Annotated in this window: 54 protein-coding genes and 3 pseudogenes (2 of these 57 only partly in view); 34 read left to right on the plus strand and 23 right to left on the minus strand. The window is 54.0% G+C overall.

All coding sequences use genetic code 11. The annotated features are described in order from the left end of the window. Both sodC and Q4606_RS13855 read left to right on the plus strand, forming a co-directional pair. Nucleotides 1–32, plus strand: partial view of a superoxide dismutase [Cu-Zn] SodC gene (gene sodC, locus Q4606_RS13850; RefSeq protein ID WP_303607929.1) — the 3' portion only. The gene continues 469 nt to the left of window position 1, outside the view; the window shows 32 of its 501 coding nt (coding positions 470–501); its start codon lies off the left edge, out of view; it ends in the stop codon at nucleotides 30–32. A gap of 24 nt (nucleotides 33–56) precedes the next feature. Further along, nucleotides 57–635, plus strand: a complete 579-nt coding sequence (locus Q4606_RS13855) for a superoxide dismutase family protein (protein ID WP_303595165.1) — start codon at nucleotides 57–59, stop codon at nucleotides 633–635. A gap of 13 nt (nucleotides 636–648) precedes the next feature. Here the strand turns inward: Q4606_RS13855 and Q4606_RS13860 are convergent. Together Q4606_RS13860 and Q4606_RS13865 are read right to left on the minus strand one after the other, a co-directional pair. Next, nucleotides 649–714 (minus strand): annotated as a pseudogene (locus tag Q4606_RS13860) (SEC-C metal-binding domain-containing protein); the annotation flags it as partial. A 33-nt stretch (nucleotides 715–747) separates the two neighbouring features. Then, nucleotides 748–1107, minus strand: a pseudogene (locus Q4606_RS13865) (YchJ family protein); the annotation flags it as partial. Between the two features lie 79 nt (nucleotides 1108–1186). Between Q4606_RS13865 and Q4606_RS13870 the strand changes: the two are divergent. The 5 genes from Q4606_RS13870 to Q4606_RS13890 all read left to right on the plus strand — a co-directional run bounded on the left by Q4606_RS13870 (nucleotide 1187) and on the right by Q4606_RS13890 (nucleotide 7282). Continuing rightward, the gene (locus tag Q4606_RS13870; protein WP_303607881.1) at nucleotides 1187–1864 is read left to right on the plus strand and encodes a DUF2959 domain-containing protein; all 678 of its coding nucleotides are present in this window, start codon (nucleotides 1187–1189) and stop codon (nucleotides 1862–1864) included. 141 nt (nucleotides 1865–2005) lie between these two features. After that, nucleotides 2006–4114, plus strand: a complete 2109-nt coding sequence (locus Q4606_RS13875; protein WP_303607882.1) for a TonB-dependent receptor — start codon at nucleotides 2006–2008, stop codon at nucleotides 4112–4114. 210 nt (nucleotides 4115–4324) lie between these two features. Continuing rightward, complete coding sequence (locus Q4606_RS13880; RefSeq protein WP_303595483.1) at nucleotides 4325–5317, plus strand: cytochrome-c peroxidase; 993 nt, start codon at nucleotides 4325–4327, stop codon at nucleotides 5315–5317. Between the two features lie 245 nt (nucleotides 5318–5562). Next, nucleotides 5563–6309 (plus strand): ABC transporter substrate-binding protein, encoded by a 747-nt coding sequence (locus tag Q4606_RS13885; RefSeq protein ID WP_303595161.1) that lies wholly within the window; start codon nucleotides 5563–5565, stop codon nucleotides 6307–6309. A gap of 220 nt (nucleotides 6310–6529) precedes the next feature. Beyond that, nucleotides 6530–7282, plus strand: a complete 753-nt coding sequence (locus Q4606_RS13890) for an ABC transporter substrate-binding protein (RefSeq protein WP_303607883.1) — start codon at nucleotides 6530–6532, stop codon at nucleotides 7280–7282. Nucleotides 7283–7335: 53 nt separating this feature from the next. Here the strand turns inward: Q4606_RS13890 and Q4606_RS13895 are convergent, their stop codons facing one another. Beyond that, on the minus strand, nucleotides 7336–9153 hold the full coding sequence (locus Q4606_RS13895) for an acyl-CoA dehydrogenase C-terminal domain-containing protein (RefSeq protein ID WP_303607884.1): 1818 nt from the start codon (nucleotides 9151–9153) through the stop codon (nucleotides 7336–7338). 289 nt (nucleotides 9154–9442) lie between these two features. Between Q4606_RS13895 and Q4606_RS13900 the strand changes: the two genes are divergently transcribed. From Q4606_RS13900 to Q4606_RS13910, 3 genes are read left to right on the plus strand one after another with little or no spacing between them, the layout of a single operon-like run. Further along, nucleotides 9443–9991, plus strand: coding sequence for a DUF3833 domain-containing protein (locus Q4606_RS13900; RefSeq protein WP_303607930.1), 549 nt, complete (start codon nucleotides 9443–9445; stop codon nucleotides 9989–9991). 36 nt (nucleotides 9992–10027) lie between these two features. Continuing rightward, entirely contained in the window at nucleotides 10028–11122 is a 1095-nt protein-coding gene (locus Q4606_RS13905) for an efflux RND transporter periplasmic adaptor subunit (protein ID WP_303607885.1), read from the plus strand. Nucleotides 11123–11124: 2 nt separating this feature from the next. Continuing rightward, nucleotides 11125–14271 (plus strand): efflux RND transporter permease subunit, encoded by a 3147-nt coding sequence (locus tag Q4606_RS13910; protein WP_303607886.1) that lies wholly within the window; start codon nucleotides 11125–11127, stop codon nucleotides 14269–14271. Between the two features lie 14 nt (nucleotides 14272–14285). Here Q4606_RS13910 and Q4606_RS13915 read toward each other — a convergent pair whose 3' ends face one another. Then, on the minus strand, nucleotides 14286–15560 hold the full coding sequence (locus tag Q4606_RS13915; protein WP_303607887.1) for an EAL domain-containing protein: 1275 nt from the start codon (nucleotides 15558–15560) through the stop codon (nucleotides 14286–14288). A gap of 213 nt (nucleotides 15561–15773) precedes the next feature. Here Q4606_RS13915 and Q4606_RS13920 point away from each other — a divergent pair, with 213 nt between their 5' ends. From Q4606_RS13920 to glmS, 16 genes are all read left to right on the plus strand, one after another. Then, complete coding sequence (locus tag Q4606_RS13920; RefSeq protein WP_303607888.1) at nucleotides 15774–17072, plus strand: MFS transporter; 1299 nt, start codon at nucleotides 15774–15776, stop codon at nucleotides 17070–17072. A 341-nt stretch (nucleotides 17073–17413) separates the two neighbouring features. Further along, entirely contained in the window at nucleotides 17414–19300 is a 1887-nt protein-coding gene (gene mnmG / locus Q4606_RS13925; RefSeq protein WP_303595151.1) for a tRNA uridine-5-carboxymethylaminomethyl(34) synthesis enzyme MnmG, read from the plus strand. A gap of 8 nt (nucleotides 19301–19308) precedes the next feature. Further along, nucleotides 19309–19947: a 16S rRNA (guanine(527)-N(7))-methyltransferase RsmG gene (gene rsmG, locus Q4606_RS13930; RefSeq protein WP_303607889.1), complete on the plus strand. Its 639-nt coding sequence runs from the start codon at nucleotides 19309–19311 to the stop codon at nucleotides 19945–19947. A 27-nt stretch (nucleotides 19948–19974) separates the two neighbouring features. Beyond that, nucleotides 19975–20769 (plus strand): ParA family protein, encoded by a 795-nt coding sequence (locus Q4606_RS13935; protein WP_303595147.1) that lies wholly within the window; start codon nucleotides 19975–19977, stop codon nucleotides 20767–20769. Nucleotides 20770–20832: 63 nt separating this feature from the next. Further along, complete coding sequence (locus Q4606_RS13940) at nucleotides 20833–21711, plus strand: ParB/RepB/Spo0J family partition protein (RefSeq protein ID WP_303595479.1); 879 nt, start codon at nucleotides 20833–20835, stop codon at nucleotides 21709–21711. Between the two features lie 206 nt (nucleotides 21712–21917). Beyond that, nucleotides 21918–22310, plus strand: coding sequence for an ATP synthase subunit I (locus Q4606_RS13945; protein WP_303607890.1), 393 nt, complete (start codon nucleotides 21918–21920; stop codon nucleotides 22308–22310). 15 nt (nucleotides 22311–22325) lie between these two features. After that, nucleotides 22326–23177 (plus strand): F0F1 ATP synthase subunit A, encoded by an 852-nt coding sequence (gene atpB, locus Q4606_RS13950; RefSeq protein WP_303595145.1) that lies wholly within the window; start codon nucleotides 22326–22328, stop codon nucleotides 23175–23177. A gap of 53 nt (nucleotides 23178–23230) precedes the next feature. Then, entirely contained in the window at nucleotides 23231–23458 is a 228-nt protein-coding gene (atpE, locus tag Q4606_RS13955) for a F0F1 ATP synthase subunit C (protein WP_014873137.1), read from the plus strand. 97 nt (nucleotides 23459–23555) lie between these two features. Next, nucleotides 23556–24026, plus strand: a complete 471-nt coding sequence (locus Q4606_RS13960; RefSeq protein WP_303595142.1) for a F0F1 ATP synthase subunit B — start codon at nucleotides 23556–23558, stop codon at nucleotides 24024–24026. A gap of 11 nt (nucleotides 24027–24037) precedes the next feature. Further along, nucleotides 24038–24574, plus strand: a complete 537-nt coding sequence (locus tag Q4606_RS13965; protein ID WP_303595140.1) for a F0F1 ATP synthase subunit delta — start codon at nucleotides 24038–24040, stop codon at nucleotides 24572–24574. Nucleotides 24575–24602: 28 nt separating this feature from the next. Beyond that, complete coding sequence (atpA, locus tag Q4606_RS13970; RefSeq protein WP_303595138.1) at nucleotides 24603–26147, plus strand: F0F1 ATP synthase subunit alpha; 1545 nt, start codon at nucleotides 24603–24605, stop codon at nucleotides 26145–26147. 67 nt (nucleotides 26148–26214) lie between these two features. Beyond that, nucleotides 26215–27075, plus strand: a complete 861-nt coding sequence (gene atpG, locus Q4606_RS13975) for a F0F1 ATP synthase subunit gamma (protein ID WP_303595136.1) — start codon at nucleotides 26215–26217, stop codon at nucleotides 27073–27075. Nucleotides 27076–27129: 54 nt separating this feature from the next. Continuing rightward, nucleotides 27130–28524 carry a F0F1 ATP synthase subunit beta gene (gene atpD / locus Q4606_RS13980; protein ID WP_303595134.1) on the plus strand — a complete coding sequence of 465 codons (1395 nt, stop codon included), beginning with the start codon at nucleotides 27130–27132 and terminating at the stop codon, nucleotides 28522–28524. Between the two features lie 36 nt (nucleotides 28525–28560). Next, nucleotides 28561–28983, plus strand: coding sequence for a F0F1 ATP synthase subunit epsilon (locus Q4606_RS13985; protein ID WP_303595132.1), 423 nt, complete (start codon nucleotides 28561–28563; stop codon nucleotides 28981–28983). A gap of 171 nt (nucleotides 28984–29154) precedes the next feature. After that, nucleotides 29155–30519, plus strand: coding sequence for a bifunctional UDP-N-acetylglucosamine diphosphorylase/glucosamine-1-phosphate N-acetyltransferase GlmU (glmU, locus tag Q4606_RS13990; protein ID WP_303607891.1), 1365 nt, complete (start codon nucleotides 29155–29157; stop codon nucleotides 30517–30519). Nucleotides 30520–30575: 56 nt separating this feature from the next. Further along, nucleotides 30576–32408: a glutamine--fructose-6-phosphate transaminase (isomerizing) gene (gene glmS / locus Q4606_RS13995; protein ID WP_303607892.1), complete on the plus strand. Its 1833-nt coding sequence runs from the start codon at nucleotides 30576–30578 to the stop codon at nucleotides 32406–32408. Here the strand turns inward: glmS and Q4606_RS14000 are convergent. After that, nucleotides 32409–32936: pseudogene (locus tag Q4606_RS14000) on the minus strand (DUF1826 domain-containing protein); the annotation flags it as partial. Nucleotides 32937–33050: 114 nt separating this feature from the next. Here Q4606_RS14000 and zigA (Q4606_RS14005) point away from each other — a divergent pair. Together zigA (Q4606_RS14005) and dksA are read left to right on the plus strand one after the other, a co-directional pair. After that, nucleotides 33051–34244 (plus strand): zinc metallochaperone GTPase ZigA, encoded by a 1194-nt coding sequence (gene zigA, locus Q4606_RS14005; RefSeq protein ID WP_303607931.1) that lies wholly within the window; start codon nucleotides 33051–33053, stop codon nucleotides 34242–34244. Nucleotides 34245–34256: 12 nt separating this feature from the next. Beyond that, nucleotides 34257–34658, plus strand: a complete 402-nt coding sequence (dksA, locus tag Q4606_RS14010; protein WP_303607932.1) for an RNA polymerase-binding protein DksA — start codon at nucleotides 34257–34259, stop codon at nucleotides 34656–34658. A gap of 12 nt (nucleotides 34659–34670) precedes the next feature. Here dksA and hisI read toward each other — a convergent pair whose 3' ends face one another. The 7 genes from hisI to Q4606_RS14045 are packed head-to-tail and all read right to left on the minus strand — an operon-like array spanning nucleotide 34671 to nucleotide 40976. Beyond that, nucleotides 34671–35213 (minus strand): phosphoribosyl-AMP cyclohydrolase, encoded by a 543-nt coding sequence (hisI, locus tag Q4606_RS14015; protein ID WP_303607893.1) that lies wholly within the window; start codon nucleotides 35211–35213, stop codon nucleotides 34671–34673. Nucleotides 35214–35215: 2 nt separating this feature from the next. After that, nucleotides 35216–36598: a dihydroorotase gene (locus tag Q4606_RS14020; RefSeq protein WP_303607894.1), complete on the minus strand. Its 1383-nt coding sequence runs from the start codon at nucleotides 36596–36598 to the stop codon at nucleotides 35216–35218. Between the two features lie 6 nt (nucleotides 36599–36604). After that, nucleotides 36605–37165, minus strand: a complete 561-nt coding sequence (locus Q4606_RS14025) for a carbonate dehydratase (RefSeq protein ID WP_303607895.1) — start codon at nucleotides 37163–37165, stop codon at nucleotides 36605–36607. A 22-nt stretch (nucleotides 37166–37187) separates the two neighbouring features. Beyond that, nucleotides 37188–38597, minus strand: a complete 1410-nt coding sequence (cysS, locus tag Q4606_RS14030; RefSeq protein ID WP_303607896.1) for a cysteine--tRNA ligase — start codon at nucleotides 38595–38597, stop codon at nucleotides 37188–37190. Continuing rightward, nucleotides 38597–39511 (minus strand): GTP cyclohydrolase FolE2, encoded by a 915-nt coding sequence (gene folE2 / locus Q4606_RS14035; protein WP_303607897.1) that lies wholly within the window; start codon nucleotides 39509–39511, stop codon nucleotides 38597–38599. Before folE2 ends, cysS begins: the two co-directional genes overlap by 1 nt. Before the next feature lies 1 nt (nucleotide 39512). Further along, nucleotides 39513–39968: a Fur family transcriptional regulator gene (locus Q4606_RS14040; protein WP_303607898.1), complete on the minus strand. Its 456-nt coding sequence runs from the start codon at nucleotides 39966–39968 to the stop codon at nucleotides 39513–39515. A gap of 18 nt (nucleotides 39969–39986) precedes the next feature. Then, the gene (locus Q4606_RS14045; protein ID WP_303607899.1) at nucleotides 39987–40976 is read right to left on the minus strand and encodes a zinc ABC transporter substrate-binding protein; all 990 of its coding nucleotides are present in this window, start codon (nucleotides 40974–40976) and stop codon (nucleotides 39987–39989) included. A 157-nt stretch (nucleotides 40977–41133) separates the two neighbouring features. Here Q4606_RS14045 and Q4606_RS14050 point away from each other — a divergent pair, with 157 nt between their 5' ends. Together Q4606_RS14050 and Q4606_RS14055 are read left to right on the plus strand one after the other, a co-directional pair. Beyond that, entirely contained in the window at nucleotides 41134–41865 is a 732-nt protein-coding gene (locus Q4606_RS14050) for a metal ABC transporter ATP-binding protein (RefSeq protein WP_303607900.1), read from the plus strand. Further along, a complete protein-coding gene (locus tag Q4606_RS14055; protein WP_303607901.1) occupies nucleotides 41865–42686 on the plus strand; it encodes an iron chelate uptake ABC transporter family permease subunit in 822 nt (273 codons plus the stop codon). The genes Q4606_RS14050 and Q4606_RS14055 overlap by 1 nt, the downstream gene beginning before the upstream one ends. 93 nt (nucleotides 42687–42779) lie before the next feature. On the opposite strand, the gene cynS is transcribed toward Q4606_RS14055, so the two are convergent. The 10 genes from cynS to Q4606_RS14105 all read right to left on the minus strand — a co-directional run bounded on the left by cynS (nucleotide 42780) and on the right by Q4606_RS14105 (nucleotide 53534). Continuing rightward, complete coding sequence (gene cynS / locus Q4606_RS14060) at nucleotides 42780–43229, minus strand: cyanase (RefSeq protein WP_303595127.1); 450 nt, start codon at nucleotides 43227–43229, stop codon at nucleotides 42780–42782. 61 nt (nucleotides 43230–43290) lie between these two features. After that, the gene (locus Q4606_RS14065; RefSeq protein ID WP_303607902.1) at nucleotides 43291–44646 is read right to left on the minus strand and encodes an FAD-dependent oxidoreductase; all 1356 of its coding nucleotides are present in this window, start codon (nucleotides 44644–44646) and stop codon (nucleotides 43291–43293) included. Next, the gene (locus Q4606_RS14070) at nucleotides 44643–45779 is read right to left on the minus strand and encodes an acyl-CoA dehydrogenase family protein (protein WP_303607903.1); all 1137 of its coding nucleotides are present in this window, start codon (nucleotides 45777–45779) and stop codon (nucleotides 44643–44645) included. Before Q4606_RS14070 ends, Q4606_RS14065 begins: the two co-directional genes overlap by 4 nt. 30 nt (nucleotides 45780–45809) lie before the next feature. Next, nucleotides 45810–46358: an OsmC family protein gene (locus Q4606_RS14075; protein ID WP_303607904.1), complete on the minus strand. Its 549-nt coding sequence runs from the start codon at nucleotides 46356–46358 to the stop codon at nucleotides 45810–45812. A 187-nt stretch (nucleotides 46359–46545) separates the two neighbouring features. Further along, nucleotides 46546–48219, minus strand: a complete 1674-nt coding sequence (locus Q4606_RS14080) for a sigma 54-interacting transcriptional regulator (RefSeq protein ID WP_303595122.1) — start codon at nucleotides 48217–48219, stop codon at nucleotides 46546–46548. A gap of 95 nt (nucleotides 48220–48314) precedes the next feature. Further along, nucleotides 48315–49142 (minus strand): ABC transporter permease, encoded by an 828-nt coding sequence (locus tag Q4606_RS14085; RefSeq protein WP_303595120.1) that lies wholly within the window; start codon nucleotides 49140–49142, stop codon nucleotides 48315–48317. Then, nucleotides 49139–50401 (minus strand): ABC transporter substrate-binding protein, encoded by a 1263-nt coding sequence (locus tag Q4606_RS14090; protein WP_303607905.1) that lies wholly within the window; start codon nucleotides 50399–50401, stop codon nucleotides 49139–49141. Before Q4606_RS14090 ends, Q4606_RS14085 begins: the two co-directional genes overlap by 4 nt. A 33-nt stretch (nucleotides 50402–50434) precedes the next feature. Beyond that, complete coding sequence (locus Q4606_RS14095) at nucleotides 50435–51238, minus strand: ABC transporter ATP-binding protein (RefSeq protein ID WP_303595117.1); 804 nt, start codon at nucleotides 51236–51238, stop codon at nucleotides 50435–50437. Nucleotides 51239–51436: 198 nt separating this feature from the next. Continuing rightward, the gene (locus Q4606_RS14100) at nucleotides 51437–52648 is read right to left on the minus strand and encodes an alginate export family protein (protein WP_303595115.1); all 1212 of its coding nucleotides are present in this window, start codon (nucleotides 52646–52648) and stop codon (nucleotides 51437–51439) included. Nucleotides 52649–52898: 250 nt separating this feature from the next. Then, nucleotides 52899–53534 (minus strand): DUF1826 domain-containing protein, encoded by a 636-nt coding sequence (locus Q4606_RS14105; RefSeq protein WP_303595113.1) that lies wholly within the window; start codon nucleotides 53532–53534, stop codon nucleotides 52899–52901. 137 nt (nucleotides 53535–53671) lie between these two features. Here Q4606_RS14105 and zigA (Q4606_RS14110) point away from each other — a divergent pair, with 137 nt between their 5' ends. After that, nucleotides 53672–54874 carry a zinc metallochaperone GTPase ZigA gene (gene zigA / locus Q4606_RS14110; protein WP_303607933.1) on the plus strand — a complete coding sequence of 401 codons (1203 nt, stop codon included), beginning with the start codon at nucleotides 53672–53674 and terminating at the stop codon, nucleotides 54872–54874. A 61-nt stretch (nucleotides 54875–54935) separates the two neighbouring features. Here the strand turns inward: zigA (Q4606_RS14110) and nrtS are convergent, their stop codons facing one another. Further along, the gene (gene nrtS, locus Q4606_RS14115) at nucleotides 54936–55241 is read right to left on the minus strand and encodes a nitrate/nitrite transporter NrtS (RefSeq protein WP_303607906.1); all 306 of its coding nucleotides are present in this window, start codon (nucleotides 55239–55241) and stop codon (nucleotides 54936–54938) included. Between the two features lie 155 nt (nucleotides 55242–55396). Here nrtS and Q4606_RS14120 point away from each other — a divergent pair, with 155 nt between their 5' ends. From Q4606_RS14120 to Q4606_RS14130, 3 genes are all read left to right on the plus strand, one after another. After that, on the plus strand, nucleotides 55397–55795 hold the full coding sequence (locus Q4606_RS14120) for a hypothetical protein (RefSeq protein WP_303595109.1): 399 nt from the start codon (nucleotides 55397–55399) through the stop codon (nucleotides 55793–55795). A 278-nt stretch (nucleotides 55796–56073) separates the two neighbouring features. Next, the gene (locus Q4606_RS14125; protein ID WP_303607907.1) at nucleotides 56074–57390 is read left to right on the plus strand and encodes a hypothetical protein; all 1317 of its coding nucleotides are present in this window, start codon (nucleotides 56074–56076) and stop codon (nucleotides 57388–57390) included. 68 nt (nucleotides 57391–57458) lie between these two features. Further along, nucleotides 57459–57671 carry the beginning of a hypothetical protein gene (locus Q4606_RS14130; protein WP_303595105.1) on the plus strand. Its footprint extends 900 nt past the window's final position, so 213 of the gene's 1113 nt are visible here — the first part of the coding sequence; its start codon is at nucleotides 57459–57461; its stop codon lies beyond the right edge, outside the window.

The raw sequence follows: 57671 nt of genomic DNA on the forward strand, positions 1-57671 counted from the left end.
GGGTAGCCTGCGTGGTGGTAACGGGTGAATAGAGAATGTTCCACTAGGAGACTGTTATGAAGTTCATTCTTTGCAGCGTTGCATTGGCCGGTTTTTGCTTGTCAGTAGAAGTTCATTCTGGCGAAAAAACCGAATCAGCCATAGGTGACGCAGGAAACAGATCTAAAACCGTAACCATGAAACACGCAACGGCCAGCGGGCCCTCTGAGGTTAGCGGTACCATACGTATTGTTGAGAACGACAAAGGCATTGTTCTCACTCCAAATTTAAAGGGCCTCAGCCCTGGTTTGCATGGATTTCACTTGCACGAAAACGGTAATTGCGGACCAACCGAGGAAGAAGCAGAAATTGGGACGTCTCTGGATGCGGTAGCGGGCGGCAAAGCCGGTGAACACTACGACCCGGGACTGACAGAGACACATTCAGGCCCATATGGCGACGGGCATCTTGGAGATCTGCCAAACCTCTACTTTAACGACAAGGAGCTTGCTACTCATCCGGTTTACGCCCCTCGTCTAACGCTGAGAGATCTTCCGAACCGAGCTCTGGTTATTCATGCGAATCCTGATAATTATTCTGATGACCCCAAGAACGGAGGGAGTGGCCGCATTGTCGCGTGTGGAGTTGTGGACTGATGCGCGGCGTCTCTCAAAGGCAACACGCCTTGAACTTCTTGCCGCTACCACATGGGCATGGGTCATTTCGCCCCGGCTTTAAAACGCCTTCTTGGGGCTCGCCGCTCAAGTAATACCAGCGACCATTTTCCCGCACAAACTGTGAGTGTTCTTCCAGGTAACCCCAGCCAGGATTCAGCCGGTAGATCGCCTGGAAGTGCACATCACCGCTGTCTCCATTTTTCTCGCTTTTCAGGATACGCAGCGACGCCCAGTCCGGAGAATTATCCAGAACAAGCTCTGCAGGTCGTGTGCTGGGGTGCCAGCTGGCGCGCAGATAATCTTCAAGCTTCAGCACAAACGCCGTAAAGCGCGAGCGCATCAATGCCTCGGGCGTGTCGGCGATGGCCCCTTGGTGATAGCGCTGGCAGCAGTCTGCATAGCTGCTCTGGCTGCCGCAGGGGCAGTATGGGATAGTAGATTTCTCAGACATTGACGTGTGGCGTTTGCTTCAGGGGTTGAAGCCTGCAGTATAACAACCGCTTTCAAACACAAAAGGATTGATTCAAACCATGTCCACACCACCCAGCACAGTTTCTGTTGTCACCCGGCTAACCGGTTTGCTATGCCTACTGCTCGTATTAAGCGGTTGCAGTTCTATGTATTACAGCACCATGGAAAAATTGGGTATCGAAAAGCGCGATATTCTGGTGGATCGGGTGGGTGAAGCCCGTGATGCTCAGGACGATGCCCGTGAAACATTCCGGTCATCGCTAGAGCGGTTTCAGAGTGTGGTGGATACTCCGGAAACCGGGTTGCAGGAAAAATACGACCTGATCAGCAAGGCATATGACGACAGTCTTGAATCGGCGGATGCGGTTCGGGATCGTATTGAGGCCGTTGAGGACGTATCCGGTGCCTTGTTTGATGAATGGGAAGACGAACTGGATCTCTACGAAAGTGCGTCATTGCGGAAGACCAGCAAACTCAGGCTTGATGAAACCCGAGAGCTATACGCCAGTCTGATAGCGCGTATGCACCAGGTTGAGAAGCGTATGGGCCCAGTCCTGGAAGCATTTGAAGATCAGGTTCTGTTTCTGAAACACAATCTCAATGCTCAGGCGATCGGTTCTCTGCAAGACGAGCTAGGGCAGATTCGCCAGGATGTGGACAGCCTGATAAATGAGATGGAAGCTTCCATTGCAGAATCCGAGGCATTTATACAGCAGTTCCGTGAGGGGTCTGTTTAACCGAAGAAATGGTCAAGCTTTCGGTTGGTTTAAAACCTGAAGCTGCCTTTTCTTAAATGACATAAATTCTTATTTGCGCATTAAATAGATAATCATTATCATTCACACCTTTATAACGTCGGTCTATAAGGGAAGGATGATATGTTGTTTAACCGGATTGCTATTGGCGCGGCTTGCAGTGCCCTTGTTTTTAACTCGTCGGTACTGGCCCAACCCGCGGAGCTTGGGGAGCTGGTCGTAACAGCCTCGGGTTTTGAGCAGAGCCAGACAGCCGCGCCTGCCAGTATTACGGTTATTACCGGCGAAGAGATCCGCAATAAACAAGCGTTCAGTCTGACGGAAATACTGGATGATGTAGAAGGTGTAGATGTCGGAGGTTCTGCGGGCAAAACCGGCGGCTTTGATATACGCATGCGCGGTATGCCTGCTGAATACACATTGATTCTTATTGACGGTCGCCGGCAGAACACCGCTGGCAGCGTAACCCCCAATGGTTTCGGTGAGACTGCCACCAGTTTCATGCCACCGCCATCTGCTATTGAACGCATTGAAGTTGTACGCGGCCCCATGTCGACCCTTTACGGATCCGATGCCATGGGTGGTGTTATTAACATTATCACCCGCAAAGTCAGCCCTGAATGGGCATCTTCACTCACCGCAGAAACCACTCTCAATCAGGATAGTGATTTTGGTGACAGTCGGGCCTATAGCGCCTATACCAGCGGCCCCCTGGTGGATAACCTGATCGGCCTGCAGCTACGTGGACGCTGGTTTGAACGGGATGAATCCGAACTGGAATTTCTCGACCTGAATGGCGATCCGATCGAAGTGAGCACCCGCGGTCCCAGCCCGGTGGAGTCTGAACAGTACACGGTTGGTGGGCGCGTTACCGTCACGCCTAATGAGTCAAACGATTTATGGCTGGATATTGAAAGCAGCAGGCAGGACTACGATAACTCTGAGGGTCAATTGGGTACTTTGGGGGTGCGTGGTTACGGGCCGGAGCAGGAATTTGATCGTGACCAGTTCGCTGTTGGCCACACTGGCCGGTTTTCAATTGGTAACCTCGAAACCAGTATCATGAGGAACGTTACCGAAACCACTGGCCGGGTCATTCCTGAAGGTGTTCCCGGGAAAACGCCAGGATCTGACCGGGAGTTGAAAACTGAGAACCGTGTTATCGACAGTAAACTGGTTATGCCCCTCGCCAATCATGTGGTGACTGTAGGTGGTCAGTGGTTTGATGCGCGTATGATCGATGGCGTTGCCGTTGAAGAATTCAAGCAAAAAACCCAGGCGCTGTTTGTTGAAGATGAGTGGTTCCTGGCCGACGACCTGGCGCTTACTCTTGGCGGGCGATATGACCACCACGACGCCTTCGGTGGGCAGTTCAGCCCGCGGGCCTATCTGGTTTGGAGTACCACGCCGGAGCTGACCATCAAGGGTGGCGTAAGCCGCGGCTATAAAACACCTGGGCTTGAGCAACTCGCATCTGGCGTTATTGGTTTCACCGGGCAGGGCACGATTCCCTTGTTTGGTAATCCGGATCTGGAACCTGAGAAATCAACCTCTACCGAACTGGCAGTGATCTACGAAAAGCCGGCTGGCTATAGCGTAGGCGCAACGGTCTTTTACAACGAATTCACCGACAAGATAGCTGAAGGGCCAGACCTGTTGAACTGCAGTTATGCACAGGACCCTAATCGCCCGGGTTGTGTTGACCGGGGCGACTGGCCCTTGGCAGATGTATTTGGCCAGGATGTGAATATTGATGAAGCTGTCACCCAAGGGGTGGAGTTGCATGGTTCCGTACCTTTCGCTCAGGACTGGCGCCTGGCGGCGAACTACACCTATACCGACAGCGAGCAGAAAACCGGGCCGAACAAAGGTGAGCCTCTCACTGATACGCCCGAACACATGGCCAACGTTTCACTGCGCTGGGTTCCTTCTGCACGTTGGTCAGCCTTTGTAAAAGCGCAATATGAAAGTGAGCGCTATCGTGCGCGGGAACGTAGTCGCGGCGCGCCTTCCTATGCGGACCTTGGTGATTTCAAGGCAGTCACTCTGGTTAGCCTTGGTGGCCAGTACCAGGTTTCAGAGAACCTGGGGTTCAGTGCCACTATCTACAATCTGATGGATGAAGACTTCATTGAATACCGTTCGTACGACAATGGCGCAGAGTATGGAAACCTGTACGCAAACTCGGAAGAAGGTCGACGTTTATGGCTTGCAGCGACCTATTCTTTTTAACCCTGCTTTGCTTGTGACAGGATATATTTGACTGTCGTCAATTTTGCTACCGGTAATTGCGCCGGTAGCTCTTTGTTCATTTAAAAACATGAACGTTCTGTTAGCTTTATATCAGAGCGTCATTTTAAATGAACAGGGAGACGAAAAATGAAACGGCAAGCATTGAATTTGGCTGTCGCTGTTAGCTTGGGTTTGTCCGCAGGGGCGGTAATGGCTACGGATTTGCAGGACAGAGCCGGAACCATGTTTTCGGCGGTTCCGCAATATCCACCCGTCATTGATGGAAACGAGCTCACAGAAGCCAAACTGGATCTTGGCAAGATGTTGTTTTTTGAGCCGCGTTTGTCATCAAGCCATCTGATCAGCTGTAACACCTGCCACAACGTAGGTATGGGCGGGCATGACTACCTTCCCGTCTCAATTGGTCACGGCTGGCAAAAAGGGCCGCGCAACTCGCCAACGGTTTTCAATGCGGTGTTTAACGCCGCTCAGTTCTGGGATGGCCGGGCTGCTGACCTGGCTGAACAGGCTAAGGGACCCGTTCAGGCGGGCGTTGAAATGAGCAGCACTCCTGAGCGTGTGGTTGAGACTCTGAAGAGTATGCCGCTTTATGTTGAAAAGTTTGGCAAAGCATTCCCGGGCCAGGAAGACCCAGTGACTTTCGACAACATGGCCGTCGCGATTGAAGCGTTTGAAGCGACATTGATTACACCGGATGCCGATTTTGACAGGTTCCTGCGTGGTGATGCTGCGGCTCTGAACGAGCAGGAAAAAGAAGGCCTGGCGTTGTTCATGGACAAAGGCTGTGTAGCCTGCCATTCCGGCACCAACCTGGGTGGTCAAGGTTACTACCCGTTTGGTCTGGTGATGAAGCCTGGCGCCGAGGTTCTGCCGGTGGGCGACAAGGGTCGTTTCGAGGTGACTTCTACCGCCTCCGATGAGTACGTATTCCGGGCTGCGCCTTTGCGTAACATTGAGCTGACTGCCCCTTATTTCCACTCTGGTGTAGTCTGGAGTCTGGAAGAAGCTGTAGCGGTTATGAGTACATCACAGCTGGGTGCTGATCTGAAAGATGACGAAGTGAAGTCAATTACCGCGTTTCTGAAAACGCTGACAGGCAAAATTCCGGAAATCCGGTACCCGGAATTACCACCCAGCACTGACGATACCCCAAGGCCGGTATCGATGGTTCTGCCTGAATAATACGCACAGGCCGTATATAAAGGTAATTTCAAACCTGTAGTTTGAATATCCCGGGTAGATATTACCCGGGATATGATGACTCAAATATCGTGTTTGCTCATCCTTTCAAGTTTCTGAACCCAAGCAACACCCTTCTCAGGGTAAGTCTTCATTTACCTCCCTCCGCTAAGCAGCACAAAATTTTGGCCTGATTTATGCTGGCTTAAACTTCTCTATTCGGGTTGTCTTATCAAGGAGACCTTTCCATGCGTTTAATTTCGTTGTCTGTTCTGGCATTGCTGCTGCCTCTCGGTGCATCACAGGCTGGTGCGGCGGAAACACTGTATATGTATACCGAAAATTTTCCGCCCTATAACATGAGTATTAACGGGCGCGCGTTTGAACATAGTGCTGACAAGATTGATGGTATTTGCATGGAAAGAGTGCAGGCTGCACTGAATCAGTCAGGGTATGACTACCGAATAAAGCTGCGCAACTGGAACTACGGTTATAACCGAGCTCTGAGTAAAGCCAATCACGGTATATTCTGTACCACCTATACAGAAGATAGGGCCCCCATGTTCAAGTGGGTGGGGCCGCTGGCACAGAACCTGTGGACTATTTTTGCGCCGGCGGGGAGTACCTTCAAAATGAACCGACTGGAAGATGCCAAGGGCAAAACCATAGGAGGTTATCGCAACGATGTCAGAAGCGAATACCTCTTGAAGCGCGGTTACAAGGTGTCCGTGATCGATAGTGATGACCTCAACCCGAAGCGTCTGGCCCTGGGCCAGATTGATCTGTGGATTGCAGAGCGGCTTGGAGGACCATACATGGCTTCCCAGCAGGAGATTGAAGGACTGGTGCCTGTGTATTCGTTCAACGACGTTGATCTGTACTTGGCGATGAGTCCGGATACCCCCGACCAGGTTGTTGAAGATCTGAATAATGCCCTGGAAACGATCAGGGAAAACGGTACTTATGATGCGATTGGGACCAAGTACGGTCTTTGATCATCCGCGCCATCTTTAGTTAATTCCAATGACCGGCTGGGCTTACCTGGCCGGTAAACTCTATGTTCGCCCCTACCTCTTACCCAGCCTTACGAAAACAAACAGTTTTTTTGTAATACAAAGGCATGCAATTCGGTAAGCTCCCGTCGCTTAAAATCCTAAATTCGTTCGATATTTTGATAGAACGATGAACGTTTATCCGTGATAAAGGAGACTATCTGTGTTCAAGCTTGGTCGTTTGCTAGGGCTTATGGTTGCGCTTTCGTTTGGGGGGATCGCATCTGTATCCGCCTCTGAAAAGTTGTATTTCTATACCGAGAACTTCCCACCCTACAACATGAGCGCGTCTGGTCGAGCGTTTGAGCATCAAGGGGAAGATATTGATGGCATTTGCACTGAAATGGTAAAAGCCATTCTGCAAGCGACGGACCTGGATTATGTGATCAAATTGCGTAACTGGGACTATGGCTATAGTCGAGCCTTGAATAAGGCCAATCACGGTGTTTTTTGCACGACTTATACCGAAGCTCGTGCACCAAACTTTAAATGGGTTGGGCCTTTAACCAAGAACCTGTGGACCATTTTTGCTGCCAGTGGATCCAACCTGAACATTGAAAAGTTGGAAGATATGAAAGGCATGACGTTTGGAGGTTACCGTAACGATGTCATGACCGAGTATTTGCTTGAGCGTGGCTATAAGGTATCCGCTATCGAAAGTGACGACCTGAACCCCAAACGTCTCGAGCTTGGCCAGGTTGATGTGTGGATTGCTGACCGTCTGGCAGGGCCTTATTTCGCTTCTCAGCAGGACGTAGAAGGGCTGGAGCCGGTTTATTCGTTCAACGATACTGAGCTTTATCTTGCGATGAATCCTGATACTTCTGAAGACATCATACGGAAACTCAACGAAGGTCTTCAGAAGATCAAGAGCAGCGGAATGTATGAAGCTATAGAGACAAAATACGGTCTCTAAATTCCAGAGAATTACCAAAACTATCCCGGGGAGTTCCCGGGATAGTTCCGCAATTAGATGAAAATCATAGCGTCTGCTCTCAGCTGCATCAGGTTTTTGCTGGGGCTCAGCATACTGCTGGCGTGAGCCTGAGCTCTTGGCAACAGGCGCTCGTAATAAAATTCCGCAGTGGCCAGCTTGGCTTCATAGAACTCCTCGGATTCATCGCCGCCTTTGTCCAGACGATCTGCCGCGACCGCCGCTTGCCTTGCCCAGATATATGCCATGGTCACGTAGCCGCTGTACATCAGGAAATCGTAAGACGCAGAGCTGACAATATCGCGATCCTTGCGGGCTGCAAGCATGATTCGCACCGTAAGCAGGTTCCATTGTGCTGTGAGCTTGAGCAGATCCAGGGCAAGCGGGCGCAAACGGCTGTCTGTCAGTTTTTTGCGGGCAAAGTTGGCGATTCGGGCGGTGAAGTCACGAACAGCTCCACCTTTGGTACTCAAAAGAACCTTACGGCCAAGTAAATCCAGCGCCTGAATACCGGTGGTGCCTTCATAAAGTGTGGCAATCCGGGTATCGCGCGCGATCTGTTCCATGCCGTGTTCGCGGATATAACCGTGGCCACCAAAGACCTGCATTCCAAGGTTGGCAGCTTCATTCCCCAACTCAGTGAGGAAGCCTTTCAGAATTGGTGTCAGGAAACCCAGCTTGTCATCGTATCTGGCTGCTTTTTTTGCATCTCCGGCGGCGTGGCCTTCAACCATATGGTCAGCCAGACGGGCGGCGTCATAGAGCATGGCTCGGCCACCTTCCGCGATGGCTTTCTGGGTCAGCAGCATGCGGCGTACATCGGCGTGGTGAAGCAGGCTATCCGCCACCTGCTCCGGTTCCTTCTTGCCGGAGAGGGCGCGCATGGAACGGCGCTCCCTGGCGTATTCCAGGGCCCATTGGTAGGAAAGCTCCGCGGGCCCGACCCCCTGAATGGCGGTACCGATACGCGCTGTGTTCATAAAGGTGAACATGCATTCCAGGCCTTCATTTTCAGGACCGATCAGGAAGCCGACTGCTTCGTCAAAGTTCAAAACGCAGGTCGCGGAAGCCTTGATCCCCATTTTCTTTTCCAGGCTGCCACACACCACCGTGTTGCGCTTCCCTGAATCGCCGTCTGCACCTGGCAGGAACTTTGGTACGATGAACAGACTTATGCCCCGGGTGCCTTTGGGCGCATCCGGCAGGCGCGCCAGAACAATATGGACAATATTCTCGGTAAGATCATGGTCACCGGAGGATATAAAGATTTTGGTGCCGGTCACCTTATAGCTGCCATCAGCCTGGGGTTCGGCTCTGGTTTTTATTTGCCCCAGGTCGGTGCCGCATTGGGGTTCGGTCAGGCACATGGTGCCGGCCCAGCGGCCTTCTGTCATGGGTAGCAGATAGGTGTCTTTCTGATCGTCGGAACCGTGGAGGTAGATGGTATTCATTGCACCCATGGACAAGCCTGGGTACATGGAAAACGACCAGTTTGCCGTGCCCATCATTTCCTGTTTCAGAAGTCCCATGGAAGTGGGCAGACCTTGTCCACCATATTCTTCCGGTGCTGAAAGGCCCTGCCAGCCACCCATTACGTACTGGTTGTAAGCTTCTTTGTAGCCCTTCGGGGTGGTTACCACGCCGTCTGTCAATGAGCAGCCTTCCTCATCGCCAGACTGGTAGAGTGGGCTTAGCTGCTCTTCGCAGAAGCGGCCGCATTCGGTAAGAATGGCGTCAACGATATCCGGCGTTGCGTTTTCACCGCTGGCCAGCGAGGCATAATGCTTCGGGTAATCAAACACATCGTTGAGCAAAAATTTCATGTCCCGCAGGGGTGCCTTGTATGCCGGCATAGGTGTTCCTCTGTACCTGCCTGGAAATCTGTTTCCGGGCATTGTCTATCGTAAAGTTGCCTGGAGTTTTACGGCATTTCACGTCCGGTTCCATTGACGAAAAGCGCTAAAGGCCCTGTCAGTAAAGACAGTCTTCGGGATACACCGGAGGCGGGCGTTGATCGAAGATCACGTTTCTGGCGTATTGAAGTCGTAAGATTTTTTTGTGAACAGTGGTCGCCCGCCTCTTTCGAGAAGGGCTGTGGAGAAGCCGATGAACAGTGTAAAAAATATGCAAAACCTGCGCTCTATGATTTCCAAAGCCAACCGGCGCTCTATACTCTTGCTGATAGCAACCTTTGCTTTGTTGGGTGGCTGTTCGTCGCCAGCCCTGACAGACTACGCAGAGCGCGGCCCCAAGCTGGTTCCGGAGCAGTTCTTTAACGGTGAACTTTCCGCCCGCGGTGTGGTCAAGGATATTTCCGGGAAAGTAATCCGTACCTTTGATGCGGACATTACTGCGTCCTGGGACAGCGCGGGTGTGGGCACTCTGGACGAGGTATTCCGTTTTGATGATGGCGAAGTGCAGACCCGCGTCTGGACACTGACGCCATCGGAATCCGCTGACAGTTATCATGCCGATGCTGGCGATGTGGTTGAACCGGGAACCATGCGCTGGAGTGGTAATGCTATTCATATGAATTATGTGCTCCAGGTGGCTTATGGTGACGGAACCCTGGATGTACGGATGGATGATTGGATGTATCTGGTGACACCTGACACCCTGATCAATCAGACCACCATGAGTAAATGGGGGGTTGATGTCGGTGAAATTGTTCTGGTGATTCAGAAAAACTAACGCCGGCGCTAGCTGGTTTGTCTGTTGGAAAATTCTATGTGGAAACAATGGCTGATCGGTGTCGTACTGGTCATATTCGCAGTTGGCGGCGCTGTGGCTTATCGTACTCTCAGCGCTCCATCTCAGGTGGACTCATCTGACGAGCGGCCAGCCAGCGTGGTTAACACTGCGCTCCCCGTAACTGAAACGGTTCGCGATCAGGTTGGAGCAGTTGGGAGCCTGAAAGCCGCGAACGCCGTTGAACTGACCACAGAAACCAGCGGCCGCGTGGTGTTGATAGAGCTGCGTTCTGGCCGTCACGTAAAGCAGGGTGACTTACTGCTGCAACTTGATGACCGGCAGGCGAGAGCAGATCTGGGCGTTGTTGAAGCACAGTTGGCCGATGCCCGGCGAAAGTATGAACGGGCCCGTAGTCTGAGGGACAAGAACAGTATCTCCCAGTCGCTTGTTGATGAACTTCGAACCGCTGTTGAAGTGTCTGAGGCGCAGCGAACTGCTGCGCAGGTCCGGCTTGAAAACCATCGTATCAAGGCGCCTTTCTCTGGGGTGATTGGCCTCAGTGACATTGATATCGGTGCCTATATTACCGCAGGAACCACCGTAACAACGCTGGATGTGGTTTCCCGCATGGAACTGAACTTCTCCATTCCGGAGCGGTTTCTTGGCGAGATCAGTCCGGGCCAGAGGGTGCAGGGAAAATCTCCTGCCTATCCCGAAGAGGTTTTTGGTGGCGAACTGGTGGAGCTGGGCTCGCGCATTGATCAGCTCAGTCGCTCATTACCCGTTCGTGCACTGATTGATAACGCCGAGGGCAGGTTACGTCCCGGGCAGTTCATGTCAGTCAGCCTGACATTACGTGAACGACAAGCGTTGGTGATTCCAGAGCAGGCTGTCATGCTGCGCGGTGCTGAACAGTACGTTTTTGTGGCAGAAGATGGTGTGGCCCGGAGAGTATCTGTCACTCTGGGAACGCGTATGCCCGGTCACGTAGAAGTTACGCAAGGCCTGACCAAAGATGACCCTGTCGTGGTGACCGGTCAGGACCGGCTCAGCAGTGGCGATCCAATCCGGGTGATTGATGATGAGAACGCCATTCCGGATAATCGCTTTGCCCAGTCAGTGGGTTCCTGACTGTGATCCTTTCAGATATCTCCATAAAGCGCCCCGTTTTCGCAACGGTACTCAGCCTGCTGATTGTTGTGTTTGGCCTGGCGGCTCTGATGGGGCTGCCGGTGCGGGAATACCCTGATATTGATCCACCTGTGGTGTCGATTTCTACCGATTACACAGGCGCCGCTGCGGAAGTGGTGGACACCCAGATCACCCAGGTGGTTGAGGGTGCGATCAGCGGAATCGAAGGTATCCGTTCTATTGAGTCGTCGACCGAGCAGGGCGAATCACGAACCAGTATCGAGTTCTCCACGTCCCGGGATGTGGATATTGCAGCCAACGATGTTCGCGATGCTGTGTCCCGGGTTGCAAACCAGTTGCCTGATGAAGCGGATCCACCTGTTGTTCGCAAGGCGGACTCTGACGCCCGTCCAATGATGTGGGTGACGCTGCGCAGCGATGTATGGGACAGCGCTGAGCTTAGCGATTTCGCAGACCGTGTTCTGGCTGACCGCTTGTCTGTGCTGGATGGTGTCGCCGATGTACGTATTGGCGGTGAACGCCGTTATGCAATCCGGGTCTGGCTCGACAGGGAGAGACTGGCGGCGAGAAATATCACGGTGGCGGAGGTGGAAAGTGCTCTGCGCGCCAACAACGTGGAACTGCCTGCCGGCTCGGTGGATTCGTCCACCCGGACATTTACCATCCGGACCGAAGGTCGGTTATCCACAGTAGAACAGTTTCGCGAGCTGGTTATCCGCAGAAACGACAACGAATTGCTGCGCCTTGGAAGTGTTGCCAATGTGCAAATGGGTGTCGAATCGGACATCAGCCGTCTTCGGGCCAATGGCCAGACCGCCATTGGCATGGGGATAATCCGGCAGTCCAAAGCCAATACCGTTGCGGTATCCGACGCCGTTAAGGCAGAACTGGAAAAAATCCGGGAAACCCTGCCGCCGGAAGTCAGCATTGCTGAAAGCTACGACGAATCCATCTTTATACGTGCCTCGATCAAGGAAGTGATGACCACGCTTGCGATAGCCGTAAGCCTGGTAATCCTGGTGATCTTTCTCTTCCTTCGTTCCTGGCGAGCAACCCTGATTCCTGCGATAACCATTCCGGTTGCGGTAATTGGCGCATTTATCGGTCTGGGCTTTCTCGGTTTTTCTATCAACGTATTGACGTTATTGGCAGTGATTCTTGCCATCGGCCTGGTTGTGGACGACGCAATTGTCATGCTGGAAAACATCCAGCGCCGGATTGATGAAGGGGAACCACCTTTGCTGGCGGCATACCGTGGCGCTAAACAGGTCGCTTTCGCAGTAATAGCCACCACACTGACCCTGGTGGCCGTGTTCGTACCCATTTCGTTTATGGGTGGCAATATTGGTCGACTGTTTGCCGAATTCGGTTTCACGCTTGCGGCTGCCGTGGTGGTGTCCAGCCTGGTTGCGCTGACACTGGCACCCATGCTGTGTTCGAAATGGCTCAGGCACAGCCCGGAATCGGTTGAGGGACATGGATTCTGGTCAGCCAGTGAAAAAGTTCTGAACGGTCTGACCCGTGGCTACGAACGGCTGTTGGGCTTTTCTCTCCGTCAGCCCGGGTTGTTGCTTGGCCTGGGGGTGGTTTCTCTGATCATTACCGCCGTCATTTACCCGAAACTGCCGCAGGAACTGGCACCGACAGAAGATCGCGGTGTGATCATCATGCCGGTCAGCGCTCCCCGGGGCTCAACGGTTGAGTTTACCGATCACTACGTACGTAAAGCAGAAGAGCAGCTTATACCTTACCTGGAATCCGGCGAAGCCAGCCGCCTGCTTTCAATCGTCGGTTTTCGTGAGGAAGAAGATAGCGCGTTCATGATCATGGGACTGGCACCCTGGGACGAGCGGGAGACCAAACAGCAGCAGATTACCAGTGAGCTCCGGGAAAAATTAAGCCAGGTTACCGGCACCCGAATTGTAGCGGTAAACCCGCCGGGATTGGGCCAGCGGGGATTTAACCAGCCTGTGGAGTTTGTTGTTGCCGGCCCGGATTATGAATCTGTGCAGGAATGGAGTGATGAAATTGTTGCCCGGGCAAAAGAGAACCCGAATCTGCTGAACCTGGAAACGGACTTTGAACTGACCCGACCGGAACTTCGCCTGACGATTGATCGTGAGCGCGCTGCCGATCTGGATATCACCGTTGCTGATGTGGGCCTCACCCTACAAACCATGCTGGCATCCCGGCAGGTGACCACGTATCTGGATCGCGGCCGTGAGTATGATGTCATAGTGCAGGCGGGTGATGCAGATAGAGCAACGCCGGATGATCTGGGGCAGATTTTTCTGCGACCGAGAGAAGGCGGCACACTAATACCGCTCCAGGCGCTGGTGTCGGTTGAAGAACTTGGTGCCAACCCGGATTTGCGGCGAATCGACCGACTGCCAGCGGTGGTTATCAGTGCCTCACTGGCGGATGGTTATGACCTGGGCTCGGCGCTGACCTACCTGAACAACCTGGCTATGGATAACCTGCCGCCGGAAGCGAGGCTAAGCTACAAGGGTTTGTCCCGGGAATTCGAGGAATCCTCAGCTGCAATCTACGTGACCTTCGCCCTGGCATTCGTGATTGTTTTTCTGGTTCTGGCAGCCCAGTTTGAAAGCTGGATTCACCCCTTGATCATCATGCTACCGGTACCTCTGGCTGTAACCGGCGCATTGCTGTCTCTCTGGTGGAGCGGCATTAGTCTTAACATATACAGCCAGATAGGCATCATCATGCTGCTGGGTCTGATGGCAAAGAACGGTATATTGATTGTTGAGTTTGCCAATCAGCTCAGGGATAAGGGATACGAAGTAAAGGATGCCATTCTGCAAGGCGCCAGTCTGCGATTCCGGCCGGTATTGATGACCACGATTTCCACCGTTTTCGGGGCCGTGCCGCTGGTCATCGCAACGGGAGCTGGCGCAGAAAGCCGTGCAGCTATCGGTATGGTGATCCTTGGTGGACTGATTTTCGCCACCACCCTGACGCTGTTTATTATTCCCGTGCTTTACAATCTCCTGGCACGATTTGCCAAATCGGCTAACAGCGTAGAGCTGGAGCTGGAACGCCAGGCAACAGGAACAGCCGGGGGGGCAGGGAGGGCCGCCGCGCCAAGCAAACGGGCCGACGATTTCTGATTGGCGCGCTTGGGTCAGATTGTGGCGGGGAAGTAGAGTTGCCCGTTAAACACTTCGTCCGGGTGCACATCCACACAGAAAACCTGTTGACCGGATTCCGTCGGCAGAGCTGTGGACAAAGTAACGGTGCGCCGGGCGTCAGGCAGAGCGACATAGGGTCGCGAGCTGTTGATATGTTGTGGCCGTTCCTGTGCGTTACGGAAATATTCCCGGTGGCCCCAGCTGGCACCTGCAGAACGGTATAGAGGGTTGAACCCACCAGGTGTGGTGTCCTGGCCGGCATGTGCGAGATTGCCTTGCTGGATGCCGTTGCTGTCGAGCAAAAAGCAGCGTTTGACACCGTCCATTTCCAGAAGGATTCTACAGGTTTCGTTGAACGGCTGGTTGCGCACGATCCGGTGACATGCGTCCATGATTTCGAAGTGCAGTAACCTCAGGTAACTCTCTTGATCCTTACTATCCTGTATCCACCATTCTCGTGAGTCAGTCACTACAGAGGCTAGCCTTGATTCCGATCGCTCCACGGTTTTTTTGGTGATGGCTCCGGGCCGGGCAAACAGAAACCCTTGCAGCAGATCCGCTTCGGTATCCAAAGCGATTCTGGCCTGAGCGCCATTTTCAATGCCTTCCAACAACACCAGACTGCCGCTTTCGCGGATCATCCGAACAAGGCTTTCCAGGAGCAGGCGGGCCCTATTATTGTGTTCCGCATTCACCAACAAACTACGATCCAGTTTTACGATCAGAGGATTGATCCGCCACAGGCGTTCGAAGTTGGAGTCGCCCATACCGAAGTCATCAATGGCAATCTGGAAGCCAAGCCCTTTGGCTTTGTGAATAAACTCCATCAAGGCCCCCGGGTTATCCGAGGCCGTTTCAACCAGTTCCAGAACGACTTTTTCAGGGCGTGTACCCATGCGCTCGCATTGCTGAGCGAGCCGTTCCAATGAAGCTTCCGGGTCAGTGCAGGTATGGGGGTTGATGTTCAGGAACAGCCATACCGGATTGTCGCCTGCGGAGAAACCGGACAGGTGCAAATTCAGCAGGTAACGGTCAAGCTCCGGGATCTGATCGAGGTTCGCTGCCTGTTCAAAAAGGTCTATAGGCGAGACAGGATGTTTGTTTCGGCTTACCCGGACCAGAGCCTCGTAACCAACCAGTTTTTGATGGGTAGGGCTGAGTATCGGCTGGTACACCGATTTGAAATCATGGGTGTGGATAATTGCGGGTTCTGGCGCGTGCTTGCCGCTGGTATGGTTCATGCAGGCAAGTTGGACTACTTTGCTCATGATCAGGAATCTCTGATTCTGTTAGAGCCGTCCTGGCCAGGAAATAAAATGGTTGAACAGATCTTACTAGCGAACCTCATGCCAAAAATTTGCAAATAGCTGATAATATTGGCATTAAACAGCCACTTTTTGCGGGCACCATAAGCGCCCGGCACAAATTCAGTGCATGTTCGGCAGGGGTTGCTGAAACAACGCACCAAAACAGGGTGACTCATGGCTATACACAGTCAGTTCCGTTTGCTGGGGCAGCGGCGCTTTTTGCCGTTCTATCTCACCCAGTTTTCCGGTGCGTTTAACGACAATCTCTATAAAAATGCTCTGCTGCTGCTGGTTACCTATCAGACCACGGGTTTGCTCGGGCTTTCAGTGAACACGGTGGTCAATTTGGCTGCTTTCCTGTTTATCCTGCCTTTTTTTCTGTTCTCCGGTATTGCCGGGCAGATGGCCGACCGCTATGAGAAAGCTGCGATTATCCGCAAGGTGAAGCTGGCTGAGATAGGCATCATGACCCTTGCCGCACTGGCGCTCTGGTTTGGCTGGTATGAAGGGCTTCTTGTGCTGTTGTTCCTGATGGGTACCCAGTCGACGTTTTTCGGGCCGGTAAAATACGCCATTTTGCCCCAGGTACTTGGGGATGATGAGCTGGTGGGAGGCAATGGCCTGGTCAGCATGGGCACTTTTGTGGCCATTTTGCTCGGCACTATCGCGGCGGGTTTGCTGATGGGCCTGGAGGCTGCGGCAAAACTCACGGCCCTGGGCGTGTTGTTGATGTCTATTCTGGGCTATCTGGCTGCACGACAGATACCGGCAACCGGCACCGGTAGTAACGGGCAGTTGGTACGTTTGCGTCCGGTTCTGGAAACCTGGCGCCTGATGGGGGTAGCGGCTGAACGCAAGCCGGTGCTATGGGCAATTTTGGCCATATCCTGGTTCTGGTTTCTTGGCGCCGCCTACCTCACCCAGTTTCCCAACTTTGCCCGCAGCAACCTTCAGGGTGATGAAACCGTGGTCACATTGTTGCTGTCCATGTTTATTGTGGGCATCTCTATCGGCTCGGTAATGTGTGAACGCCTGACCCGGCATCGCATCACCCTGGCGCCGGTGCCCTGGGGGGCTCTTGGCCTGAGCCTGTTGGGTGTGGATCTGTTTTTCGCAGTGCCGGCGAGCCTGGAGCCATCTACCTGGTGGACGTTGGTGACCGACCCGGCGTACATCCGGGTATTGCTCGATCTGGTGGGCATTGGGGTTTGCGGTGGTCTGTTTATTGTTCCCCTATACGCTTTTATCCAGCATGAAACCCCGGAACACAAACGGGCGCGAATCATTGCAGCACTGAATGTGATTAATGCACTGTTCATGGTGGTGAGTGCGCTGGCGGGCATTCTTGTGCTCGGAGTTCTTGGTGTGGGTATTCCGGGGTTTTTCCTGCTGCTGTCTTTGGCCAACGGGTTCGTGTTGATTGCCGTATGGCGTCTAAGGGCAAGAACCGGCGCAGGATCTGTGGATAATTAGTTGAATAAGCTGCGTATAAGCTTTGGATTGATTTTTTAAAAATTAATTAAATCAATAATTTGATTCGCTCCAGGGCCTCCCCGATTAGACCCTGTTAATGTGGATAACTTTATTGATAGTTTTTATGAGAAGAGCCGGCCAAGCTAATGAAAAACCGGTAAATTCGGTTTTCAATACAGAGGAAGTCGGTACATAGAAGGAGAGGTGCAGGGTGGCAACACACCCTGCGTCTTTTATCTGAAGGCACTTCTGGTTAAAATTTGCACATCCAGACTGCATTTTCCCGGGTGAAACGTTATACTCGCCGCCCTGTTTTTATCCCCCGAATTCCGAGGTGAACTGTGGATTTTCCAACGCGTTTCGATGTCATTGTCATTGGTGGCGGCCATGCTGGTACCGAAGCTGCACTTGCGGCTGCGCGCATGGGCTCGCAAACCCTGCTGCTGACCCACAACATCGAGACCCTCGGCCAGATGTCCTGTAATCCGGCTATCGGGGGTATTGGTAAAAGCCACCTGGTTAAGGAAATTGACGCTCTTGGTGGCGCCATGGCGCAGGCGACCGATAAAGCCGGTATTCAGTTTCGCGTACTGAACAGTCGCAAAGGTCCGGCTGTGCGTGCCACCCGTGCCCAGGCCGACCGGGTTCTTTACAAGGCGGCTATTCGCCATACGTTGGAAAATCAGCCCAACCTTACCCTGTTTCAGCAGGCCGCAGACGATCTGATTGTGGAAAACGACCAGGTTACCGGCGTTGTGTCCCAGACGGGTATCCGGTTCAATGCCAAAACTGTGGTACTGACCACCGGAACCTTCCTTGGTGGTGTTATCCATATTGGTATGCAACACCACGCGGGCGGCCGGGCCGGCGATGCGCCAGCCAACGCGCTGGCTCAGCGTTTGCGGGAGCTGCCATTTAACGTGGGTCGGCTAAAAACCGGTACACCGCCGCGCATTGATGCCCGCAGTGTCGACTTTTCCGTGATGCAGGAGCAGTGGGGTGATAGTCCCACGCCGGTGATGTCCTTTATCGGCAGCCGGGATCAGCATCCCGAACAAGTCTGCTGTTACGTTACCCGCACCACTGCTCAGACCCACGATATCATTCGCAGTGGCTTTGACCGTTCGCCCATGTTCGGCGGCAACATTGAAGGTGTGGGTCCGCGCTACTGTCCGTCAATAGAAGACAAGGTCAACCGCTTTTCCGACAAGGATTCGCACCAGATCTTTGTGGAACCTGAGGGCCTGACCACCCATGAGCTATACCCCAACGGCATTTCTACCAGCCTGCCGTTTGATATCCAGTTAGCGGCAGTCCGCACGATTCCGGGTTTTGAAAACGCCCATATTACGCGCCCTGGGTACGCCATCGAATACGATTACCTGAACCCGCAGGATCTGCGCCATACTCTGGAAACCAAGTTCATTCAGGGTCTTTATTTTGCTGGCCAGATCAACGGCACGACCGGTTATGAAGAAGCCGGAGCCCAGGGTCTGCTTGCGGGCATTAACGCCGCCCTGCGCTCACAGGAAAAGAGTGAATGGTATCCACGCCGGGATGAGGCTTATCTTGGTGTGCTGGTGGACGATCTGATCACCATGGGCACCAGCGAACCTTACCGCATGTTTACCAGCCGCGCCGAGTACCGCCTGATTCTGCGTGAAGACAACGCTGATCTACGATTGACCGAAACCGGCCGCAAACTTGGCCTGGTGGATGATGAGCGCTGGCAGAAATTTAATGACAAGTTCGAGGCTATAGGTGCTGAGCGTAAACGCCTGGAATCCACCCGTATTCATCCTGCAACCGAAGCGGGCGAGCGCGCCAATGGCTTTCTCAAGCAACCGATGACGCGTGATCATACCCTGGCAGAGCTACTGCGGCGCCCAGAGGTTGTGTACGGCCATATTGCCGAGATTGGTGCTGCCCAGGCGGATGATCCGGTTGTGGCGGAGCAGGTGGAAATCGAGATCAAATACGAAGGCTACATTTCACGCCAGACTGAAGAAATTGAGCGCCTGCGTCGGAACGAGAACACCGAGCTACCCATAGATCTGGATTACGATGTGATTGGCGGCCTGTCCAATGAGATAAAACAGAAGCTGAAAGAGGTGCGCCCCGAAACGGTGGCCCAGGCCTCGCGGATCCAAGGGGTTACGCCAGCTGCGATCTCGCAGGTTCTGGTGCACCTGAAAAAGCGCGAGCTTCTGCGCAAACAAAGCGCCTGAACATAGCCATGACTCAAGTACTCTGGCAACGCCAGCTCCGGGAAGGGCTGGAGGCGATGCAGGTTTCCCTAAGCGACGAGCAGCAACACCGGCTGCTCGCATTTCTGGCCCTGCTCAATAAGTGGAACAAGGCGTACAACCTTACGGCTGTGCGCAACGAGGGGGAGATGGTCTCCCGACAGTTGCTCGACAGCCTCAGCATTCTGCCTTGGGTAACTACAGAGCACTTGCTCGACGTGGGTGCCGGCGGAGGCTTGCCGGGTATTCCTCTGGCTATTGTTCTGCCAGAAACGCGCTTCACCCTGCTGGACAGCAATGGTAAGAAAACCCGCTTCCTGAATCAGTGTGTGCTGGAGCTGGGACTGAACAACGTGGACGTGATCCATGGCCGGGCCGAAGACTGCAAGCCGAAACAACCCTTCAGCCAGATAAGCAGTCGAGCGTTTACCGCGTTGGATAACCTGGTGGGTTGGTGTGGCGATCTGTTGGCAAACGGAGGCAGTTTCCTTGCCATGAAAGGCCAGTATCCGGATGATGAGGTAGCTGCCCTTCCTGCCGGTTGGCGGGTATCATCCAGCCATTCCCTTGAAGTTCCAGGCGCTGGCGGTGAGAGACACCTGCTGGTCGTGACCCGAGCAGAGCAGTAACTGTATTCAATAATAAGGAGGCAAGAGATGGCGCGCGTGATTGCAGTGACCAATCAGAAGGGTGGTGTTGGCAAAACCACCACTTGCGTCAACCTTGCCGCCTCATTGGCCGCCACCAAACGCCGCGTTCTGCTGGTGGACATGGATCCTCAGGGCAACGCCACCATGGGCAGTGGTGTGGAAAAAAGCGGGCTCGAACTATCAGGGTACGACCTGCTCACCAAACGTGCGAGCGCGGCCGAAGTAATTATCCATGCGGAAGCTTCCGGCTTCGACATCGTGCCCTCAAATGGCGACCTGACAGCTGCAGAAGTGGCGCTGATGAACGAAATCGGGCGTGAGCACCGGTTAAGGCTGGCCATCAACAGCGTCCGCGATAATTACGACTACGTTTTGATCGACTGCCCACCCTCGCTTAGCCTGTTAACCGTGAATGCGCTTTCTGCCGCTGACTCGGTGCTTATCCCCATGCAGTGTGAGTATTACGCACTGGAAGGTCTGGCAGCATTGATGAATACCGTCGAGCAGATCAAGGAAACGGTCAATCCGGACCTGGAAATTGAAGGCATTCTCAGGACCATGTATGACCCCCGGAACAGTCTTACTCTGGATGTGTCCGGCCAGCTTACCGAGTATTTCGGGGCCAAGGTCTACCGTGCTGTAATTCCCCGCAACGTGCGCCTGGCCGAAGCACCCAGTTATGGGATGCCGGCCCTGAAATACGATAAGGCTTCCAAGGGGGCGATTGCATACCTGGCCCTGGCCGGAGAAATGGTGCGCCGCCACAGGGCAGAAAAGACATCCGCTGAGGTTGCGGTGTAACATGGCGGCCTGTCTCTCTGAAAAGATGCACAACGACTATCAACGGGAAGAATGACTGATACCATGGCGGCGAAGAAACGAGGATTGGGCGAGCGTGGGCTTGGAGCCTTGCTGGCCGGATCCAGGGTTAACCTGGATCAGGAACTGAAAGACCACGACGGTGAGTTGCGACAGGTTCCCATCGATCTGATCCAGCGTGGCCGCTATCAACCGCGCCGTGATATGGATCCGAATGCATTGCAGGAACTGGCGGACTCCATTCGGCAACAAGGTGTCATGCAACCGGTTGTCGTGCGCCCCATTGCTGAAGGTCGTTATGAGCTGATAGCCGGCGAGCGTCGCTGGCGAGCCACCCAGATGGCCGAGCTCGACAGCATCCCTGCCATCATTCGCGATGTTCCCGATGAAGCTGCCATAGCTATGGCGCTTATTGAGAACATTCAGCGAGAAAATCTGAACCCCATTGAAGAAGCCTTCGCCCTTCAGCGCCTGCAGGAAGAGTTCGGCCTGACTCAGGCCCAGGTGGCTGAATCTGTGGGTAAATCGCGCACGACGATTACTAATCTGTTGCGCCTGATTGGTCTGACCGAAGATGTGCGTCTCATGCTGGAGCATGGTGACCTTGAAATGGGGCACGGCCGGGCTATGCTGACACTTTCACCGGAACAACAGATGCAGGTTGCCAAGCAGGTTGTTGCCAAGTCGTTGTCGGTGCGCCAGACAGAAGCCCTTGTGCGTCGGTTTCAACAAGAAACAGCAACGGGAAAATCAGCCAAGCCGGAAACCAGAATCGACCCGAATGTTCGTGCATTGCAAGATGACCTGGCTGAACGCCTGGGCGCGAAAGTATCGATCGCCCAGGGGCCGCGGGGCAAAGGAAAACTGGTGATTGAGTACAGTTCATTGGATGAATTGGACGGTATTCTGGGCCATATCCGGTAAACGAAGAATAAAAAGAGCATCTTGTCCTAAAGGATAACAAACACCAGATGTCGTGACGGGAACGATTGTTAGCCACAAATTGTGTGATAAATGAGGGTTTACAACCCTTTCCTGATTCCATCCAGGCCAGGTTTCGCTCGGGGGCCAGTTGAACAACAGGTGCTTAAAACATATAATTTCGCGCGGTTGTAATGATGGCGGGTGATATGAAATCTCGGCAACACCGAATCACCCAGGTTCCATTGGCTCGTTGGTTAGCCATAGAGTTTGCAGGCCTGCTTGTTATCAGCCTGTTGTGGTCGTTGCACAGTCCATTGGCCGGTTATTCCGCATTCATCGGCGGTCTTATTTTTATAGTGCCAAATGCCTGGTTTGTGCATCGGGTCTATCGTTATCAGGGCGCCCGTCACGCGCGCCTTATGGTGGGAAATTTATTCCGGGCGGAATCCACCAAGATCGCCCTTACCGCTGTCTTTTTCGCGGCTGTTTTCACTTTAATGGAGCCGGTACATGTGCCGGCTCTGTTATTCACTTTTGCTGTGATGGTTGTAGCAGGCGGCGCATTGCGCTGGCTGATACGACCGCAAACACGGCGATGACTGGACGAGAGCAGAATGGCTGATACCCCAGTAGAGTATATAAAGCACCACCTTCAGAATCTGACATACGGCAAGCTGGATGCAGGTTATGAGCGGTTTGATGGCAGTGTCATGAGCGAGTCAGGCTGGACCTTCGCGCGTACCGCGCAAGAAGCGTCTGATATGGGCTTTATGGCTATCCACGTAGACACTTTGGGCTGGTCAATCGCCATGGGCGTGTTGTTCCTTGGCCTGTTTCGATTTGTCGCCACCCGCGTCACCACCGGTGTGCCGGGCGCGCTGCAGAACCTGGTAGAAGTGACCGTTGAGTTCATTGAAAATCTGGTAAAAGACGGCTTTCACGCCCGTAACCCCCTGATTGCACCTCTGGCGCTGACCATCTTCGTATGGATCCTGCTGATGAATGTGCTCAAGCTGATTCCGGTGGACTACATTCCATCCATAGCGCATGCCATGGGGCTTGAGTACTTCAAGATCGTACCTACAACAGATCCCAATGCCACCTTCGGCATGTCCATTGGTGTATTCCTGCTGATTATTTTCTACAGCCTGAAGGTCAAAGGCGTTACCGGCTTCGCCAAAGAACTGGGCATGCAGCCGTTTAACCACTGGGCGCTCATTCCGGTGAACCTGGTACTGGAGATTCTGGTACTGATTGTGAAGCCTATCAGCTTGGCATTGCGTCTGTTCGGCAACATGTATGCTGGTGAGGTTGTGTTTATCCTGATCGCGCTGTTGCCCTTGTGGGCGCAGTGGACACTGAACGTGCCCTGGGCCATTTTCCATATTCTGGTAATACCGCTGCAGGCCTTTATTTTCACAATGCTGACAATAGTTTATCTTGCGTCGGCACACGAAGAACACTGATTTACCCGTTAAAAAGCAAACCCTTAACTATCTGAAAAACTGAGGAGTTCTCAATGGAAATGGTATTTATTGCAGCAGCAATCATCATCGGTATGGGCGCACTGGCCACCGGCATCGGCTTTGGTATTCTGGGCGGCAAACTGCTCGAAGCTACTGCTCGTCAGCCTGAAATGGCCAACCAGCTGCAGGTTAAAACCTTCATCATGGCGGGTCTGTTGGATGCTGTTCCAATGATCGGTGTTGGTATCGCGATGTACCTGATCTTCGTTGTTGCTGGCTAATACAGCCTGAAGATGCGGGCGCAGTTCTGAAGATCAGAGCCAGGCGCCCCGTTTTTCTGGTTTCCAGCACGCAACGAATAGCAAGAGGTATATAGCCGTGAATATAAACCTTACGTTGATAGGGCAATCGATTGCCTTCGCTATTTTCGTCTGGTTCTGCGTGAAATATGTTTGGCCGCCGATTACGGCTGCCATGGAAGCGCGTCAGAAGAAAATTGCTGAAGGTCTTTCTGCTGCTGACCGGGCCTCACTGGATCTTGAGCTTGCTCAGGAAAAAGCTGCCCAGCAACTGCATCAAGCCAAAGAAGAATCTGCTTCTCTTATCGATCAGGCCAACAAGCGCGCTGCACAGATAGTTGAAGCATCAAAAGACGATGCCCGCAAGGAAGGCGAAAAGCTCATTGAGCAAGCCCGTGCGGAAATTCAACAGGAGCGTATTCAGGCTCGCGACGCACTCAGAACAGAAGTGGCATTACTTGCCATTGCGGGTGCCGAGAAGATTCTGGAAACCTCTGTCGATGCCAAAGCTCACAGCGAGATGCTGGACAAGCTGGCTGCAGAACTCTAAGCGAGGGTCCCATGGCAGAACTGACTACGTTAGCCCGGCCCTACGCAAAAGCTGCTTTTGATGCCGCGAAAGAGCGAGACGCCGTTGATTCCTGGGATCAGGCGCTTGGTTTTGTAGGTCTGTTGGCGGCTGATAAAGCTGTGAAGAATATTCTGGCCAATCCTGGCCTGTCTGAGCAACGCAAGGCAGAACTGTTTTTCGATACCGCTGAAGAACAGCTGCCAGAAGCACTCAGAAACTTCCTGTTGATTCTTGCTGAAAGCAAGCGCCTGGCGTTGCTTCCGGAAATTTCTACCCTGTTCACCTTCTACCGCGCAGAACTTGAGCGCACAGTTAATATGAAGGTCAGCACGGCGTATGAAATGACCGCCGAAGAGCAGCAAAAGCTGGCAGAAGCATTGTCCAGGAAACTGGAGCGTAAAGTCGCCCTTGAAGCCGCTGTGGATCGTTCTTTGATCGGTGGCGTTGTGGTAAATACCGGCGATCTGGTTATTGACGCTTCAGTCCGTGGCAAGCTGGCAAAAATGGCCAAAGCACTGGGCTCCTGATTTCAGCAAAAGGTTTGAGGACAAAGGCATGCAGCAACTGAATCCATCCGAGATCAGTGACATCATCAAAAAGAGAATCGAGAAACTCGATATCTCTTCTGAAGCAAAAAATGAAGGCACTATCCTGTCTGTAGCAGACGGCATTGTGCTGATTCATGGCCTCGCCGACGTAATGTCCGGCGAAATGATCGAATTCGCCAACGGCGCATTTGGTATGGCTCTGAACCTTGAGCGCGACTCTGTCGGCGCGGTTGTACTGGGCGACTACGAAGATCTGGCCGAAGGTCAGAAAGTACGTTGCACCGGTCGTATCCTCGAAGTTCCGGTTGGTCCGGAGCTGATGGGTCGTGTTGTTGACGGTCTGGGTAATCCGATCGACGGCAAAGGCGAGCTGGGCACCAGCCAGACCGAGCCAGTTGAGAAAGTAGCGCCGGGTGTTATCGAACGTCAGTCCGTTGACGAGCCGGTACAGACAGGCCTTAAAGCCATCGATACCATGGTTCCAATCGGTCGTGGCCAGCGTGAGTTGATCATCGGTGACCGTCAGATCGGTAAGACCGCTGTTGCAATCGACGCGATCATCAACCAGAAGAATACCGGCATCAAGTGTATTTACGTTGCGGTTGGTCAGAAGCAGTCTTCCATCGCTGCGGTTGTACGCAAGCTGGAAGAGCATGGCGCAATGGACCACACCATCGTCGTTGCCGCTGGTGCTTCCGATCCGGCAGCCATGCAGTTCCTGGCACCGTATTCCGGTACGACCATGGGTGAATACTTCCGTGACCGTGGTGAAGACGCTCTGATCGTATACGATGACCTGTCAAAGCAGGCCGTTGCATACCGCCAGATCTCCCTTCTGCTGCGTCGTCCGCCGGGTCGTGAAGCCTATCCAGGTGACGTTTTCTACCTGCACTCCCGTCTTCTGGAGCGTGCATCCCGTGTAAACGCAGACTACGTTGAAAAGTTCACCAACGGTGAAGTGAAAGGCAAGACCGGCTCTTTGACCGCGCTGCCAATCATCGAGACTCAGGCCGGTGACGTATCTGCATTCGTACCGACCAACGTAATCTCCATCACCGATGGTCAGATCTTCCTCGAGACCAACCTGTTCAACTCCGGCATCCGCCCGGCGATGAACGCTGGTGTTTCTGTCTCAAGGGTAGGTGGTTCGGCCCAAACCAAGATCATGAAGAAACTGGGCGGTAACATCCGTCTGGCTCTGGCTCAGTATCGTGAGTTGGCAGCTTTTGCTCAGTTCGCATCGGATCTGGACGAAGCCACACGTAAGCAGCTCGAGCATGGTCAGCGCGTTACCGAACTGATGAAGCAGAACCAGTACAGCCCTATGTCTGTGGCTGAAATGGGTACTGTTCTGTTTGCCGCCAACGAAGGCTTCCTTGATGACGTAGATGTCACCAAAGTGGTCAAGTTTGAAGCCCAGTTGCTGGACTGGATGCGGGCAGAGCAAAAAGAACTGCTTGAGAAAATCGGTCCCGAAGGCACGTTCAACGACGACGTTGCCGCTGGTCTGAAAGCTGCGCTGGAGAAATTCAAGACCACTCAAACCTGGTGATATCAGCGGCCCGCCAAGGCGGGCCTGTTGGTCCAAATGAGTGTCTAACTTGAAAGGGCAGTGACCTATGGCCATCGGAAAAGAAATACGTAACCAGATCGGCAGCATCAAGAGCACGCAGAAAATTACCAGCGCCATGGAAATGGTGGCAGCCAGTAAGATGCGTAAAGCTCAGGAGCGTATGCAGGCGACTCGCCCTTACGCGGAAAAGATGCGGCAGGTAATTGGACACATTGCCAAGTCCAATAAGGATTATCGCCATCCGTTTATGGTTGAGCGTGAGGTGAAGCGTGTTGGCTACATCGTTATCTCCTCTGATCGCGGTCTGTGCGGTGGTTTGAACGGCAACGTGTTCAAGCTGCTGGTGCGCGAAATGCGCGACTGGAAAGAAAAAGGTGTTGGGACCGATCTCTGTGCAATCGGGCAGAAAGGCGCATCATTTTTCCGCAATTATGGCGGCAATGTGATCGCTGCGCTGACGCATCTGGGCGACGACCCCAGTGCGGAAACGCTGATCGGCAACGTCAAGGTAATGCTTGATGCCTTCCAGGACGGCAAGATTGATCGCCTGTACCTGGTGAGCAACGAGTTTGTAAACACCATGACGCAACAGCCGAAAGCTGAGCAGCTGCTGCCGCTGCCGGAAGGTGCGGAAGATGATATCGGTCACCAGTGGGATTACATCTACGAGCCGGATTCGCGTCCGATTCTGGACGGGCTACTGCCACGTTATATCGAGTCCCAGGTGTATCAGGGTGTGGTAGAAAATCTGGCCTGCGAACAGGCTGCCCGGATGATTGCCATGAAGAGTGCTACCGATAACGCCGGTGACATTATTAACGAGCTGCAGTTGGTCTACAACAAAGCTCGTCAGGCAGCCATTACGCAAGAGATTTCGGAAATTGTGAGCGGCGCGGCATCGGTCTGATCCGCCACGATCCTACTGGTTTTATTGACTATAGAAGATAACGAGGAACCGAGCATGAGTAGCGGACACATCGTTCAGATCATTGGCGCGGTTATCGACGTGGAATTTCCACGTGATGCCGTGCCAGGCATTTACGACGCACTGCTGCTTGAAGGTGGCGATACAACTCTGGAAGTCCAGCAGCAGCTGGGTGACGGCGTTGTTCGTACCATCGCGATGGGCAGCACTGAAGGCCTGAAGCGTGGCCTGAAAGCAGAAAATACACACAAGCCGATTTCGGTACCCGTGGGCACCAAGACCCTGGGCCGCATCATGGATGTTCTGGGTCGTCCTATCGACGAAGCAGGGCCGATCGGCGAAGAAGAGCGTTGGGCTATCCACCGCAAAGCACCAAGCTATGCAGACCAGGCTGCTTCTGCCGACCTGCTGGAAACAGGCATCAAGGTTATCGACCTGATTTGCCCGTTCGCCAAGGGTGGTAAAGTTGGCTTGTTCGGCGGCGCCGGTGTGGGCAAGACCGTTAACATGATGGAACTGATCAACAACATCGCGAAAGAGCACTCCGGTCTCTCCGTATTCGCAGGTGTTGGTGAGCGGACTCGTGAAGGTAACGACTTTTACTACGAAATGAAGGACTCCAACGTTCTTGATAAAGTAGCGATGGTTTACGGCCAGATGAACGAGCCCCCAGGAAACCGTCTGCGTGTGGCCCTGACCGGTCTCACCATGGCTGAAAAGTTCCGTGACGAAGGTCGTGACGTACTCTTGTTCGTTGACAACATCTATCGTTACACCCTCGCGGGTACAGAAGTATCAGCACTGCTGGGCCGTATGCCTTCAGCGGTAGGTTATCAGCCTACTCTGGCCCAGGAAATGGGTGAACTGCAGGAGCGTATTACCTCTACGAAAAATGGTTCTATCACGTCCATCCAGGCGGTCTATGTACCTGCGGATGACTTGACTGACCCATCTCCGGCCACCACTTTCTCGCACCTTGACGCCACCGTGGTTCTGAGCCGTGACATCGCTTCCAAGGGTATCTACCCGGCGATCGATCCGCTTGACTCTACTTCGCGTCAGCTGGATCCGCTGATCATCGGCGAGCAGCATTATGAGGTTGCCCGTGGTGTGCAGAACGTTCTGCAGCGCTATAAGGAACTGAAAGACATTATTGCCATTCTAGGCATGGACGAGCTGTCTGAAGAAGACAAGCAGACCGTTTCCCGTGCTCGTAAGATTGAGCGGTTCTTGTCTCAGCCGTTCCACGTTGCTGAAGTATTTACCGGTTCGCCGGGCAAGTACGTGTCTCTGAAAGAGACCATCAGCAGCTTCGAGGGCATCCTGAACGGCGACTACGATGATATGCCTGAGCAGGCATTCTACATGGTCGGCGGTATGGAAGAAGCCATCGAAAAAGCGAAGGCCATGAAAGCGAAAGAAGCTAAGTAATCTTCTTTCAATTTCTGACCCAAGAGGCTTAGAGATATGGCTATGACTGTACATTGTGACGTCGTGAGCGCTGAGAAGAAGATTTACTCCGGTCTGGTAGAGATGCTTATCGCTACCGGCACCGAGGGTGAGTTGGGCATTCAGTTAGGCCATGCTCCGTTGCTGTCCGCACTCAAACCGGGGGCAGTCCGGATCATCAAGCAGGGTGGTGAGGAAGAGATTCTGTACGTTTCCGGGGGCTACCTGGAAGTGCAGCCAAACCTTGTGACCCTGATGGCCGACACGGCGGTGCGTGCGAAGGACGTTGATGAGGCTGCAGCATTGCAGGCTCAGAAAGACGCCGAAGCAGCACTGGCGAATAAAACGGGCGAGTTCGAGTATTCTCGGGCTGCTGCCGAGTTGGCCGAAGCGGCCGCTCAGCTGCGTACTTTGCAGAAGCTGCGCAAAAACGTTCGCTAGAACGGTTTGCAAAAGCTCGCCCAGAAAAGCCGCATCCAGCATGGGTAGCGGGTGTTGTGTCACCGTATAAGGTGATTCCAATACCGGTTTCCAGTAGCAGGGATGCGGCTTTTTTTATTGTTTTAACGGTTCATTGAAATCACCCCGTCCACCTAAGGGAGCTGTGTCCCCATGTCACCGTTGCACGTTGTTATCCTGGCCGCCGGCCAGGGCTCAAGGATGAAATCATCGTTGCCGAAGGTACTGCACAAAGTCGCAGGCCGGCCCATGCTGCACCATGTGATCGATACGGCACTGACCCTGGGTGCTGAAAAAATACACGGGGTGATCGGGCACGGCGCAGATCAGGTCAAGGCCGCGACCAAGGCGCACAGCGTAAGCTGGGTAATGCAGGAGCAGCAGTTGGGTACCGGGCATGCCGTTGCGCAGACGTTGCCAGAGTTGCCTGATGATGCGCGGGTGCTTGTTCTATATGGTGATGTTCCACTGACTACGGCAGATACGTTGAAGGGGCTGGTTCAGGATCTGGACGAGCGAACTCTGGGATTGTTGACCGTTACACTCGACAATCCCCAGGGTTACGGCCGTATCCTGCGCAACGAGGCGGGAAAGGTCACGGAGATTGTCGAGCAAAAAGATGCTAACGCCGAGCAGTTGGCTATCCGCGAAGTGAACACGGGGATTCTCGCTGTTAGCGCGCGACACCTGAAAACATGGTTGCCACAGTTGTCCAGCAGCAATGCTCAGGGCGAGTACTACCTTACCGATATCATTGCGATGGCGGTACAGGAAGGGATGTCGGTGAATGTGGCTCAGCCGGGTAATCCGTATGAAGTGCAGGGTGTGAACAACCGTCTGCAACTGGCTGAACTTGAGCGCTGGTACCAAAGCCGGGAAGCCGAGAGGCTGATGACGGAGGGCGCCACGCTTGCGGATCCGGCCCGCGTGGATGTGCGCGGCGAACTCACCATAGGCAACGACGTACTGATTGATGTAAACGTGGTGTTTAATGGCAAGGTGACGCTGGGTAGCAATGTATCTGTTGGTCCGGGCTGTGTCATCACAGATGCCGATATAGCTGATGGTGCTCAGATTCATGCACACAGTGTAATCGAGCAAGCCAGTGTAGGGCCCAATGCTCAGGTCGGGCCATTTGCCCGCCTGCGTCCCGGCACCCAATTGGCGGCGAACACCAAGGTTGGTAATTTTGTGGAAACCAAAAAAACCCTTGTCGGTGAAGGAAGCAAAATTAACCACCTCAGCTACGTTGGTGATGCTACGCTGGGAGCCAATGTAAACGTGGGTGCAGGTACCATTACCTGCAACTATGATGGTGTAAACAAATATCAGACCCAGCTTGGTGATGGGGTGTTTGTTGGCTCCAACAGCTCTCTGGTTGCACCGGTTACCGTCGCGGCTGGCGCCACGGTTGGTGCGGGGTCCACCATCACCAAGGATGTGCCTGAGGAGCAACTGGCCGTGGCCAGGGGTCGGCAGCGCAACATCTCCGGTTGGCAGAAGCCGGAAAAACACTGAATAGGGTTTCCTGCCAGAATTTTACCATTGGTTATCTTACGAACAGGACAAGCAGCATGTGTGGCATTGTAGGTGCGATTTCGGAACGGGACGTTCAGGGCATTCTTCTTGAGGGCCTGCGCCGCCTGGAATATCGGGGTTACGATTCTGCCGGTATGGCGATACTGGACGGCAAGAGCGCGGTACAGCGCGCCCGGGAAGTCGGTAAGGTAGCCTCGCTGGCTGCTGCGGTCGAAACCAATCCGCTCTCCGGCCACCTTGGTATTGCCCATACCCGTTGGGCAACTCATGGTGAGCCGTCACAGCTCAATGCCCACCCGCACATGTCCGGTGATCGTCTGGCGATTGTTCATAACGGAATCATCGAGAACTATCAGGAACTGCGTGAAGAGCTGAAGGCCGAAGGCTTTGAGTTTACCTCCCAGACCGATACCGAAGTGGTTGTTCACCTGATCCAGAAGAACTACCGCGAACTGGGCAAGCTTTACGATGCGGTAAAGGCTTCAATCGCTCGCCTGCGTGGAGCTTATGCTCTTGCTGTCGTACATGCTGATGAGCCGGATCATGTTGTGGTATGCCGCGAGGGCAGCCCGTTGGTGGTTGGCGTTGGTATTGGTGAGAACTTCATTGCGTCGGACCAGCTTGCACTCTTGCCGGTAACCGACAGATTCATGTTTCTCGAAGAGGGTGATGTTGCTGACATTCACCGGGACCGCATCGAAATTCATGATCGTGATGGTGCACCGGTTGAGCGTAGCATAAGCCGTTTCGAGCACAGCGCAGATTCCGCAGACAAAGGCGAATACCGGCACTTCATGCTCAAGGAAATCAACGAGCAGCCAAGAGTTATCAAAGCCACCATGGAAGGCCGTGTGACTGAATCACGGGTTCTGGAGCAGGCGCTTGGCACCTCGGCCGGCGATCTTTTGAAAGATGTCCGGCACGTGCAGATCATTGCCTGTGGTACCAGCTACCACGCAGGCATGGTTGCCCGTTACTGGATCGAAGAACTGGCCGGTATCCCTTGCTCCGTGGAAGTAGCCTCCGAGTTCCGCTACCGCAAACACGTTATCCAGAAAGACACGCTGTTTCTCTGTATTTCCCAGTCTGGCGAAACCGCAGATACGCTGGCCGCCCTGCGCCAGGCCAAAAAGGCCGGCTTCCGCGCTGCGCTGGCAATCTGCAACGTACCGGGCAGCTCACTGGTCCGCGAATCCGATCTGGTCATTATGACCCAGGCCGGGCCGGAAATTGGCGTTGCTTCGACCAAAGCCTTTACCACCCAGCTAACAGCGCTGTTGATCTTCACTCTGGCATTGGCTCGCCAAAATGGTCTGGGCGAAGAGCAGGAAGCCGAAATCGTCAAGGCACTGCATCTGGTGCCAGGCCAAGTCAGCGATGTACTCGCACTGGATGGCGAAATTGCAGAGATGTCCAAGCGGTTTATGGATAAAAACCACTCTCTGTTCCTGGGGCGGGGGTCGCAGTTCCCGGTAGCCATGGAAGGAGCTCTGAAGCTCAAAGAAATTTCCTATATCCACGCAGAGGCATACCCGGCCGGCGAGCTGAAACACGGGCCTCTAGCGTTGGTTGATAGTGAAATGCCTGTGATCACGGTGGCGCCCAACAACGGCATGGCCGAGAAGCTTAAATCCAATATGGAAGAAGTCCGGGCCCGGGGCGGTGAACTGTTTGTGTTCGCTGATCGCGCAGCGGACATAAAACCGGAAGAGAACATCCATGTAGTGCAACTTCCGGAAGTGCACGAAATCACGGCTCCGATTGTATATACCGTGCCGTTACAACTGTTGTCCTACCATGTTGCTGTACTCAAGGGCACAGACGTGGATCAGCCCAGAAACCTGGCCAAAAGCGTGACGGTTGAGTAATCAGGAAAGCCAGTCAAGGCCCAGAACGAGCCGGGGGTTGGCGCCCGGTGCTGGAGAACGATGGACAAGGCCTCGGCCTTCATTGCCGATGCAGGATTCTCCCTTGAGAAGACTCATTGCACCCGTTGGCATAGTCAGGATATCCGCGCTACTGACTAGTTGATCGGGGAGTGGGGCGGATGGCTTACCCCGGGCTACCTGATTCTCAGGTAGCCACTCGGTACCCTGGCCCGCATAGGTCACCAGCAAACGCACGGGCACCTTGTCGGTGTGGAAACGGGGGCACATGGTATCCGGGAGCACGTGTAACCGGACGCCAATAGCGGCAGGCTCGAACAGACAGCCAAACATCTCCACAACCTCATTTACATCTGCCAGCCAGGTTTTAGCGCCCGGCAACTCCTGGGTCCAGGCTGGCAGGATCTGGTCAATACTGTCTCCTGCCTCTATGCCGACAAAACGCTCGATAACGCCGACTTCTCTTGAAAAGTGTTGGGCGAAGCTGATTATTTCACTGGAGAGCGAGCGCTCCCAAGCTGCGTATCACTTTTCATCGATTAATGTTATGTTATAACATAACTTATGTAAGGCAGTGTGCAGACACTGAACACCTAACTACCAGGGAGATTGTGCATGGATCATCTGGATACCCGCCTTCCCGTCACCGTACTGTCCGGATTTTTAGGCGCGGGCAAAACCACGGTGCTGAACCATATCCTTAATAATCGGGAGGGAACGCGGGTTGCTGTGATCGTCAACGACATGAGCGAAGTCAACATCGATGCCGCTCAGGTTCAACAGGAAGTCACCTTGAACCGGTCAGAAGAAAAACTCGTTGAGATGAGTAATGGCTGTATCTGCTGCACCCTGAGAGAAGACTTGTTGATCGAAGTGCGCAAACTCGCTGCAGAGGGTCGTTTCGACTGCCTGGTCATCGAATCTACCGGCATCTCGGAACCTTTACCGGTAGCAGAAACCTTTACTTTCGCTGATGAAGACGGCGTGAGCCTGTCTGATATTGCCAGGCTCGACACCATGGTTACTGTGGTGGACGCAGTTAATTTCCTGAAGGATTTTGACGAAGCACAATCTTTGCAGGAAACCGGAGAAAGCCTGGGCGAAGAAGATGAGCGCAGCGTGGCAGACCTGCTTGTCGATCAGATTGAATTCAGCGACATCCTGCTGGTCAGCAAAACGGACCTGGTTTCTCCAGGCGACCTCGATCGGCTCAAGGGCGTGCTCCGCAGCCTCAATTCAGAAGCAGAAATACTTCCCATAGAAAAAGGCGCCGTACCACTTGATAAGGTGCTGAATACCAATAGATTCAGTTTTGAACGCGCTCAGCAGGCGCCAGGCTGGCTGAAAGAAATGCGCGGCGAACACATTCCGGAAACGGAAGAGTACGGCATTTCCAGCTTCGTTTACCGCGCCCGCCGCCCTTTTCATCCTGCAAAGTTCTATGAGGTCCTGCACCAACCGGTTTCCGGTGGCAAGCTCATTCGTTCCAAAGGCTATTTCTGGCTGGCCACGCGTCCGGAGTTTGCGGGCCATTGGAGCCAGGCCGGTGGCATTGCCCGGCACGGGTTCGCCGGGATGTTCTGGAAAGCCGTGCCAGAGAAGTCCTGGCCCGAGGATCCAGAGTATCGCGAGTCAATCATGGAAACCTGGGTAGAGCCGTTCGGCGATATGCGTCAGGAGTTAGTCTTCATTGGCCAGAATCTGGATCAGGCCACGATCACCGGTCAGTTGGATGACTGCCTTCTGAATGAAGAGCAGCTTTTGGCCGGCAAATCGTTCTGGCAGACGCTGAATGATCCTTTCCCGGCCTGGGAGTAAATGAGTATGGGGATAACAAAAGAAGAACTTTTACAGGCCCCGGACGGCGATTACATGAACGAAGCGCAACTCGCTTTCTTCCGACGGCTGCTCGAAGAGCTGCGCACCGAGACCATGAACAGCATTGAAGACGCGAAACAGCAACTCGCCAGCCCTCCAGAAATGAACGATGAAGCAGACCGCGCCTCTTATGAGGAAGAGTCGCGGCTGGCTCTTCGCATTGTCGACAGGGAACGCCGCCTTCTACCCAAAATCGATGCTGCACTAAAACGTATCTCCAGTGGCGACTACGGCTACTGCCTGGAATCAGGCGAGCCTATCGGGGTCGCCCGGCTGCTGCTTCGGCCTACCGCAGAGCTATGTGCTGAGGTAAAAACACTGAACGAGCGTAAAGAACTCAATTATCGGCACTGAGCGCGGTCAGGCTTAAAGTTTGGTCGGGTTAGGCGCGTCGCCATAGATTTCAACCGGGTCGAATTGTTTGTCATGCTCAACAAACACGAGGGCGTCACTGTGTGCTCTCTCTGCCGCAACCGGTACCCTTCGGTAAAAGCACGACCGGTAACCCACATGGCAGCTGGCGCCTGACCCCGCGACTTTTACTCTGAGCCAGATTGCGTCCTGATCATCATCCACAAGCATTTCGATCACCTTCTGGACCAATCCGCTGGTGGCACCTTTGTGCCAGATAACTTCACGACTGCGACTCCAGTAGTGAGCTTCGCCTGTGAGAATGGTTTTCTCCAGAGCTTCCTCGTTCATGTATCCCAGCATAAGCACTTCGCCGCTGTCGGCGTCGGTGGTCACGCAGGCAACAAGGCCGCTCAGATCAAATTTTGGTGCAAGTTTGTGCCCTTCTTCCACCTGCTCGATGGATGTTCTTGGGGCAAAGCTAACCGGTTGCTGGCCGGTTTGCTGTGGGCTGGAAGATTCATTTTCCATGGTGTTTTTCTCTCCAATGATATTCATGTTTAATTTACGGCAGGTGTTTCCAGGAAACGAATGGGGTGGCCTGTCGGGGCGCCCATCAATGCTTCATCGCGCACCACAACCAGGCCGCGGACGACAGTGTGGATGGGCCAGCCTGTAATGGGTTTATCGTCATACGGCGTCCAGCCACTGAGGCTCGCGATCCACTTGTTGCTGATGGTGCGCCGGGCGGCCAGGTCTACCAGTGTCAGGTCGGCGTCGTACCCCACGGCAATACGCCCTTTACCCTCGATCCCGAAAATGCGGGCAGGGCCAGCACTGGTCAGGTCAACCAGCCTTTGCAGGCTTAGTCGTCCAGCATGCACGTGGTCGAGCATTACCGGTAATAATGTTTGCACGCCAGTCATTCCGCTGGGTGATTGGGGATAAGGTTTGGATTTTTCTTCCAGTGTATGCGGGGCGTGATCACTGCCGATTACGTCCACTACGCCCACTTGGATAGCGTGCCACAAGGCATCCTGGTGACGCTGTTCCCGAACCGGTGGATTCATTTGTGCCAGGCTGCCCAGACGCTGGTAGCACTCCGGTGCCGCCATGGTCAGATGGTGGGGGGTCACCTCCACGGTTACTCGGTGCTTATGCTGAGCCAGGTACTGCATTTCCTCGGCGCTAGATATATGAAGAATGTGCAAGCGACGGCCCGTCTCCCCGGCCATGGCCACAATTCGTCGAGTGGCGTTGAGCGCGCTTTTCACGTCGCGCCAATCGGGGTGGTGAAAAATGTTACCGCTGTCTTCGACGATAGCTTTGCGCGCACGCAGCCGGGCTTCATCCTCGGCATGTACGGCCATGCGCCTGCAACCATGACTCAGAATGCTGCGTAATACCGCTTCATCGTCCGCAAGCAGATCTCCGAATGAACTGCCCATGAAGACTTTCACACCGGCACATCCGGGCAGGTTTTCCAGGGTATGTAATTGTTTGGCGTTGACCCCGGAACCGCCAATGTAGAAGGCATAATCACACCAGGCGCGACCTTTGGCGGCGTCCAGTTTGGCCTGAAGGTCTTCACGCCAGAGCGTCAGTGGGTTCGTGTTGGGCATTTCGAATACTCCCGTTACACCGCCCAACACTGCGCCCCGGGTACCGGCTTCGAGATCTTCCTTATGAGTCAGTCCAGGCTCACGGAAATGCACCTGGCTATCAATGACGCCAGGCAGCACATGCAAGCCGTTTGCATTCAAACAGGTGTTTGCCGTCCACCGGCCTTGCAGGGGCCCCATTGCTATGATTCGGCCGTCGGAGCATGCGATATCAATCAACTCCGCTCCGTTCGGTGTCATTACCGTGCCACCTTGTACCAACAGATCTGCATGGCGTAAGGGTGAGGGTTGGTTCTGGGTAATATCGCACTTATCCGGCATGACAGTTTAGAATTCGTTCTGGATGTGCTTGTAACCACGGACCAGGTCGTTATTAGTCCGGGCCACGTCTTCAGAAAACTCACTGGCATCGGCTGACACCTGTGGTAAAGACTCAAGGTCGGTTTCCGCACCGATGCGCTCAGTGGATTGGACATAAAATCCTGCTGGCAGGTGGCAGCCATCGACCACAGCGTTGTAACGCACAACGCAACCGTCTTCGATAATGCAGTTAAAAAGCACACTGTTGAATCCAATGAACACGCCGTTGCCAACCGTGCAGGGGCCGTGCACGATGGCCCGGTGTGCAATGGAGGTGCGCTGGCCAATGGTGACTTTCGCACCAGATTTCGAGTGAATAACCACACCATCCTGAATATTGGAGTGGGCACCGATGATGATCGGTTCTATGTGGTTGTCGGCATCCATCTCGTCCGCGCGTATGACCGCATAAGGACCGATAAACACGTTCTCCTCCACAACCACTAGCCCGCAAAGGATCGCGGTTGGATCGACGAACGCGCTGGAGTGAATCTGCGGCAAGTCGCCGCGGGGGTTTTTGCGAATCATCCAGAGTTTCCTTATGGGTTAGCTACGAAATGGCCTTGTGCCAACGTGGACCTTGCTCGGTGTCCTCAATGACCACACCAGCTAACTCCAACTGTTCTCTCAGCGCATCTGCACGCGAGAAGTCGCGCTGATGGCGGGCCTCTTGTCGCTGGTGGACCAGTGCTTCAATACACTCGAGCGATATTTCCTCTACCTCGGCTCTGTCAGTCTCTCCGCGCAGTTCACTTAAAGCCAACTGGGCAGGTTTCTGCAGCAAGCCGAGTAAACCGGCAGAAACACGGAATTTCTCTGCCAACTCGTGGGCCAGATCGGCTGTGCTGGCGCGATCCAGTTGGCGACAGAGTTCGTGCAGCCGTGCCAGCGCGAGGGGCACGTTAAGATCATCCCTGAGGGCCTCCAGCACCTTGCCGTCCGGCTCTGTGTCAGAGCAGTCTGTAAACTTATCGCCTTCTACCCTGGCCAGGCTTGTGTACCAACGTGTCAGTGTTCCAATTGACTGAACCTGGCGCCTCTCGTTCCAGTCGAGGGGATGGCGATAATGGGTGGATAGTAGTGCCAGCCTTATAGCTTCGCCTGGCGCCTGGGCGAACAGGTCTCTGATCAGCAGCACCTTGCCTTTGGACTTGGACATTTTTTGTCCGTCTACGGTTACAAAGGAATTGTGCACCCAGGTCCGGCAGTAACGGGTTCCATTGGCGCAGGTTCCCTGGGCGATTTCGTTCTCATGGTGGGGGAAGATCAGATCCTGTCCGCCGCCATGGATATCGATCGTCGTGCCGAGGTGTTTGCCGATCATCGCGGAGCATTCGACGTGCCATCCCGGTCTTCCGTAACCCCAGGGGCTGGTCCAACCGGGCTGGTTCTCGCTCGAGGGCTTCCATAGAACGAAATCCAGTGGGCTCCGTTTGTAGGGTGCAACCTCCACTCGTGCACCGGCCAGCATATCTTCCGGCTTGCGTTTGGATAGAGCGCCATAGGCGGAATACGATGGCACATGGAAGAGCACATGCCCCGAGGCTTCATAGGCGTGACCTCGTATAATCAGCGCCTGAATCAGTTCTATGATGTCAGCAATGTGTTCGGTGACACGGGGCTCAAGATCAGGAGGCTTAACACCCAGCGCTTCGAGGTCTTCGTGATAAGCCTCAATATAACGATCTGTGATGGTATCAATACCAACGCCCTCGGCGACCGCCGCTGCATTGATCTTGTCATCCACATCCGTGAAATTACGGGCGTAGAGCACGCAGCGGTAGTCGTGGCGCAGCAACCGGGCCAATACATCGAAAACTACGGCCGGACGGGCGTTGCCGATATGGGCATAGTTGTAGACCGTCGGCCCACAGACGTACATGGTCACGCGCCCGGGTAACTCCGTCGTCAATACCTCTTTCTGCCCCGCCAGGGTGTTGTAGAGGTAGATAGCGCTCATCAGGCCACCCCCTGAAAATCTCCGCTGGCAGACGCCACTGCATCATGAGAATGGAGGCTTTCCAAGTGCCGGACGTGGGTCTGGAGGTTGCCGTAATTGCCGGAAAGTGCGCTCTGGATTCGCCGTGCAGCATCCTCCACGTACATCAGATTCTGGCCGTTCAGCCGCGCAAACGCTTGTTCATCCGCTCGCTTGACAGCGGTCTGGACGGGCGTTGCCAGAACCTTCTCAACCTGATCAATAAGCGCCATCAGGCCGAAACTCCCGGCGGAGTCGGGAATATCAATGCTGATGCGGACTTCGCTGCGTTGGCTGTGAGGCGTGGCAAGCGTGGCATTCTGTTCCAGCCACGTGGCTACATCCGCCCTTGTCAGCCCGGTATTTTCCCTGAAATCTTCCCTGAAGCCGTCAGCCACAAGCTGTCGGGACAAGGCTGCCGAACAGGGGCAGGTCGAAGAATACTCCACCTGAACGGATGCTCTCAGCGAGAACGAACCCTGGTGCAGAATGGCCTCAAGCTGAACGGGATAGGCTTTCCAGCCCGCCAACTCCGGTGAACGTAGAGCCGGGCGTCTGGCCAAAAGGCTGAAATTCAGCACCACCCTGGCGCCATCGGTGTAACAGTCTTGATGACTCTCCACCATCCGCTCCAGAAGATTTCTGAGGTGCACCGGAATCATCGCCTCCCGTTGAGACATTTCATCCAGCATTTGGTAAAGGCGAGACATGTGGATGCCTTTAACCGTTACTGAAGGCAGATTGACCTGGGCGTCCGCAACCATATGGATTGGCCCCGGGCAGTTCCGCTCTGGCAAATGGATGGGGATATCAATTCGGCTCATCCCGACCCATTCCAGTGGCACACGGATTTGCGAGGCTTCGTTGCTAGCAACATCTGGCAGATCTGTGCTCATGTTAATCCTGTTTCAGTTTGGTGTAAGTGGGCCTCTCTTTGGCTTCGTACGCGTGGCCAGAGCAGAGGGAACACGCGCCGTGGAATTCAATAACGGTACGGTCCACCTGAAAATTCAACTTGGCGAGGCATTCATGTAGCTGTTTGATTTCTTGTGCCTCAACCACCTCATGGATGTGGCCGCACTGGTCACAAATCGCGAAGGCAGTGGGTGTGGAATGGCCCTCGGCAGAAACAGCGATGTAGGCATTCAGGCTTTCAAGTTTTCTGGCCATCCCCAGGTCTACGAGTCGTTCCAATGCCCGGTAGACCTGGGTCGCGCCGCGGAAGCCTGTTTTCTTCAGGATAGCGTAGGCGCCCAGGGATGCGTCCGCTTGCAGTAGCACATCAAAAACCCTGCGCTGGTTTGGTGTCAGGCTGGTCATATGATTCAGTGCCCGCAAAGATTGGTTAAACATCAAGCTGCCAGGAGCCCTTCACGGTTGCGGCTGACATTGTTCCAGGCTGGCCATTAACCTCTTCAGCAATTCCGTGTAATGACCCGTGCCGATCTTGATATCCGCACCCAATGGGTCCATAACACCGATTGTATTGACGCTGGACCCTTCGAAGACGGTATCAACCAGGCCCGGGTTGTATTGCGGCTCAGTGAAGGCACAGGTCACCCCGAGTTCTGACACTAGTGTCTGAATTTCGCGAATCCGCGCGGGGCTCGGGTCAGACGCATCAGACAGTGCAATGGCTCCGGCTGCGGGCAGGCCAAAACGACGCTCAAAGTATTGATAGGCATCATGGAAAACAATGAACCGAATACCGTTGAGGCGATCTGCACGCTCGCTGAGTGAGCCTGTCAACTCCTCCACGGAATCCTGAAAGGCTTGAGCATTTTTCTGGTAGATTTCTGCATTCGATGGATCCGTGCTGGAAAGTACTTGTGCAATTTCGCCGGCCCACACTTTCGCATTCATTGGGTCCAACCAGGCGTGGGGATCATATTCGCCATGATGATGTTCTTCGTGCTCTTCGTGCTCTTCGTGCTCTTCGTGCTCTTCGTGTTCGTCGTGATGTTCGTTGTGATTGTCCTCATCACCGTGGGCGTGAGATTCGAATGTTGCGCCTTCCCTGAACGGGTGACCTACCGTCGCCGACAAATCCAGCATTTCAACCTTGTGCGCTGAACTCGCCAGGTTCTCCAGTGGACTCTCCAGCCATGGACTCAGGTCCTCGCTTATCCAGAAAACAACCTCTGCCTGAGCGAGCGCCTCTGCTTCAGACGGTCTGAGAGAGTAACTGTGTGGAGATGCTCCCGGCTGGACCAGCAAGTCCGGTTGACCAACGCCGTTCATCACCTGCGCGACAATGGAGTGTAGCGGTGCGATATCAGCTACAACTCTGGGAGCGGCCGCCCAGCTATACACGGGCAAAAGGCAAAGTGTTAGACCAGTTAAAAGTGCCGGTCGGACCATCGGGATTCTCCTGGAACGTTTAGGGCTTATGTGAGTGATACGGATGACTCTAAAAACGTTATGTTATAACATAACTTAAACTTTGAGAACCCGTTGTTTGCAAGGCCGTGAGAAGAGGCCAGCATCCAGGGTTGAACGCCCCTTTGAAGGATTTTAGATGTTGATGCAAGCCCGTAACCTGTCAGTACGAATTGGTAAGGCACCGATTCTGACTGGCATCAATCTCCACGTGGAGCGTGGTGACATAGTTACGATTATTGGCCCCAACGGGTCTGGTAAGTCGACGCTACTGAGGACACTTATCGGCGCTTTGACGCCGTCCGAGGGTCAGGTGATCAGCTCACCGGGCCTGTCTATCGGGTATGTGCCCCAGCGATTGCATATCGACGAAACCTTGCCGATGACGGTAAAGCGGTTTCTGCAATTGCCGCACAGGGTGTCATCCGACGCAATCCAGGCAGCCATGGCTAATGCCGGCGTGCCTGGCCTGTTGGAGCAGCAGTTGATGTCGCTGTCTGGTGGGCAATTGCAGAGGGTCTTACTGGCAAGGGCCCTATTGGACAAGCCAGATCTGCTGCTTCTTGATGAACCGACCCAGGGGCTGGATCGTCGGGGCACGGCGGACTTCTATCGGCACATCGACATTTCCAGACAAGCATTGAACTGTGCCGTCATCATGGTGAGTCATGACCTTCAGGTAGTGATGCGCCAGTCTGAGCGAGTGATCTGCCTGAACGGCCACATTTGTTGTGAGGGTAAACCGGAGGTGGTCAGCAACTCTGCGGAATACCGCGCGCTGTTCGGATTTGAAGACGATGAGGACACCCTGGCGCTGTATAGCCATCGGGGCCATAACCACCGTCCCGATTCCATTCGGGAGGCTGGGTAATGTTTGATGATTTTCTGGTCAGAGCTGCACTGGCAGGCATTGGTGTATCTCTGGCTGCTGCGCCCCTGGGCTGCTTCATTGTCTGGCGGCGCATGGCCTATTTTGGTGACGCCACGGCTCATGCCGCCATGCTTGGCGTTGCATTATCGTTGACGCTCCAAACGCCAATCTTTGCCGGGGTGCTGCTGATATCATTGCTGATGGCGGTGACTGTCTCGACCCTGAGCGGGCGCGGTTATGCCATGGACACGCTGCTTGGCGTTATGGCGCACTCAGCATTAGCCGTTGGGCTGGTATCAGTATCGTTTCTGTCTGGTGTTCGCATCGACTTGATGGCTTATCTTTTCGGGGATATTCTTGCCGTTGGCAAGACAGACCTGGCGATCATCTGGGGCGGCGCACTGCTGGTTCTGATTATGGTCGGTTATCGCTGGTCCGCTCTGTTGCTATCTACCCTGAACCCGGATCTGGCAATGGCCAGCGGTATTTCGCCACGTCGGGAACAGCTGGTGCTGACCATTGCTCTTGCCATTGTGGTCGCGGTTGCCATCAAAGTGGTAGGTGTTCTTCTCATTGCTGCCATGCTGATCATTCCGGCGGCAACAGCCCGCAGGTTCAGCCGGACTCCCGAGGCCATGGCGTTGTTGGCTGCAATTATTGGTGCCTGCGCGAGCGTGGCGGGGCTTAGCTTTTCCTACCACTTCGACTCACCGACTGGCCCGACGATTGTATGCGTCGTTGCCTTCCTGTTCGTCGTACTAAACGCGGTCCATAGTATAATCCGGCGCCTCTTTTCTGGTAGCGAGCCAGGAACCGTGTAAAGCGCAATCCGAAGTAACAGCTCCGACCAATCCAATCGGTTGGGGCTGTTACTGCTGACGCACCATCATCCGGACGTCGAAGCGCTGTTTTGCTTAATAGGCTTTGTATGGGAGAAACTTGCCAGACAAAACAACATTTACGCGATCACCTTTGGGATCATCTTCGCGCTGAATATCCATCGAAAAATCGATGGCGCTCATAATGCCATCGCCGAACTCTTCATGAATCAACTCTTTGATCGTGCCGCCGTATACGCTGACAATTTCGTACCAGCGATAGATCAGCGGGTCGGCAGGAATAGCGGTGGGAAGCGAGCCTTTGTAGGGGGTCACCTGAAGCCAGGCAACTGCTTCGTCACTGAGTTCGAACAGTTCGCCGACTTTTTCAGCCTGCTCCTTGTTCATCGCCATCTGGCCAAGACACGCAGAGGTGGTCCATTCTTTGGATAGACCAACGGTATCTGCAACGGTGCTCCACTTGATGCCCTTGAGCACTTTGGAGGACATAATCATCTGGGTTACTTCATCGCGGCTATTAATCATAATGGCTTCCTTCAGTTTGTATGGTTAATCGGATGTATCGGGTTCAGCATCGCCCTGATGCTCAGGCAGCCTGGCTTTGTGTCGAGGTGCCTATTTTCAGTTGTGAGACCATCTGACCACCCAGGTATTGCTCCATAATGAGTTCGTTGGCATCTTGCGAAATGGTCTTCCAGGTCCCTTCGGCCAAAGGCCGACCATGCAAAACCACGGGCATAGAGCGGGTTTTGAGCCGTATTACCGGAGGCGTATGTGTGTATGTCACTGTGTCCATGCCGAATATGGCGTGAGCGATTGCTTGAGCCTGATGCTTTACGGGCTCAATAAAGCGACAGGGTGTTCCGTCAATGCTGATGCAATCGCCAAGTGCATATATATTCGGGTCACTGGTGCACAGCGTTTGGGGGTCCACGGCGAGCCCGGATTCAAAACGCAGATGTGCCTGGAGAGCCAGCCTGTTATCAGTGACTAACCCCGTGGCTGCGACAACGTGATCGACTTCAATAGAGGGATTGGCTTCGAGCTCGACAACTCGTTTGCCGCTTTCAAGCTCTGTAATACCGGCAACATCAACACCACCGTAGTAAGTGACGCCGAGGTTGGTCAGGCTGTTGACCAGTCGAGATGAGGCCTCTTCAGGCAACAGGCCGGCGAGCGGCGAGGTGTTGCGATCAAGAAGCGTGACCTTGTGACCTGCGTGAGCAAAATCTTCAGCCAGCTCGCACCCGATCATACCGGCTCCGACAATGGCCACCGACTGTTTACCTCCGGCAAGCGCCTGCTGCAGGCCAGACCAGCCCTCCAGCTCGTTGACGCGCCAACACAAAGAGGGGGGGAGCTGGGGCGGAAGGACCGGCTTGGCACCTTGAGCCAAAACCAGGTGGGTGTAGTTCAGAGTCCCCCGAGTAGTGCGTAGCTGTCGAAGTGCCGGGCTTAAACCCACCGCGAAAGTGCCTGGCATCAGCTGCACACCGAGGCGGCGGGCTGCATCGGGTCCGGTCTCGCGGATGAGCGCTGATTTATCGGCACCACGGCTAATTGCGACAGATAGCTCAGGCTTGTGATACAGGTCACCCACGCAAGCGCTGACCAGTGTAATGGGAACATCCGGATTCAACGTGCGTAGTGCTTCCACCGTGGACCATCCTGCAATGCCGGCGCCTACAACAACAACCCCGGGTTCGCGGTTGAACTGTATGGGCTGCTCGGAGACGGTGATTTCCTGTCGTTCAAACAGCTCGAAATCTGTTTTGGTGACGCCACACAAAGGGCACTCCCAATCGTCAGGAATATCCTCAAAACGGGTACCTGGTGCGAGTCCGCTATCCGGATCCCCCAGTTCTTCGTCGTATATCAGTCCACATGCGAGGCAAATGTACTGCCTCCAGGGCATGGTTTTGTCGAGGGGTTGCTGGTTCATGCCGGTACCTCTTCACGCATTTGTTTTGCCATTTCCCATCTCAGGTGCTTGAGGGCAGGTGTGACGATGGCGACGAAATGTGCCTCGCGTATTCGGCGTTGCGGCGATGAGCTCATCAGGTAACCCCGCGCACCCTGGTGCAGAAGTGCGGATTGAGATGCCTTGAGTGCAAGCTCCGAGCCCCACGCTCGCAAATCAAGCACATCAAGGAGGAATTCTTTGGAGCCATCGAACGGGGTCTGGCATAGCCTCGATGTCACTTCTGTCATTTCATCGAGCTCGGCCTGCAGCTCATCGGGTCGGTCATGCAGATACTGATTCACATGGCCAAGTGAGGGTTCGACCTCGCGGGCGGAGTCAATAGAACCCTGAATAACACCGGTGGCCATCCCAGCCTGCAACAAAATAAATGCGGCGCGAACGCGCTGAATAAAGGGCCGGGCAGGATCGGCAATTATCTGATCTTGGCTGACAAAATAATCGACCAGCGGTATGGCCCAGGTGCTGGTACCTTCCATTCCGGAAAACTCGGGGCATTTTCTCAGTGTCACGCGCTCGTCCAGATCCAGCAGGAACATAATCTCATGGGAGCGGGTTCCATCATCCCGGTCGACGGAGGCGATCACACCACAGTATTGCCCCGGGGCAATATGGCTGACCCAGGGCAAAGTACCACTGACGCTATAACCGCCAGGCACCTTCCTGGCTTTCAATGCCATCTTTTCGATGCCAGTGAATGCTTTCATCGGGTTTGATAGACCCGTTCCACCGAAGGTACGCCCGGCGGTATGATCGGGTAGTCGGGCAAGCAGTGCCGGGTTACCCGATTGCTCCATGTAGAGCCCGCAAACATCATGGCACCAGGTCATGAAACCGGTGGACCCGCAGTGCCGGCTGATTTCCTGCATGGAGGCCACCGCCAGGCCATAGCGAGCGCCATATTGGTCAAGATGACCGGCGAACGCGCCGGCTTGGCCGAGGTTTGCCATGATATCCAGCGGGTAGTAACCCTCATGGTCGATTCGGTAGGCTGCCGGGGCGAGCTGTTCGCGCCCGACCATGCTGACATCAGCGAGAACCTGTGAATCGTCAGCCCAAAGGGCCTGGTTTGAAGAGACTGCGACGCTGTTCATGGCATTCCTCCCTAGTTAGTTGAAAAGTAATTAGTCCATCATGCTGATGCTGAACGGGATGGGGTTGCGCATGCTGTTTGCGACGGGGGAGAAGTAGTTGGCTTTCTCTACAATCTCGTTCAGTTCCTCACGGGTTGCATCGCCTTCGATGAGGACCTTGACGCGGATGTCCTGAAAACCCATCTCTTCCGGTGTACGATCGGCACCACCGGCACCCCAGGCTGCGCTATTGCCAATGTCAGCCTCCAGAAAGACTTCCAGACGGCTCAGTTTGACCTGCTTCCAGGTGGCGACAGCGGTGATGCCAACGCAAAGGCAGCCACCCAAACCAGACAGCACGATTTCGCCTGGTGCCGGAGCGGTATCTTCTCCGAACAAATGCAGCGGTTCGTCCACCACAACTTCGTGTTGGTTAACGTGGCTGACGGTGCGGTATTGGCCATCGGTAATGGTGTGGACTTTGTTGGTGCCACGATTCTCAGGGTTTTTTCTGCCTTTTTCGGCGAACGCTGATAAGCCGTCGCGGTCGATTGGGCGCAGGTAAGTTGAAACAGTCTTCGGTGCGGTTGCTGTGCTCATGGCTTTACTCTCCAGTTAAATTGGCAAACCCGAGCGCATTGTTACTTCTGCGCCCAGCTTTGCTTTAAAGAATTGCATGGAGTGTGCCAGAACAAATAAATCTATAATAAACAATGAGTTGTTGTTATTTTTCTGATAAATACATCAGCATTGGAATGCTTTGGCAATAAATGTAAGCCTGACAATGTCAGACATTTGAGTGGACGCCCAGTTTTTCCATCCTGTAGCGAAATTGCCTGGGGGTCATATTCAAAAGGGCCGCCGCTCGGGTTTTATTACCCCCTGTTTTTTCCAGTGCCTCTTCAATAGCTCTGGATTCGTCTTCACGCACCCAGCTGTAGGGGCGCCCTTGTGCTAATGCCGTGGGAGCTTCCTGAGCCGGGGCGCCCGGTACAGACGCTGGTGGGGATGTGTGCGTTGTTTCGAGCGGGTTGTTGATAGCAGACTCCTGGAGCAGGATTATTTCGATATCCCGGATACTGATTGCGCCATTCAAAGCTGTGAGAACGGATCGTTTGATCACATTTTCCAGCTGACGAATGTTTCCTGGCCAGTTGTAACTCTCCAGTCGTTCCATCACCCCCTGTCCGAAAACGGTGTAGCGACTGTAATCCCGGTTCGCCGACATCAGGAAATGGCGCGCGAGTAACTGCACGTCACCCGCCCGCTTCCGCAGAGGTGGAAGGTGAATGGGAAACACGTTGAGTCGATAGAAGAGGTCCAGGCGGAACGTGCCTCTATTGACCGCCTCTTGAAGGTTTTTATGTGTGGCAGTGATGATACGCACATCGACAGGAATATCCCGGACTCCGCCAACACGCTGTATGACCTGGCCTTCAAGCACACGCAGCAGCTTGGATTGGAGTTCCAGATTCAGATCACCGATTTCATCCAGGAAAAGTGTGCCGCCATTTGCCAGTTCAATCTTGCCCTGCTTCGCAGATGTTGCACCTGTAAAGGCGCCACGCTCATGCCCGAACAACTCGGATTCGAGCAGTTGTTCCGGGATAGCGGCACAGTTAATGGCAAGGAACGGGCTGTCTTTACGAGCGCTATTCAGGTGCAAAGCCTGTGAAAAGCGCTCTTTTCCGGTTCCCGATTCGCCAGTGATCAGCACTGTTACCGGAGTGTTGGCAACACGGGCTATCTGGTCGAGTGCGTTATGAATGGCAGGGCTTTCGCCAAGAATGCCGTGATTAGCGTACTTATTCTGCAGGGCATCTTTCAGCTCGCGGTTCTCTTCCTGCAGATAACTGGTCCGCTCATCAATCAGGTTATTGATCTTGATGATCTGAGCGATAAAGGTGGCCAGAATACGAAGGATGACCAGATCTGCATCAACCGGACGAGGCCGCATGCGCAAGCGGTGGGCCGCCAGAACCCCGATGGGAGTATCGCCATCCATGATGGGAACCGCAATATAGGCGACCATGTTGTCAGGTAGTGTGGTTCGCTCAACGGCTCGGAAGAGGTAGCCGGTATCGTCGTCGATATTCTGTACCACCGCCAACTTCCCGGTTTTCATTACCTTTCCTGTAATACCTTCACCGTATCTGTAGCGGCCCTTATGGCGTTCCGCGCTTGTGAGGCCATAGCTGTAACGGATCTGCAGGTCGGAGTTGGTGGAGGAGGGCAGCAAGACTCTGCCTCTATTCAAGCCGAGCATCTGGGACATCAGTCTCAGAGTGCTGGTGATCGCTATTTCAGGTGTGGCGGAATGCCCGATCAGTTTAGCGGCTTCATGCAGGACTGAGAGGTCGGAGCCGGCGGTGTCTGCGCTGGAGTGGGTATTGTTCGTTAGCTCGTTGTCGCCCATGTCGTTCATCATATTGTCTGCCAATGTTGGAATAGGCTCATGCAAATTGTGCACCGATGTTCGACATTGTCAGGTTTGGCGGAACAACCAGCTGGCCCCGGCGGTAAGCTCGGGGCGTGAAACATTGCTGGCTATCAGGTTCACTCGACATGCCAGTTGAAGCGTTTGATCAAAAGGTTGCACACGCTGTCCAGTCCATAGCCAATAATGCCAATAACAAGGACGACAGCCGCTAGATAGTCATAGGAGAGGGTGTCTCGAGCATCGTTAATGGCGTAGCCCAGCCCGCTGGTGACCCCGAGGTATTCGGCTGGCACCAGAACCACCCAGGCCACACCTACGGCCAGGCGAATGCCGGCCATGACATCCGTCATGATGGCCGGCAGGATGATGCGTCGTAGCATTTGTGGACCGGAAGCCCCAAGGTTGCGCGCAACCTTGAACCAGTTTGGGTCAATTCTGCGCACCCCGTGAGCTGTTGAAAAGATAATGGGCCAGACTGTGGCCATTACGAGCAGGAATATAATGGCGGAGTCCCAGGTTTCAAAAGCCATGACCGCAATCGGCATCCAGGCCAGTGGGCTGATCATACGCAGGAACTGGAAAGGAACGTTGGCGACCTTGAGAGCGACACCGATATAACCGATGGTGACGCCTACAGGTACACCGATGGCGATACCCCAAGTCATCCCGACAAGGATTCGATAGAGGCTTGATGTGATCGGTGCCCAGATCTCACCACTTGTTACCAGATCATAGAGCGCCTGGAAGGCAGGCGCGGGTGCGAAAGCCGAGAATGCACTCAGGTTTTCATTATTCTGAATGAGTAAACCGCCAATCCACCAGAGGAAAAGCAACCCTGTGATTCCCATGGCGGGGTATTGCAGGTTACTGAGTAGGCGAACGAGCTTCGTGGGAGCGAAGAGCGAGACGGCACTACTCGTTGATGTTGTGGTGCCGGCACTCATAACTTGATGACCTCTTCACGCGAAAACGGGTCAGCTGCGTCGAAACCGGGTGCGTCCTGCCATCCGGGATAGGCTTCCATCGCAGCTTTAACAAAGCGATAGTCAACCAGATCGTCAGCGACAAAGTCTGCATCAAGATCCTTCAGGAACGAGGTGTCGCCCCCCACCAGAGTCCGCTTCAGCTCATTGACGATCAGTTTAGTGGCGGACGGAAACGGCCAGGGTTGGAAATCAATGCGTCCACTGCCCCACTCGGGATGCTGGATTGCGTCGGGCTTGCCGTAGCTCGCGTCATCGTAGTCTGTCATCGCTTTCTCAACGACATTGGCCTTCATGGGAAGGTAGCGTTTGCCGTCCCGGGACATCATTGCGGCGACTTCCTTTTTGTTTTGCTGGGCGTAAGCTTGAGCTTTCACGATGGCGTTCATAACCTTCTGAGTCCATTCAGGGTTGGCATTGACCTGTTGCTCATTCATGCAAACTACGCAGCAAGGGTGGTTACGCCAGATGTCTCCGGTAAAGCGCAGCATCTTGGCACCGGCCAGCAGCTCGCCGGCGGCGTTGAACGGCTCAGCGACGATGTAACCGTCAATTTTTCTTGCTGCCAGGGCAGGCGGCATATCCGGTGGAGGCATGATCTGAAGGTTTACCTCGTTGGCGGCGAGCGGCTCACCCTGCGCCTTGATGACTGGGGTCAGACCAGCGTGTCGCAAGCCCATTTGCAAAACGATGTTGTGCATGGAATACCAGTAGGGCACGGCGATCTGTTTACCGCCAAGGTCTGAGAATTTCTCTGCTCCCACATCCTTGCCGACGACCAGCCCGGAGCCGTTCAGGTGAGCCCAGGACATGATCTTGACCGGAAAACCGTTGTTGTAACGCATCCAGATCGGGATTGGCTTGAGGAAGTGGACCAGATTGAATTTGCCTGCGGCAAAGCCTTCAACCAATGGTGACCACCCTCTTATCAGAGTAGGGGGCTCTGATTTCAGCCCTTGTTCCTTGAAAAATCCCATTTCGTGAGCCACCAGCAGCACTGTTGCATCAGTGATTGGCAGATAGCCGATGCGCACAACTTCGTCTGCGGGAGGTTGGATGCTGGCCCATGCCGGGTTGCTCGCGGCGAGCCCGAAACCGGCTGCCAAACCACCGAGAGCCAGGGTGTCGAGCAGGAAATCTCTTCGGCCCATCTCATGCTTTTGCAGGTAGTCCGCTTCAGACTGGGTTAAGGGACTGTCGTCGCTTTGGCGATTTTTCATGTCAGGTTCCTTTTTCGTAGCGCTGCTAAGTAGTTAAGCTGCTGATTCAGATTGATCGGTGGCGGTATGCTGCTGGCGGCCCTGAAGGCCGTTATCCGTGCCTTTGAAGCGGTTCATAAGCTCTTCCCGGCGGGTTTGAAAACCGTTATCCATATGGCGCCGTGGCCATGGCAGGTCTACTTCGAGCTCTTCGACGATGCGCCCCGGATTCTGCGACATGATAAGAACGCGGTCGGCCATGGCTACGGCCTCATCTATGTCGTGGGTCACAATGATCATGGTTATGCCCCGCTCCCGGCAGATGGCCGGTACCTCTTCCTGCAAAGCGGTGCGGGTAAAGGCATCAAGCGCAGAAAAAGGCTCATCAAGCAGGAGAATATCCGGGTCGGTTGCCAGGGATCTGGCCAGCGCAACTCGCTGCTGCTGGCCGCCGGACAGGCTTTGAACGTTCACATCTTTTTTATCGTGAAGACCAAGCATATCTAACAGGGGGTCGACTTTTTCCACCGCCTCAGCTTTTGACAGGCCTGCAAACATGAGCCCAAGGGCCGCATTTTCTTTAACGCTCATCCAGGGATAGAGAGAGGCTTTCTGAAACATCATGTTCCATTTAGCGCTTGGCTTGCTGATCTGGCGGGAGTTAATGCGGATGCAACCTTGGGAGGGAATCAAAAGCCCGGCCATCATGTGCAACAACGTGGATTTACCACAGCCACTGCGGCCTATAAGCGCGACCATTTCGCCCGGTTCGATCCGGGTATCGATATCTTTCAGTGTTGGTGCGGCTGAAGGTGAGAACTGATGGGTAACGTAGTCAATAGATAGTGATGCGCCCATGTCTTTACTCCGGTTCATACGAATATGGGTATGGTTCGAAGCAGCATGTGTGCCACCAATGTGAAGTATTTATTAATCAATGAGTTGAGCGAATTCAGGCGAAAATCTGAGCGGTTTTCGTGGGTTGCCAATGTCGGACAATGGCAACTGTCACTTGCCATTGCCCGGCTCTGGGGCAGAATCGTTTAGGATAAAAGGTCAGAGCGCAGCGCTGAGCGTCAGCCAGAGCTTGTTTGTGTCCACTTTGCCTGCCGCGCTGTCTCCGGCAGAGTACATTGCGTACTTGATACCTGCCGTATAATGCTTGGCGAAACTGCGGGTGTAGCTCACACCGAATTCGTCGCCGAGATCGTTTACGCCGGGGGTGGATTCGTCAGCGCTGAAGTCGTGATACTCGATGGCCCATTTACCCCCTGCCAGGCCGCCTGCAACCGTCAGTGAGATGTCTTCCAGGCCATTCGCGGGCGTCGCCAGAAACTGGTCAGACCAACCGTTGAATACATGCAGCGTGGCCAGAGGCGTGGCGAAGCCATAGTTACCATCATCAGATCCGAGTACTTCATAGGCCATGGCGATGGTGATGCCGCTAACGCCAAGGCCTGCCTTGAGGCTGTAATAGTCGGTATCAAACTTACTGGAGCCCGTCTCCGCTTCCTGAGTGGCGTATTCGGCTGCGTAGACAAACTTCATTGATTCCATTTTGTAATCGCCCGCGTAGCGCAAGCCCATGGTATCCAGACCGTTGTCCGTGCCGTCATCAATTTCTAAAAGATACGCGTAGGCCGAAAGTTTGCCGAAGCCGGTCTGATAGCCCAGATTCAGCAAATGATCGTTTGAAGGCAGGTCGCCGGCTTCGGCGAAGATGCGGTTGCGTTGGTTAATGAAGGCATAGTCCAGGCTCAGTGCGGTGCTTGGTGTATAGGTCAGGCGCACAGCATCGAACGTCTGTCGATCCTGGCGCCAGCCGACATGACCGACGTGGCGTTGGTTGTCATAGGTGATGACCTGCCGCCCGCCGCGCGCCCTGAGGTTGTAGCCGCTGTACTGTAGGTAAGCCTGGTCGACTTCCGTGGTTTCCGGGTCGGGGATGATCGAATAATTCGGATTTTTACCCAGGGTATTGTTGTAATCGTCCACCCCCAATACATTTCGGGAATCTTCAAATTCCAGAACACCGGTAATGCCCTTGTAGTTACCGGTGGTATAGCCCAAACGGGTGCGGACGGTCAGAGCGTCAGCGTCTTCAAGCGTGTTGTCCTGATCCACCGACTCGTACCGCAGGCGTACGTTCCCTGATACTTCACCCTGGGACAGTGCGGCGTAGAGTGTTTGATCTTCTGCCAGGGCAGGTGTAGCAATAATCAGTGCGCCGAGCATACCGGCTGAGATCCATATCGATCGTTCTTTCATGGTTAACTCCATAGTTTTGATGAGGTTTTCTGGGCAGGGCTATCGATATGGTTCAGAGCAGTATGTGTGCCATCAGAAATTAATGGATATAAAACAATCAGCTGGGGGGTTGTGGCGAGGTTTGTGGCAGCATTCAGATGTGGTCAATGTCGTACAATGTCAGCTGTGAGTCTGCCATTAGCTAACTCAGACGAGGGTATGAGGTTGCGTGCGGGTGGAGTATCGGGTTTTGCGTGCTGGCTTTCGGGTATCAGGAAAGCCAATCAAGACCCAATACAAGGCGGGGGTGGGCACCCGGTTCCGGGGAGCGATGGACAAGGCCCTGGCCTTCATTGCCTATCCAGGACTCCCCCTTGAGAAGGGATACTGCACCGGTTGGCATAACCTGGATATCCTCAGCGCTGACTGCCTGATCGGGGAGGGGGCCAGACGGATTTCCCCGTTTTACCTGATTCTCGGGCAACCACTCAGTCCCCCTGCCGGCATAGGTCACCAATAAACGTACCGGCACCTTGTCGGTGTGGAAACGGGGGCACATGGTATCCGGGAGCACGTGCAACCGGACGCCAATAGCGGCAGGCTCGAACAGGCAGCCGAACATCTCCACCATCTCATTTACATCTGCCAACCAGGCTTTGGCGCCCGCCAATTCCTGGGCCCAGGCAGGCAGGATCTGCTCCAGGTGGTCGCCTGCGTTAATACCGACAAAACGCTCGAAAGTGCCGGCTTCTCTTGAAAAGTGATGAGCAAAGCTGATGCTTTCACCGGAGAGCGGGCGCTCCCAAACAGCGAGATTAACCTCGTCTCTGAATATTTCAGTCAGGCACTCGGGCTTACCGCCGTGTACCGCTATCGGTAGGGAAAGGCCCTTGTTTTCTCCAGACATCGTTGAGTGCTCCTGAGGCTCACGTCTCGCAAAATGCGTATCACTTTTCACCAGCAAATGTTATGTTATAACATATCTACTGTAAAGCAATGTGCAGACACCGAACCTAACTACCAGGGAGATTGTGCATGGATCATCTGGATACCCGCCTTCCCGTGACCGTACTGTCCGGATTTTTAGGCGCGGGCAAAACTACGGTGCTGAACCATATCCTTAATAATCGGGAGGGAACGCGGGTTGCTGTGATCGTCAACGACATGAGCGAAGTCAATATTGATGCCGCTCAGGTTCAACAGGAAGTCACCTTGAACCGGTCAGAAGAAAAACTCGTTGAGATGAGTAATGGCTGTATCTGCTGCACCCTGAGAGAAGACTTGTTGATCGAAGTGCGCAAACTCGCTGCAGAGGGTCGTTTCGACTGCCTGGTCATCGAATCTACCGGCATCTCGGAACCTTTACCGGTAGCAGAAACCTTTACTTTCGCTGATGAAGACGGCGTGAGCCTGTCTGATATTGCCAGGCTCGACACCATGGTTACCGTGGTGGACGCCGTTAATTTCCTGAAGGATTTTGACGAAGCACAATCTTTACAGGAAACCGGAGAAAGCCTGGGCGAAGAAGATGAGCGCAGCGTGGCGGACCTGCTTGTTGATCAGATTGAATTCAGCGATATTCTTCTGGTCAGCAAAACAGACCTGGTTTCTCCAGGCGACCTCGATCGGCTCAAGGGCGTGCTCCGCAGCCTCAATTCAGAAGCAGAAATACTTCCCATAGAAAAAGGCGCCGTACCACTTGATAAGGTGCTGAATACCAATAGATTCAGTTTTGAACGCGCTCAGCAGGCGCCAGGCTGGCTGAAAGAAATGCGCGGCGAACACATTCCGGAAACCGAGGAGTACGGCATTTCCAGCTTTGTGTACCGCGCCCGCCGCCCATTCCATCCTGCAAAGTTCTATGAGTTCCTGCATCAGCCGGTTTCCGGTGGCAAGCTCATTCGTTCCAAAGGCTATTTCTGGCTTGCCACGCGTCCGGAGTTTGCGGGCCATTGGAGCCAGGCCGGTGGCATTGCCCGGCACGGGTTCGCCGGGATGTTCTGGAAAGCCGTGCCAGAGAAGTCCTGGCCCGAGGATCCAGAGTATCGCGAGTCAATCATGGAAACCTGGGTAGAGCCGTTCGGCGATATGCGTCAGGAGTTAGTCTTCATTGGCCAGAATCTGGATCAGGCCACGATCACCGGTCAGTTGGATGACTGCCTTCTGAATGAAGAGCAGCTTTTGGCCGGCAAATCATTTTGGCAAACACTGAATGATCCTTTCCCGGCCTGGGAACAGCCAGTATGACATGCAGCAGAGAGCTGATAACCCCTGCCGCACATAGCCGGATTGAGAGATAACTCGTGCCTTATTGCCCTCGGATCTTCTGAGCTTCATGATGAGCCGCCAGTTCGGCGGCTTCCGTTTCCCCAAGCAGGTATAGATCCTTGCTCACGCTGGTGTAGGTTGACACCAGATAGGGCACGCAATAGGTCAGCAATACTTTTAACCAATCCATGGGCGCTGGACCTGTGACCGCTCCCCATTGATTGATCAGCACCAGAAGCGTACCCACCACGGCTGCCAACTTTGCAGCGCGCCAGGGCGTGCCGTGGCTCATTGCCAGCTCGCAGGCTTTCCGGTAACGGCGAGTAAAAATGACTTCCGTGGACACTGCACACTCCTGTCGTGGCGATCTGAATAAGTTATTGCCTCAAAACACCTGCATCACTCCGTTTGTTACAGCGCTCTGTAGTGTTCATTCCGGAACTATTATGAAGACTTTGTGTCATTTGAGCGATCGTTCAAAAACCAAAGAAGGAAAAACGAATGCCCAAACAGTTACCCCTTGCTCTACTGTTGCTAAGACTCGGTATATTTACCGTGTTCCTGTTCTGGACTCTAGAAAAACTCATTCATCCTGAAAATGCTGCCAAGGTCTTTGGGGCGTTCTATGGTCTCGAAGGCCTTGGTGAGATTGTCTTTTACATTATCGGAGTGGCTCAGCTCATACTGATCCTTGCGTTTTTGGCGGGCCTACTGAAAACCTGGACTTATGGCATTATTCTGGCCTTCCATTCGGTCTCCACTTTGTCAGCCTTCGGTAAGTACCTCCAGCCGTTTGATAACCTTCTGTTCTTTGCGGCCTGGCCGATGCTGGCGGCCTGCATCGCCCTGTTTCTGCTGCGGGATTACGATACGCTGACGCTCTCCAGATCCGCGCGTTGATCGATATTGAGATTTGTTGATAAAAGCCTCCTGCAACGCCCAATAAAGCAGGAGGCTTTTTCGCATCAGCTTCCGCAATATCCTTTTTCTCAAACATGAAATGCGGCCAGAACCTGTGCCCAAGGCCCAGGTTGGAGAATGCAGTTGACGTGTGTCTCTGGTTTACAATTACAATGTTATAACATAACATTTATTGAAATTAGCCGGGCCTTGACCTCTGGATTCTATTTTTCAGGGCTTTAAATGAAATGTTATAACATCAACTGGAGAGCCTCATAGTGCACGTTAAAAAACTTGCCCCTTTCTCAATAACGCCGCTTAAAACGTCGGTTTTGTTAGCCTCAGCCATGTTTTTGTCGGCCTGCGGAGGCAGCAGTAGCAGCTCGGATGACGCACACACCGATACGGATATCGATACCGCTGGCCGGTTGGCGCTGTTCGACACGGGCGAGCCGTCGGCACTGAAGATATTGGACCTTGATAGCGGCGACGTGTTGTCGTCCTTTGAGATGACCGGTGAGGTTCCTGCGTTGTACGCCTCTCCCGGAAATCGCTACGTGGTGGCGACCCAGAGAGGCGATGACCTGGTGTCCTTCGTTGACAGTGGGCTTTATACCGAAGATCACGGCGATCACATGCACGACTATGCAGAGACCCCGAGCCTGTTGTCGCTAACGCTGAATGATCACAAACCCACGCACTATACGGTTGGTGATTCTTACGGTGTTGTTTTCTTCGACGGCGGTGAAGCCTCCAGCTCCAAAGTGACGGTTTTTTCTGACGAAACTCTGGGAAGCAACAGTACCCTCACCAGCCTGGACCTGGAAACCAACATGCACGGCGTTGCCATGATGGCCGACGGCCATTTGTTTGTGACCTACCGGGACAGTTCTATTACGGGCACCACGCTGCCGACCATGGTTGAACGCTATCACCTGGATGGCGGCAGCTTCGAGTTCGAAGAGCGTTACAGCGAGACTTGCCCCGCTCTCCATGGCGCTGCAGTAGGCGCACACAGCCTCGGGTTTGGGTGCAGTGATGGTGTGCTGGTAATCGACCTGCATGAGGCGGGCTACCCGACCACCAAACTGGCGAACCCTGCAAGCCTTGTTGAGGGTGAGCGTATCGGAACCCTGCTGGGCAACCATGATGTTGAAGAACTGGTTGGCCTTGCCGGTGATCAGATGTTCGTGATCGACCCGGAATCGGAATCACAGGTGTACCTGGAGCTGGAACTTGGTGACGGAGTTGGGCCGCTGGTTCAAGGCTTCACTACCCATGGGGAAGTGTTCTACGTGCTGGGTGATGACGGTGGCTTGCAATTGTTTGCTCCATCCAATGATTGGGCGTTGATCGGCAGGGTTCAGGTGATGGATGCTCCGGGAGAAGATGAGGGTTCACCCTCTATCGCACTCTCATCCGCTCAGGATCGCATGTTTGTACTAACGCCTGATGGTCAGTCCGTTATTGAGATTGATACTGATCACGGCGAAACCGTCCGGACTATCGATCTTGGTTTCAACGCTTCGGGTATCGCCTGGGTGGGTCTGGCAGAAGCCGGCCACGACCACGACGACGAAGAACACTCTCACTAATCCTTTCTTTCCGGCAGTACCGGCCAGTGTTTGCTGGCCTGTACTGCTGTTTTAATGCTGGAGTTCCCATGTTTAACCGTGTTGTACCTTTTGCTGCGATTCCTTTGATTGTGCTGGCTAGCGGCGCCGCTGCAAATGAATTAAACCCCGATGTGAGCGTGACCCTGGACGGGTATTACAAACAGAACGATACGGCGCTCTCGCACCGCGAGAAAGGCTTTGGCCTGGGCCATACGGAACTTTCCCTGTCTGCGCCGATTGACGACATGTTCTCTGGCCGA

This window comes from Marinobacter sp. 1_MG-2023, assembly GCF_030549045.1.
GTDB lineage: Bacteria > Pseudomonadota > Gammaproteobacteria > Pseudomonadales > Oleiphilaceae > Marinobacter.

Bases quoted from the DNA above. Each gene is read 5' to 3' on its own strand.
- Q4606_RS13855 (WP_303595165.1), top strand. From the start codon at position 57: ATGAAGTTCATTCTTTGCAGCGTTGCATTGGCCGGTTTTTGCTTGTCA.
- Q4606_RS13870 (WP_303607881.1), top strand. From the start codon at position 1,187: ATGTCCACACCACCCAGCACAGTTTCTGTTGTCACCCGGCTAACCGGT.
- Q4606_RS13875 (WP_303607882.1), top strand. From the start codon at position 2,006: ATGTTGTTTAACCGGATTGCTATTGGCGCGGCTTGCAGTGCCCTTGTT.
- Q4606_RS13880 (WP_303595483.1), top strand. From the start codon at position 4,325: ATGGCTACGGATTTGCAGGACAGAGCCGGAACCATGTTTTCGGCGGTT.
- Q4606_RS13885 (WP_303595161.1), top strand. From the start codon at position 5,563: ATGCGTTTAATTTCGTTGTCTGTTCTGGCATTGCTGCTGCCTCTCGGT.
- Q4606_RS13895 (WP_303607884.1), bottom strand. From the start codon at position 9,153: ATGCCGGCATACAAGGCACCCCTGCGGGACATGAAATTTTTGCTCAAC.
- Q4606_RS13900 (WP_303607930.1), top strand. From the start codon at position 9,443: ATGATTTCCAAAGCCAACCGGCGCTCTATACTCTTGCTGATAGCAACC.
- Q4606_RS13905 (WP_303607885.1), top strand. From the start codon at position 10,028: ATGTGGAAACAATGGCTGATCGGTGTCGTACTGGTCATATTCGCAGTT.
- Q4606_RS13915 (WP_303607887.1), bottom strand. From the start codon at position 15,560: ATGAGCAAAGTAGTCCAACTTGCCTGCATGAACCATACCAGCGGCAAG.
- Q4606_RS13920 (WP_303607888.1), top strand. From the start codon at position 15,774: ATGGCTATACACAGTCAGTTCCGTTTGCTGGGGCAGCGGCGCTTTTTG.
- rsmG (WP_303607889.1), top strand. From the start codon at position 19,309: ATGACTCAAGTACTCTGGCAACGCCAGCTCCGGGAAGGGCTGGAGGCG.
- Q4606_RS13935 (WP_303595147.1), top strand. From the start codon at position 19,975: ATGGCGCGCGTGATTGCAGTGACCAATCAGAAGGGTGGTGTTGGCAAA.
- Q4606_RS13940 (WP_303595479.1), top strand. From the start codon at position 20,833: ATGGCGGCGAAGAAACGAGGATTGGGCGAGCGTGGGCTTGGAGCCTTG.
- Q4606_RS13945 (WP_303607890.1), top strand. From the start codon at position 21,918: ATGAAATCTCGGCAACACCGAATCACCCAGGTTCCATTGGCTCGTTGG.
- atpB (WP_303595145.1), top strand. From the start codon at position 22,326: ATGGCTGATACCCCAGTAGAGTATATAAAGCACCACCTTCAGAATCTG.
- atpE (WP_014873137.1), top strand. From the start codon at position 23,231: ATGGAAATGGTATTTATTGCAGCAGCAATCATCATCGGTATGGGCGCA.
- Q4606_RS13965 (WP_303595140.1), top strand. From the start codon at position 24,038: ATGGCAGAACTGACTACGTTAGCCCGGCCCTACGCAAAAGCTGCTTTT.
- atpA (WP_303595138.1), top strand. From the start codon at position 24,603: ATGCAGCAACTGAATCCATCCGAGATCAGTGACATCATCAAAAAGAGA.
- atpG (WP_303595136.1), top strand. From the start codon at position 26,215: ATGGCCATCGGAAAAGAAATACGTAACCAGATCGGCAGCATCAAGAGC.
- atpD (WP_303595134.1), top strand. From the start codon at position 27,130: ATGAGTAGCGGACACATCGTTCAGATCATTGGCGCGGTTATCGACGTG.
- Q4606_RS13985 (WP_303595132.1), top strand. From the start codon at position 28,561: ATGGCTATGACTGTACATTGTGACGTCGTGAGCGCTGAGAAGAAGATT.
- glmU (WP_303607891.1), top strand. From the start codon at position 29,155: ATGTCACCGTTGCACGTTGTTATCCTGGCCGCCGGCCAGGGCTCAAGG.
- glmS (WP_303607892.1), top strand. From the start codon at position 30,576: ATGTGTGGCATTGTAGGTGCGATTTCGGAACGGGACGTTCAGGGCATT.
- hisI (WP_303607893.1), bottom strand. From the start codon at position 35,213: ATGAATATCATTGGAGAGAAAAACACCATGGAAAATGAATCTTCCAGC.
- Q4606_RS14020 (WP_303607894.1), bottom strand. From the start codon at position 36,598: ATGCCGGATAAGTGCGATATTACCCAGAACCAACCCTCACCCTTACGC.
- Q4606_RS14025 (WP_303607895.1), bottom strand. From the start codon at position 37,165: ATGATTCGCAAAAACCCCCGCGGCGACTTGCCGCAGATTCACTCCAGC.
- cysS (WP_303607896.1), bottom strand. From the start codon at position 38,597: ATGAGCGCTATCTACCTCTACAACACCCTGGCGGGGCAGAAAGAGGTA.
- folE2 (WP_303607897.1), bottom strand. From the start codon at position 39,511: ATGAGCACAGATCTGCCAGATGTTGCTAGCAACGAAGCCTCGCAAATC.
- Q4606_RS14040 (WP_303607898.1), bottom strand. From the start codon at position 39,968: ATGTTTAACCAATCTTTGCGGGCACTGAATCATATGACCAGCCTGACA.
- Q4606_RS14045 (WP_303607899.1), bottom strand. From the start codon at position 40,976: ATGGTCCGACCGGCACTTTTAACTGGTCTAACACTTTGCCTTTTGCCC.
- Q4606_RS14050 (WP_303607900.1), top strand. From the start codon at position 41,134: ATGTTGATGCAAGCCCGTAACCTGTCAGTACGAATTGGTAAGGCACCG.
- Q4606_RS14055 (WP_303607901.1), top strand. From the start codon at position 41,865: ATGTTTGATGATTTTCTGGTCAGAGCTGCACTGGCAGGCATTGGTGTA.
- cynS (WP_303595127.1), bottom strand. From the start codon at position 43,229: ATGATTAATAGCCGCGATGAAGTAACCCAGATGATTATGTCCTCCAAA.
- Q4606_RS14065 (WP_303607902.1), bottom strand. From the start codon at position 44,646: ATGAACCAGCAACCCCTCGACAAAACCATGCCCTGGAGGCAGTACATT.
- Q4606_RS14070 (WP_303607903.1), bottom strand. From the start codon at position 45,779: ATGAACAGCGTCGCAGTCTCTTCAAACCAGGCCCTTTGGGCTGACGAT.
- Q4606_RS14075 (WP_303607904.1), bottom strand. From the start codon at position 46,358: ATGAGCACAGCAACCGCACCGAAGACTGTTTCAACTTACCTGCGCCCA.
- Q4606_RS14085 (WP_303595120.1), bottom strand. From the start codon at position 49,142: ATGAGTGCCGGCACCACAACATCAACGAGTAGTGCCGTCTCGCTCTTC.
- Q4606_RS14090 (WP_303607905.1), bottom strand. From the start codon at position 50,401: ATGAAAAATCGCCAAAGCGACGACAGTCCCTTAACCCAGTCTGAAGCG.
- Q4606_RS14095 (WP_303595117.1), bottom strand. From the start codon at position 51,238: ATGGGCGCATCACTATCTATTGACTACGTTACCCATCAGTTCTCACCT.
- Q4606_RS14100 (WP_303595115.1), bottom strand. From the start codon at position 52,648: ATGAAAGAACGATCGATATGGATCTCAGCCGGTATGCTCGGCGCACTG.
- Q4606_RS14105 (WP_303595113.1), bottom strand. From the start codon at position 53,534: ATGTCTGGAGAAAACAAGGGCCTTTCCCTACCGATAGCGGTACACGGC.
- Q4606_RS14120 (WP_303595109.1), top strand. From the start codon at position 55,397: ATGCCCAAACAGTTACCCCTTGCTCTACTGTTGCTAAGACTCGGTATA.